Source organism: uncultured Enterovirga sp., assembly GCF_964242715.1.
Lineage (GTDB): Bacteria > Pseudomonadota > Alphaproteobacteria > Rhizobiales > Beijerinckiaceae > Enterovirga.
The window spans coordinates 1-55148 of the sequence record NZ_CAXTAZ010000003.1; the positions used below are offsets into that span (position 1 = coordinate 1).

59 protein-coding genes and 1 pseudogene (1 of these 60 running past the window's edge) are annotated in these 55148 nt (G+C 68.9%); 35 read left to right on the forward strand and 25 right to left on the reverse strand.

All coding sequences use genetic code 11. From position 1 onward, the window contains the following. The first annotated feature begins 157 nt into the window (after window positions 1-157). The 4 genes from ACFE87_RS02360 (at window position 158) to modC (ending at window position 3413) form a co-directional block, all read left to right on the forward strand. The gene (locus tag ACFE87_RS02360; protein ID WP_375458006.1) at window positions 158-652 is read left to right on the forward strand and encodes a YidB family protein; all 495 of its coding nucleotides are present in this window, start codon (window positions 158-160) and stop codon (window positions 650-652) included. Between the two features lie 112 nt (window positions 653-764). Continuing rightward, a complete protein-coding gene (modA, locus tag ACFE87_RS02365; protein WP_375458007.1) occupies window positions 765-1577 on the forward strand; it encodes a molybdate ABC transporter substrate-binding protein in 813 nt (270 codons plus the stop codon). A gap of 13 nt (window positions 1578-1590) precedes the next feature. Next, on the forward strand, window positions 1591-2286 hold the full coding sequence (modB, locus tag ACFE87_RS02370; protein ID WP_375458008.1) for a molybdate ABC transporter permease subunit: 696 nt from the start codon (window positions 1591-1593) through the stop codon (window positions 2284-2286). After that, window positions 2283-3413: a molybdenum ABC transporter ATP-binding protein gene (modC, locus tag ACFE87_RS02375; RefSeq protein WP_375458009.1), complete on the forward strand. Its 1131-nt coding sequence runs from the start codon at window positions 2283-2285 to the stop codon at window positions 3411-3413. Before modB ends, modC begins: the two co-directional genes overlap by 4 nt. A 31-nt stretch (window positions 3414-3444) precedes the next feature. On the opposite strand, the gene ACFE87_RS02380 is transcribed toward modC, so the two are convergent. The 3 genes from ACFE87_RS02380 to serB all read right to left on the reverse strand — a co-directional run bounded on the left by ACFE87_RS02380 (window position 3445) and on the right by serB (window position 6187). Then, window positions 3445-3573: a hypothetical protein gene (locus ACFE87_RS02380; protein WP_375458010.1), complete on the reverse strand. Its 129-nt coding sequence runs from the start codon at window positions 3571-3573 to the stop codon at window positions 3445-3447. Window positions 3574-3647: 74 nt separating this feature from the next. Further along, a complete protein-coding gene (locus ACFE87_RS02385) occupies window positions 3648-5180 on the reverse strand; it encodes a CHAD domain-containing protein (protein ID WP_375458011.1) in 1533 nt (510 codons plus the stop codon). A 77-nt stretch (window positions 5181-5257) separates the two neighbouring features. Next, on the reverse strand, window positions 5258-6187 hold the full coding sequence (gene serB / locus ACFE87_RS02390; protein WP_375458012.1) for a phosphoserine phosphatase SerB: 930 nt from the start codon (window positions 6185-6187) through the stop codon (window positions 5258-5260). A 56-nt stretch (window positions 6188-6243) separates the two neighbouring features. On the opposite strand from serB, the gene miaA reads away from it, so the two are divergent. After that, complete coding sequence (gene miaA / locus ACFE87_RS02395) at window positions 6244-7176, forward strand: tRNA (adenosine(37)-N6)-dimethylallyltransferase MiaA (protein ID WP_375458013.1); 933 nt, start codon at window positions 6244-6246, stop codon at window positions 7174-7176. A gap of 29 nt (window positions 7177-7205) precedes the next feature. On the opposite strand, the gene ACFE87_RS02400 is transcribed toward miaA, so the two are convergent. Then, on the reverse strand, window positions 7206-7973 hold the full coding sequence (locus ACFE87_RS02400) for an RMD1 family protein (protein WP_375458014.1): 768 nt from the start codon (window positions 7971-7973) through the stop codon (window positions 7206-7208). Window positions 7974-8231: 258 nt separating this feature from the next. Between ACFE87_RS02400 and ACFE87_RS02405 the strand changes: the two genes are divergently transcribed. The 3 genes from ACFE87_RS02405 to ACFE87_RS02415 are packed head-to-tail and all read left to right on the forward strand — an operon-like array spanning window position 8232 to window position 11105. Continuing rightward, a complete protein-coding gene (locus ACFE87_RS02405; protein ID WP_375458015.1) occupies window positions 8232-10010 on the forward strand; it encodes an acetolactate synthase 3 large subunit in 1779 nt (592 codons plus the stop codon). Between the two features lie 20 nt (window positions 10011-10030). Then, window positions 10031-10384 carry a cupin domain-containing protein gene (locus ACFE87_RS02410; protein WP_375458016.1) on the forward strand — a complete coding sequence of 118 codons (354 nt, stop codon included), beginning with the start codon at window positions 10031-10033 and terminating at the stop codon, window positions 10382-10384. 10 nt (window positions 10385-10394) lie between these two features. After that, window positions 10395-11105, forward strand: coding sequence for a type 1 glutamine amidotransferase (locus tag ACFE87_RS02415; protein ID WP_375458017.1), 711 nt, complete (start codon window positions 10395-10397; stop codon window positions 11103-11105). Between the two features lie 3 nt (window positions 11106-11108). Here ACFE87_RS02415 and ACFE87_RS02420 read toward each other — a convergent pair whose 3' ends face one another. After that, window positions 11109-11615: a hypothetical protein gene (locus tag ACFE87_RS02420; RefSeq protein WP_375458018.1), complete on the reverse strand. Its 507-nt coding sequence runs from the start codon at window positions 11613-11615 to the stop codon at window positions 11109-11111. Between the two features lie 141 nt (window positions 11616-11756). Between ACFE87_RS02420 and ACFE87_RS02425 the strand changes: the two genes are divergently transcribed. Together ACFE87_RS02425 and ACFE87_RS02430 are read left to right on the forward strand one after the other, a co-directional pair. After that, complete coding sequence (locus ACFE87_RS02425) at window positions 11757-12011, forward strand: DUF3297 family protein (RefSeq protein ID WP_375458019.1); 255 nt, start codon at window positions 11757-11759, stop codon at window positions 12009-12011. A 133-nt stretch (window positions 12012-12144) separates the two neighbouring features. After that, on the forward strand, window positions 12145-13254 hold the full coding sequence (locus tag ACFE87_RS02430) for an L-dopachrome tautomerase-related protein (RefSeq protein ID WP_375458020.1): 1110 nt from the start codon (window positions 12145-12147) through the stop codon (window positions 13252-13254). 104 nt (window positions 13255-13358) lie between these two features. Here ACFE87_RS02430 and ACFE87_RS02435 read toward each other — a convergent pair whose 3' ends face one another. Beyond that, window positions 13359-13859 carry a lipocalin-like domain-containing protein gene (locus tag ACFE87_RS02435; RefSeq protein WP_375458021.1) on the reverse strand — a complete coding sequence of 167 codons (501 nt, stop codon included), beginning with the start codon at window positions 13857-13859 and terminating at the stop codon, window positions 13359-13361. 101 nt (window positions 13860-13960) lie between these two features. On the opposite strand from ACFE87_RS02435, the gene ACFE87_RS02440 reads away from it, so the two are divergent. Continuing rightward, window positions 13961-14848, forward strand: coding sequence for a LysR family transcriptional regulator (locus ACFE87_RS02440; protein ID WP_375458171.1), 888 nt, complete (start codon window positions 13961-13963; stop codon window positions 14846-14848). Window positions 14849-14965: 117 nt separating this feature from the next. On the opposite strand, the gene ACFE87_RS02445 is transcribed toward ACFE87_RS02440, so the two are convergent. Further along, window positions 14966-15925, reverse strand: coding sequence for a DMT family transporter (locus ACFE87_RS02445; protein WP_375458022.1), 960 nt, complete (start codon window positions 15923-15925; stop codon window positions 14966-14968). 166 nt (window positions 15926-16091) lie between these two features. On the opposite strand from ACFE87_RS02445, the gene ACFE87_RS02450 reads away from it, so the two are divergent. Continuing rightward, entirely contained in the window at window positions 16092-17537 is a 1446-nt protein-coding gene (locus ACFE87_RS02450; RefSeq protein WP_375458023.1) for a pyridoxal phosphate-dependent decarboxylase family protein, read from the forward strand. A gap of 57 nt (window positions 17538-17594) precedes the next feature. Next, a pseudogene (locus tag ACFE87_RS02455) lies at window positions 17595-18301 on the forward strand (glutathione S-transferase family protein). 5 nt (window positions 18302-18306) lie between these two features. Here the strand turns inward: ACFE87_RS02455 and ACFE87_RS02460 are convergent. Further along, the gene (locus tag ACFE87_RS02460) at window positions 18307-18567 is read right to left on the reverse strand and encodes a hypothetical protein (protein WP_375458024.1); all 261 of its coding nucleotides are present in this window, start codon (window positions 18565-18567) and stop codon (window positions 18307-18309) included. 102 nt (window positions 18568-18669) lie between these two features. On the opposite strand from ACFE87_RS02460, the gene ilvN reads away from it, so the two are divergent. From ilvN to ACFE87_RS02475, 3 genes are all read left to right on the forward strand, one after another. After that, complete coding sequence (gene ilvN / locus ACFE87_RS02465; RefSeq protein WP_375458025.1) at window positions 18670-19212, forward strand: acetolactate synthase small subunit; 543 nt, start codon at window positions 18670-18672, stop codon at window positions 19210-19212. Between the two features lie 4 nt (window positions 19213-19216). Continuing rightward, window positions 19217-19864, forward strand: coding sequence for a glutathione S-transferase family protein (locus ACFE87_RS02470; RefSeq protein WP_375458026.1), 648 nt, complete (start codon window positions 19217-19219; stop codon window positions 19862-19864). 145 nt (window positions 19865-20009) lie between these two features. Beyond that, entirely contained in the window at window positions 20010-20261 is a 252-nt protein-coding gene (locus ACFE87_RS02475; protein WP_375458027.1) for a hypothetical protein, read from the forward strand. A 43-nt stretch (window positions 20262-20304) separates the two neighbouring features. Here the strand turns inward: ACFE87_RS02475 and ACFE87_RS02480 are convergent, their stop codons facing one another. Further along, the gene (locus ACFE87_RS02480) at window positions 20305-20877 is read right to left on the reverse strand and encodes a DUF924 family protein (protein WP_375458172.1); all 573 of its coding nucleotides are present in this window, start codon (window positions 20875-20877) and stop codon (window positions 20305-20307) included. A 73-nt stretch (window positions 20878-20950) separates the two neighbouring features. Here ACFE87_RS02480 and ACFE87_RS02485 point away from each other — a divergent pair, with 73 nt between their 5' ends. The 9 genes from ACFE87_RS02485 to ACFE87_RS02525 all read left to right on the forward strand — a co-directional run bounded on the left by ACFE87_RS02485 (window position 20951) and on the right by ACFE87_RS02525 (window position 27940). Continuing rightward, window positions 20951-21472: a hypothetical protein gene (locus ACFE87_RS02485; RefSeq protein ID WP_375458028.1), complete on the forward strand. Its 522-nt coding sequence runs from the start codon at window positions 20951-20953 to the stop codon at window positions 21470-21472. 141 nt (window positions 21473-21613) lie between these two features. Beyond that, the gene (gene ilvC / locus ACFE87_RS02490) at window positions 21614-22633 is read left to right on the forward strand and encodes a ketol-acid reductoisomerase (RefSeq protein WP_375458029.1); all 1020 of its coding nucleotides are present in this window, start codon (window positions 21614-21616) and stop codon (window positions 22631-22633) included. Window positions 22634-22693: 60 nt separating this feature from the next. After that, entirely contained in the window at window positions 22694-22981 is a 288-nt protein-coding gene (locus ACFE87_RS02495) for a BrnT family toxin (RefSeq protein ID WP_375458030.1), read from the forward strand. Continuing rightward, window positions 22956-23165: a hypothetical protein gene (locus ACFE87_RS02500; protein WP_375458031.1), complete on the forward strand. Its 210-nt coding sequence runs from the start codon at window positions 22956-22958 to the stop codon at window positions 23163-23165. Before ACFE87_RS02495 ends, ACFE87_RS02500 begins: the two co-directional genes overlap by 26 nt. 62 nt (window positions 23166-23227) lie before the next feature. Next, complete coding sequence (locus ACFE87_RS02505) at window positions 23228-23629, forward strand: nuclear transport factor 2 family protein (protein WP_375458173.1); 402 nt, start codon at window positions 23228-23230, stop codon at window positions 23627-23629. A gap of 188 nt (window positions 23630-23817) precedes the next feature. Continuing rightward, a complete protein-coding gene (locus ACFE87_RS02510) occupies window positions 23818-24639 on the forward strand; it encodes an ABC transporter ATP-binding protein (RefSeq protein WP_375458032.1) in 822 nt (273 codons plus the stop codon). 28 nt (window positions 24640-24667) lie between these two features. Next, window positions 24668-25453 carry an ABC transporter permease gene (locus ACFE87_RS02515; RefSeq protein WP_375458033.1) on the forward strand — a complete coding sequence of 262 codons (786 nt, stop codon included), beginning with the start codon at window positions 24668-24670 and terminating at the stop codon, window positions 25451-25453. Window positions 25454-25528: 75 nt separating this feature from the next. Next, on the forward strand, window positions 25529-26557 hold the full coding sequence (locus ACFE87_RS02520) for an ABC transporter substrate-binding protein (RefSeq protein WP_375458034.1): 1029 nt from the start codon (window positions 25529-25531) through the stop codon (window positions 26555-26557). Window positions 26558-26710: 153 nt separating this feature from the next. Then, entirely contained in the window at window positions 26711-27940 is a 1230-nt protein-coding gene (locus tag ACFE87_RS02525; protein WP_375458035.1) for an MFS transporter, read from the forward strand. Between the two features lie 10 nt (window positions 27941-27950). On the opposite strand, the gene ACFE87_RS02530 is transcribed toward ACFE87_RS02525, so the two are convergent. Beyond that, entirely contained in the window at window positions 27951-28472 is a 522-nt protein-coding gene (locus tag ACFE87_RS02530) for a DedA family protein (protein WP_375458036.1), read from the reverse strand. 239 nt (window positions 28473-28711) lie between these two features. Here ACFE87_RS02530 and pdxY point away from each other — a divergent pair, with 239 nt between their 5' ends. The 3 genes from pdxY to ACFE87_RS02545 are packed head-to-tail and all read left to right on the forward strand — an operon-like array spanning window position 28712 to window position 31193. Continuing rightward, a complete protein-coding gene (gene pdxY / locus ACFE87_RS02535; RefSeq protein ID WP_375458037.1) occupies window positions 28712-29560 on the forward strand; it encodes a pyridoxal kinase PdxY in 849 nt (282 codons plus the stop codon). 26 nt (window positions 29561-29586) lie between these two features. Beyond that, window positions 29587-30486 carry a PhzF family phenazine biosynthesis protein gene (locus tag ACFE87_RS02540; RefSeq protein ID WP_375458038.1) on the forward strand — a complete coding sequence of 300 codons (900 nt, stop codon included), beginning with the start codon at window positions 29587-29589 and terminating at the stop codon, window positions 30484-30486. Then, window positions 30483-31193 (forward strand): NUDIX domain-containing protein, encoded by a 711-nt coding sequence (locus tag ACFE87_RS02545; RefSeq protein WP_375458039.1) that lies wholly within the window; start codon window positions 30483-30485, stop codon window positions 31191-31193. Before ACFE87_RS02540 ends, ACFE87_RS02545 begins: the two co-directional genes overlap by 4 nt. On the opposite strand, the gene ACFE87_RS02550 is transcribed toward ACFE87_RS02545, so the two are convergent. Together ACFE87_RS02550 and ACFE87_RS02555 are read right to left on the reverse strand one after the other, a co-directional pair. After that, window positions 31190-31540: a hypothetical protein gene (locus tag ACFE87_RS02550; protein WP_375458040.1), complete on the reverse strand. Its 351-nt coding sequence runs from the start codon at window positions 31538-31540 to the stop codon at window positions 31190-31192. The genes ACFE87_RS02545 and ACFE87_RS02550 overlap by 4 nt on opposite strands. Window positions 31541-31608: 68 nt before the next feature. After that, complete coding sequence (locus tag ACFE87_RS02555; protein ID WP_375458041.1) at window positions 31609-31944, reverse strand: hypothetical protein; 336 nt, start codon at window positions 31942-31944, stop codon at window positions 31609-31611. A 288-nt stretch (window positions 31945-32232) separates the two neighbouring features. Between ACFE87_RS02555 and ACFE87_RS02560 the strand changes: the two genes are divergently transcribed. From ACFE87_RS02560 to ACFE87_RS02580, 5 genes are all read left to right on the forward strand, one after another. Continuing rightward, a complete protein-coding gene (locus ACFE87_RS02560) occupies window positions 32233-32442 on the forward strand; it encodes a cold-shock protein (RefSeq protein ID WP_375458042.1) in 210 nt (69 codons plus the stop codon). A 75-nt stretch (window positions 32443-32517) separates the two neighbouring features. Next, on the forward strand, window positions 32518-32787 hold the full coding sequence (gene infA, locus ACFE87_RS02565; RefSeq protein WP_375458043.1) for a translation initiation factor IF-1: 270 nt from the start codon (window positions 32518-32520) through the stop codon (window positions 32785-32787). 36 nt (window positions 32788-32823) lie between these two features. Next, window positions 32824-33024, forward strand: a complete 201-nt coding sequence (locus tag ACFE87_RS02570; protein ID WP_375458044.1) for a hypothetical protein — start codon at window positions 32824-32826, stop codon at window positions 33022-33024. Between the two features lie 86 nt (window positions 33025-33110). Beyond that, on the forward strand, window positions 33111-33335 hold the full coding sequence (locus tag ACFE87_RS02575; protein WP_375458045.1) for a DUF6894 family protein: 225 nt from the start codon (window positions 33111-33113) through the stop codon (window positions 33333-33335). A 10-nt stretch (window positions 33336-33345) separates the two neighbouring features. After that, window positions 33346-33627, forward strand: a complete 282-nt coding sequence (locus ACFE87_RS02580) for a hypothetical protein (RefSeq protein ID WP_375458046.1) — start codon at window positions 33346-33348, stop codon at window positions 33625-33627. Between the two features lie 132 nt (window positions 33628-33759). On the opposite strand, the gene trxA is transcribed toward ACFE87_RS02580, so the two are convergent. The 6 genes from trxA to ahcY form a co-directional block, all read right to left on the reverse strand. Continuing rightward, window positions 33760-34083 carry a thioredoxin gene (gene trxA / locus ACFE87_RS02585; protein WP_375458047.1) on the reverse strand — a complete coding sequence of 108 codons (324 nt, stop codon included), beginning with the start codon at window positions 34081-34083 and terminating at the stop codon, window positions 33760-33762. 65 nt (window positions 34084-34148) lie between these two features. After that, complete coding sequence (gene addA / locus ACFE87_RS02590; protein WP_375458048.1) at window positions 34149-37595, reverse strand: double-strand break repair helicase AddA; 3447 nt, start codon at window positions 37593-37595, stop codon at window positions 34149-34151. Then, the gene (gene addB / locus ACFE87_RS02595; protein ID WP_375458049.1) at window positions 37592-40840 is read right to left on the reverse strand and encodes a double-strand break repair protein AddB; all 3249 of its coding nucleotides are present in this window, start codon (window positions 40838-40840) and stop codon (window positions 37592-37594) included. The genes addA and addB overlap by 4 nt, the downstream gene beginning before the upstream one ends. Before the next feature lie 12 nt (window positions 40841-40852). Beyond that, a complete protein-coding gene (gene tsaE / locus ACFE87_RS02600; RefSeq protein ID WP_375458050.1) occupies window positions 40853-43183 on the reverse strand; it encodes a tRNA (adenosine(37)-N6)-threonylcarbamoyltransferase complex ATPase subunit type 1 TsaE in 2331 nt (776 codons plus the stop codon). Then, window positions 43180-45738, reverse strand: coding sequence for a PAS-domain containing protein (locus ACFE87_RS02605; RefSeq protein ID WP_375458051.1), 2559 nt, complete (start codon window positions 45736-45738; stop codon window positions 43180-43182). Before ACFE87_RS02605 ends, tsaE begins: the two co-directional genes overlap by 4 nt. 217 nt (window positions 45739-45955) lie before the next feature. After that, window positions 45956-47383 (reverse strand): adenosylhomocysteinase, encoded by a 1428-nt coding sequence (gene ahcY / locus ACFE87_RS02610; protein WP_375458174.1) that lies wholly within the window; start codon window positions 47381-47383, stop codon window positions 45956-45958. A gap of 156 nt (window positions 47384-47539) precedes the next feature. Here ahcY and ACFE87_RS02615 point away from each other — a divergent pair, with 156 nt between their 5' ends. Beyond that, window positions 47540-48226: a gamma-glutamylcyclotransferase gene (locus ACFE87_RS02615; protein ID WP_375458052.1), complete on the forward strand. Its 687-nt coding sequence runs from the start codon at window positions 47540-47542 to the stop codon at window positions 48224-48226. A 16-nt stretch (window positions 48227-48242) separates the two neighbouring features. Here ACFE87_RS02615 and ubiA read toward each other — a convergent pair whose 3' ends face one another. The 5 genes from ubiA to ACFE87_RS02640 all read right to left on the reverse strand — a co-directional run bounded on the left by ubiA (window position 48243) and on the right by ACFE87_RS02640 (window position 52671). Next, on the reverse strand, window positions 48243-49190 hold the full coding sequence (gene ubiA, locus ACFE87_RS02620; RefSeq protein WP_375458053.1) for a 4-hydroxybenzoate octaprenyltransferase: 948 nt from the start codon (window positions 49188-49190) through the stop codon (window positions 48243-48245). An 88-nt stretch (window positions 49191-49278) separates the two neighbouring features. Beyond that, complete coding sequence (locus ACFE87_RS02625) at window positions 49279-50292, reverse strand: peptidoglycan -binding protein (protein ID WP_375458054.1); 1014 nt, start codon at window positions 50290-50292, stop codon at window positions 49279-49281. After that, the gene (locus ACFE87_RS02630; RefSeq protein WP_375458055.1) at window positions 50292-51281 is read right to left on the reverse strand and encodes a MotA/TolQ/ExbB proton channel family protein; all 990 of its coding nucleotides are present in this window, start codon (window positions 51279-51281) and stop codon (window positions 50292-50294) included. Before ACFE87_RS02630 ends, ACFE87_RS02625 begins: the two co-directional genes overlap by 1 nt. Window positions 51282-51315: 34 nt before the next feature. Next, the gene (locus tag ACFE87_RS02635) at window positions 51316-52152 is read right to left on the reverse strand and encodes an inositol monophosphatase family protein (protein WP_375458056.1); all 837 of its coding nucleotides are present in this window, start codon (window positions 52150-52152) and stop codon (window positions 51316-51318) included. Between the two features lie 93 nt (window positions 52153-52245). Continuing rightward, complete coding sequence (locus ACFE87_RS02640; RefSeq protein ID WP_375458057.1) at window positions 52246-52671, reverse strand: OsmC family protein; 426 nt, start codon at window positions 52669-52671, stop codon at window positions 52246-52248. 173 nt (window positions 52672-52844) lie between these two features. Here ACFE87_RS02640 and ACFE87_RS02645 point away from each other — a divergent pair, with 173 nt between their 5' ends. Beyond that, window positions 52845-54197, forward strand: a complete 1353-nt coding sequence (locus ACFE87_RS02645) for a TAXI family TRAP transporter solute-binding subunit (protein WP_375458058.1) — start codon at window positions 52845-52847, stop codon at window positions 54195-54197. Here the strand turns inward: ACFE87_RS02645 and ACFE87_RS02650 are convergent. Beyond that, window positions 54184-54909, reverse strand: a complete 726-nt coding sequence (locus ACFE87_RS02650; protein WP_375458059.1) for a phosphatase PAP2 family protein — start codon at window positions 54907-54909, stop codon at window positions 54184-54186. The two genes, ACFE87_RS02645 and ACFE87_RS02650, sit on opposite strands and share 14 nt — an antisense overlap. A gap of 82 nt (window positions 54910-54991) precedes the next feature. Next, window positions 54992-55148, reverse strand: the 3' portion of a protein-coding gene (locus ACFE87_RS02655) for a TRAP transporter substrate-binding protein (protein WP_375458060.1). Its footprint extends 929 nt past the window's final position; the window shows 157 of its 1086 coding nt (coding positions 930-1086); its start codon lies off the right edge, out of view; the stop codon is at window positions 54992-54994.

Genomic DNA, 55148 nt, shown 5'->3' on the forward strand with positions numbered 1-55148 from the left:
GAACGGGAGACGGGCGCATCGGTCCCCCGAGACGATTGAGGCTGGCTCCCGGTCACGAGTCCTGGACCGGCGGACCACGGGTCGCGGGAACAAGGCCCCGCCCTCCCGCTTTTTGGAGGTCCGTGCGTTGTCGAACGGGCGCCCCAGGAGAGCGACGATGGGACTTCTCGACCAGGTGATCGGCAGCGTGACGGGGTCGAAGTCAAGCTCGGGCGGAACGTCGCCGCTGACGAAGGCCCTGCTTCTCCTGCTCGCCGCGAAGGCCGCGAGCAGCTATTTCGGAAAATCGGACGACAAGACCGGCAGCGCAGCTCCCGCCGGAGGGGCGACGCCGCCTGCCGCGCCGTCGGGCCGGATCGAGAGCGGGATCCTGGCCGGGCTGCCGAGCCTGGACAGTCTGTTCGATCGCTTCAAGTCGAGCGGCCACGAGGACAAGGTGAAATCCTGGATCGAGCCCGGGCCGAACAGGGAGATCGCGCCCCAGGACCTCGAGAAGACCCTCGGGCCCGATGCCATCGCTCAGCTCCAGAAGGAATCCGGCCTGCCGCGCGACGAACTCATGCGCCAGCTCTCGGAGGCGCTGCCCAAGGTGGTCGACAAGCTGACCCCGGACGGCCGCCTTCCGACGGAGTCTGAGCGCGCCCGCTGGTAAGGGCGGCGGAGAGCCGCCCGCACCCGGGGCTTGGAATCCTCACTGCCCTGACCGTAGACGCGAGCGAGCAACGGCGATACGCCTCGGACGAGCTGCTGCCTCGGGAGTGACGATGGGACCGATCACGTGGCGCCCGGGATGGGTCCTCGCCCTCGCACTGACGCTCGCGCAAATCGGGCCCTTCGCTACCGCCGGCTCGGCGCAGTCGGCCGGGCCCCTAGTATTTGCGGCCGCGAGCCTGAAGAACGCGCTGGACGACATCGCGGCGGCATGGACCCGCGAAGGCAAGCCGGCGCCCAGTATCTCGTTCGCGGCCTCGAACACACTCGCCAAGCAGATCGAGCTGGGTGCGCCCGCCGACATCTTCTTCTCGGCCGATCTCGACTGGATGGATTACGCGCAGGGCAAGAACCTGGTCAGGCCCGACACAAGGGTCGACCTTCTCGGGAACCGGATCGTTCTCGTGGCCCCGAAGGACTCCACCGTGACCCTGGCGGTCGCGCCCGGCATGAACCTCGCCGCGGCCCTCGGCCAGGGTGGCCGCCTCGCCATGGGCAATGTCGATGCAGTGCCGGCCGGGAGATACGGCAAGGCCGCGCTCGACAAGCTCGGCGCCTGGGACGGGGTCCGGGACAGGATTGCCCAAGGCGAGAGCGTTCGGGCCGCGCTCCTCCTCGTCTCGCGCGGAGAGGCTCCTCTCGGCATCGTCTACGCTACCGATGCCCAGGCGGAGCCCGGCGTGAAGATCATCGGCACCTTTTCGGAGGGATCGCATCCCCCAATCGTCTATCCCGTCGCAGTGACGAAGGATGCCACTAGCCCGGATGCGGCGGCTTTCGTGACCTATCTGCGCGGACCGGCCGCCAAGGCCGCCTTCGAGCGGCAAGGTTTCACGGTCCTGAACCGGCCGGCCACAGGGTCCTGACCTGACCTTCGGCGTGGCGGACTGGCTCCGGCCAGAGGAATGGACGGCGCTCCGCCTCAGCCTGCTCGTTGCCGCGACCGCGACCGCCGGCAGTCTCCTGCCCGGCATCGCCGTCGCCTACCTGTTGGCGAGGGGACGTTTCTGGGGCAAGTCGATCCTCGACATGCTGGTCCACCTGCCGCTGATCCTGCCGCCGGTCGTCACGGGCTATCTTCTCCTGATCGGCCTCGGACGCCGTGGGCCGATCGGCGCCTTCCTGGCCGAGCATTTCGGAATCGTCCTGTCCTTCCGCTGGACGGGCGCGGCCCTCGCCTCCGCCATCATGGGCTTCCCGCTCCTGGTGCGGGCGATCCGGCTGTCGATCGAGGCGGTCGACCGCAAGCTCGAGGCGGCAGCCGGCACGCTCGGCGCCTCTCCCGCCTGGGTCTTCGCCGCCGTGACGCTGCCGCTGATCCTTCCGGGCATCATCGTCGGGCTGATCCTCGCCTTCGCCAAGGCCATGGGCGAATTCGGGGCGACCATCACCTTCGTCTCGAACATCCCGGGCGAGACCCAGACGCTGCCCTCGGCCATTTACACCTTCACGCAGATTCCGGGCGGCGAGGCGGGTGCGCTTCGGCTCACGCTCGTTTCGATCGCGGTCTCGGTCGCGGCGCTCGTCGTCTCCGAAGCCCTGGCCCGCGGCGTTGCCCGGCGCCTCGCCGCATGAGGGGCCGCGAGGGCGATCTCCGGGTCGAGGTCGAGCACGAGCAGGGCGGCTTCAACTTGGCCGCCGCCTTCGAGGCCCCGGGCGGCGTCACGGCTCTCTTCGGGCGATCCGGCTCCGGCAAGACGACGCTCGTCAACATCATCGCCGGCCTCCTGCGGCCGCGGCGGGGCCGGGTGGTGCTCGGCGGCCAGGCCCTCGTGGATACCGCGTCCGGCGTCCACGTGCCGGCCCATCGACGCCGGATCGGCTACGTCTTTCAGGACGGCCGGCTCTTCCCCCATCTGAGCGTTCGCCAGAACCTGCTCTTCGGGCGCTGGTTCGCGGCGGGGGCGGAGGACCGGACGAGCCTCGCTTCGGTGGTCGAGCTTCTCGGCATCGCGCCGCTTCTCGGCCGCCGTCCCGGCGCGCTCTCCGGCGGTGAGAAGCAGCGGGTCGCGATCGGCCGGGCTCTCCTGGCCAAGCCACGCCTCCTTCTGATGGACGAACCGCTGGCCGCGCTCGACGATGCCCGGAAGGCCGAGATCCTGCCTTTCATCGAGCAGCTGCGGGACGAGGCGGGCGTCCCGATCGTCTACGTGACCCACGCCATCACCGAAGTGGCGCGACTCGCCGACACGCTGGTCGTCTTGGAGAATGGCCGCGTCGCGGCCAGCGGCTCCGCCCGCGACACCCTCGCCCGCACCGACATCGGTCCGCTTGCCGGGATCCGGGAGGCAGGGGCCGTTCTCGACGCCGAGATCGAGGCGCATGACCGCGCCTTCGGGCTGACGACGCTCTCCACCCCCGCCGGCGACCTTCGCGTTCCGCTCCTCAACCTTCCGGCCGGCGCCCGCCTGCGCCTGCAAATTCCGGCCCGCGACGTGATCCTGAGCCTGCGGCGGCCCGACGGCCTGAGCGCGCTGAACATACTCCCAGGCACGATCGACGAGGTCCCGGACCCGTCCGGGGCCGACGGCTCGGCCGACATCCGGCTCGATTGCGGGGGCGCCCGCATCCTGGCGCGCATCACCCGGAGGTCGGTCGCGGACCTGGCGCTCGCGCGGGGGATGCCTGTCTTCGCGATCGTGAAGAGCGTCGCGCTCGCCCCGGACAGGTCCTGGCCGGAGCGCACGCGAGAGGACGGCTGAGCGTCGATCGTGTCGCCCAGAGCGGAGGTCTTCAATGCCGGGCGCTGATCTCGGCGATCAGGGCCCGGACCCGGGCGAGATTCCTGGCCCGTTCGCGTTCGTAGAAGGTGTCGTCGTAGGCCGGCCGTTTCAGGCCGAGGAGGATCGCCAAGGTCGTCATCGTGCCGCTCCGTCGTTCGGAGGGCCACTAACGCGACCCTGTTTCAGCCGGATTGCGCGTTCGTTTCCACCGGCTCAGCGCCAGAACGGTTTCGCTTCGGCGAAGGCGGCATGCGCCTCGACCGCCGCGGCAACGAGGGCCTCCTCGCGGCCGTCCTGGGCGCCGGCCGCATGGCCGGCCGCGAAGGGCAGGAGCGAGGCCGGTGCGGACTGGGCAAGGCTTTCCGCAAGTTCGTGGCCGGTCTGGATGTCGTTCAGGTCGCCGAGGCAGGATTGAAGCTGTTCCAAGGCCGACACGAAGGCCTTGTGCCGCTCCCGGCGTTTCCGGCCCGGCACCAGCTCGGCGAAGAATTCGCTCGCATAGCGGAGCTTCTTCGCATCGATCCGGACTTGATGCCGCGCGTCGGGACTCTGCCGGTCGAGATGACGGCCCTTGGTCCTCACCCGGCGCCGACGCCGCTCGAGAATGGTGGCCGCAAATGTCCAGGCACCGTCGTCCCGGCCGCGCGAGACCTCGCGCGACAACCAGGGGCCCACTTCCACCCAGGTCGAGAGCTCGACCATGAACGCCCGGAAGCGCTTCGAGCCGAGTTTTCGGAGGATTTGGTCATAGGCGCGCTCGCGGTCGGTCCCGAGCCGGGCGGCGAATTCCGCGAGGCCGGGCTCGGCTGCATCCCGCTCCATCTCCGCCCCGACCACGCGCTCGCGATAGACGTCGAGATTGCGGGCGACGCCGAGCAGGGTCGAGAGGGAGCGGAGCTCACGCTTCAGCGCTTCCACCTCGCCATCGTCGACGACATTCTTGAACAGCGAGAAGGCGGAGCGGAGCCGCCGCATGGCGACGCGGGCCTGATGCAGCGATTCGGCCGTGCGGCGCTCGACCAGGATGGCCTCGTTCAGCCGAAAATGCCGGAGGCACGAACGGGCGATGGCCTGGAAGGCCTCCCCGGCCGTCATCTTCGACGTGAGCGCGACCGGGCCGGCCTTCGCGGAGGGAGCCGTCGAACCGTCGAGCAGTCCGTAGCCGCACTCCGATTTCGACGTGACGCCGATCTGGAGGGCTCCGGTCTCCGCCAGGCGCCGCGCGATCCCAAAGAGGTCGACCGGGTCGCCCCCCTTCAGCTCCAGCTCGATTTCCGCCACCGGACGCGACACTGGCCCGGCCGAAACCGTTCCGCCGTCGATCGAGAGCTCGACTTCGCCCGTGCCCGCCACGATGGTCCACGAGGTGCGTTCGATCCGGGTCTCGAAGAGCGGCGCGAGGGATCCGCGCGACCGCAGGAGCCGGCTTGCCCGGGGATCGTCGAACAGGTCCGGATCAGGCGCCTCGCCCGCGATCTCGCATTCCCACTCGGCCCGGTCGAAGAGGCCCGCTCCAAGACCGCCATCGGTTTTCAGCGTCTGTAGCCGGCGCTCCCCGTCCTGGCGGATGCGAAGCGACACACCGCGCCCGCGGAGCGCGTGCTTGGGGGTGTCGTAATAGACCGAAACCAGGTGGCGCGGACTCGCCTGTCCCAGCTCCAGCATGGCGGCCACCCGGCGCTTCAGGCTGGCGAGCTTCGTGGGATCGACCTCGAATTTCAGCTCGATCTCGCGAGGGTCACTCATGCGGCGCGCTCCGTGTGTTCGGGAAGCTTTCGCCTATGTGACAGAATCGTGTCGAGGGGGGTCGGGGTCGCTCCCGCTCAGGTCGCGCCGGGCGGCCAACCCCGTCTTGCGGGCGCCGCGAACTCGCTCGCGGCATAACCCTGGAGGTAAAGCAGGGCGGTGAGGTCGCCATGCTCGATCCGGGCATGAGCCGCGGCCGCGACGGCGGGCTTCGCCCGATAGGCGACGCCGAGCCCGGCCTTGCCCAGCATGGCGAGGTCGTTCGCGCCGTCGCCGACGGCCAGGGTTTCGCCGGGCCGCAGCCCCAGCCGCGTCCGGAGCTCGAGGAGAGTCGCGAGCTTCGCCTCTCGCCCCAGGATCGGCTCAGCGACCGCGCCGGTCAGGGCGCCGTCCTCGACCAGGAGGCGGTTCGCCCGGTCCTCGTCGAAGCCGAGCGCCGCACCGATTGGACCCGTGAAGAGCGTGAACCCGCCCGAGACGAGACCGGCATAGGCGCCGTTCGCCCGCATGGTGGCCACGAGGACGTCGCCGCCCGGCATCGGCGTGATCCGTTCGGCGATGATCCGGTCCACGATCCCGACCGAGAGGCCCCGGAGCAGCGCGACCCGGTCGCGGAGCGCCGGTTCGAAGGCGATCTCGCCCTGCATGGCCCGCTCCGTGATCTCGGAGACCTGCGCTTTCAGCCCGACGAAATCGGCGAGTTCGTCGATACATTCCTGCTCGATCATGGTGGAATCCATGTCGGCGAGAAGCAGGCGTTTTCGGCGTCCCTCGGCGGGTTGCACGACGACGTCGATCGGGCGGCCCGCGAGCGCGTCCCGCAGCGCGGCCGCGACGTCCGCAGCCTCGCCATCGATGTCGAACTCCGCCGCGACCCCGTCGGACAGGATACGGGCAGGCGCGCCACCGCCGCAGGCCGAAGAGGCCGCCCGGATCGCCTCGGCGCTGATCGACGGCACGCGGGGATTTGCTATCAGGGTCGCGACGAGGGTCGGCGGGTCGGCCACGAGGTCTCGCGTCTCGGCTTCCCGCAGCCGCGCGCGTCGCGCTGGCAGGTGGATCGGTGGAACGGGCGGGCGCCATCCTCATTGCAGGGCCCACGGCCTCCGGCAAGTCGGCGCTCGCGATCCGGCTCGCCCGCGAAATGCCCGGAATCGTCCTGAACGCCGACTCGATGCAGGTCTATCGCGACCTCAGGGTTCTGACGGCACGGCCGACGCCCGAGGACGAGGGCGCGGCGCCGCACCGCCTCTTCGGACATGTCGACGGCGCGGTGAACTATTCCGTCGGCCGCTATCTCACGGACGCCGCGGCGGCGCTGGACGAGCTCGATGGCTCCGGGCTCACCCCCATCTTCACGGGCGGCACGGGGCTCTACTTCAAGGCGCTCACCGAGGGCCTGTCCGACCTGCCGGCCGTGCCGGACGACCTACGGGCCGCGATCCGGGCCTCCTCGGCCGAGCGCCCCAGCGCCGATCTCCATGCCGAACTGGCCGAGCGGGATCCGGAGACGGCAGCCAAACTCCGGCCAAGCGATCGGCTCCGCCTGCTGCGCGCGCTCGAGATCCTGGCCGCGACGGGTCGGCCGCTCTCCTCCTTCCAGGGGGCTCGCCGGCCCGGCTTGCTCGCCAGCCGGCCCTGGCGCGGCCTCTTCCTGGCCCCCGACCGGACCACCCTGCGCGAGCGGATCGACCGGCGCTTCACGGCGATGATCGAGGCCGGCGCGCTCGAGGAGGTGGGCGACCTCCGCCGGCGCGGGCTCGATCCGGCCCTTCCGGTGATGCGCGCTCACGGCGTGCCTGCGCTCATGGCCCATCTCGCAGGCGAGATGCCGCTCGCCGACGCCATCACCCGGGGCCAGGCGGATACCCGGGCCTATGCCAAGCGCCAAGTCACCTGGTTTCGGCACCAGATGCCGGGTTTCGAGCTCCTCGACACGGCCCTCGGCACGGAGGCGCTCGTCCGATCGGTCAGGGGTTCGCCCGCCGCGGGATAACCGGCGCGACCGACCTCGTCTTCCGAGGCTCAGCGCCCCGTCATCATCTGGAAGATCGTGATCGCGATCTCGAAGGTGATGAGCGCCACGATCACGGCTTCGAGCCGCAGCGAGCGACGGGTATCGATCAGGTCGGTCAGGGCCGTCGTGGTGCCCCCGATGACCTCGAGCTTGCGGTGCAGCGCCGCGACGCGCTCTTTCAACTCGTACTCGTCTTCCAGACGCGCATAGAGCCGCTCGAGGTCGGGCCGGTCCCAGAGGACGTCGGGCTTCTCCTCGACGGCGACGCGACCGGAGACGCGGTGCCGGACCAGGAGCGCATGTCCGACGTGGCGCAGGATGACGGACCGCCGCCCAGGGGATCCGCCCGTCTCGGCGAGCGTCCGGGCGAGCGGGTCGATCACGTCGAACACGTCGTCGACCTGGGCCTCGTCGCGGGCGAGGGCGACGCTCTTCGCGAGCGAGTCCGCGATCAGCAGGATGCGTTCGGGGTCGCGCCGCTTCAGGTAGATCGGACCGCCGGGCGGAATTTGGTCTTCGCGCTCGTCCGAGAACTCGATCGCCGCCGTCTCTTCTTCGCGCTCGGAGAAGGGTCGCACCACCCGCTCGCCGAGCGAGCGCAGGACCTCGTCCTCCTCGAGCGGCGTGAGCCCGACGGTCGCAACCGCCCCGTAGCGGAAGATCACGACGAGCCCGTCCTGGCCGGACCGGAAGGCCAGCGGCGTCGTCGATACGACGTCGCTGCGCTCGAGCCCCGACGTGTCGATCCGCTCTCCGATGAGAAGGGCCCTGGCCACAAGGCGCTCCGGCGATATCTGAGGGCCCGCCTTTGTCTCCATCACGATCGACCCATCCCGAAACTTGACGCTGCCTGGCATTCGGACTAGCCAATACCAATGAAACGGGACGGCATCATGCCCGCGAAGCTTATTGTACCGGAGGCGCCATCGACGGAGCGGGTCTAACCCGCAGGTCCGGACGATGGCGCATGCAGGGTCCCTCGGGGCCCTTTTTTATTGCCTGGAGGGCCGCGGGCGCGGCGAGGAGAGACGACGATGGGCGAGATGATGACCGGGGCCGAGATGGTCGTGCGCGCGCTCCGCGATCAGGGCGTCGACCACATTTTCGGCTATCCGGGCGGCGCCGTGCTGCCGATCTACGACGCCCTCTTCCATCAGGAGGAACTCCGCCACGTGCTCGTCCGGCACGAGCAAGGCGCAGTCCATGCGGCGGAGGGCTATGCCCGCTCCTCCGGCAAGGTCGGCTGCGTCGTCGTCACCTCGGGGCCCGGCGCCACGAACGCCGTCACGGGCCTGGCCGACGCGCTGATGGATTCGATCCCCCTCGTCTGCATCACCGGCCAGGTCCCGACTCATCTCATCGGCACGGACGCGTTCCAGGAATGCGACACGGTCGGCATCACGCGCCATTGCACCAAGCACAACTACCTCGTGAAGTCGGTGGCCGACCTGCCCCGTATCCTGCACGAGGCCTTCTACGTCGCGACCCACGGGCGGCCCGGCCCGGTCGTCATCGACTTGCCGAAGGATATCCAGTTCGCGACCGGCTTCTACGAGCGGCCGACGGACAACCAGCACAAGACCTACCGGCCCACCGTCGAGGGCGACCCGGACAAGATCCGGGCTGCCGTGCGCATGATGGCAGCGGCCCGCAAGCCCGTCTTCTACACGGGCGGCGGCGTCATCAATTCCGGCCCGCGCGCCTCGGCGGCGCTTCGCGAACTCGCCCGGATGACGGGCTTTCCCGTCACCTCGACCCTGATGGGACTCGGCGCCTTCCCGGCCTCGGACCCGGCCTTCCTGGGCATGCTCGGGATGCACGGCACCTACGAGGCGAACCACGCCATGCACGATTGCGACGTCATGATCGCGGTCGGCGCGCGCTTCGACGACCGCATCACCGGCCGGCTCGACGCCTTCTCGCCGGCCTCCCGCAAGATCCACATCGACATCGACCCGTCCTCCATCTCGAAGAACGTGAAGGCCGATATCGGCATCGTCGGCGATTGCGCGCATGTGCTGGAGGCCATGATCGCGGCCTGGCGCGAGCTCGCCCCCGAGCTCGACCGCGACGCCCATGCCTCCTGGCTGCGTGAGATCGAGGGCTGGCGCGGGCGCGACTGCCTCGCCTTCCGGCGCTCGACCGACGTCATCAAGCCGCAATACGCCGTACAGCGGCTCTACGAGTTGACGAAAGGCCGCGAGACCTACGTCACGACCGAGGTCGGCCAGCACCAGATGTGGGCCGCGCAATATTTCAAGTTCGAGCAGCCGAACCGCTGGATGACCTCCGGCGGGCTCGGCACGATGGGCTACGGCCTGCCGGCCGCGATCGGCACGCAGCTCGCCCATCCGGACGCGCTCGTGATCGACATCGCGGGCGAGGCCTCGATCCTGATGAACATGCAGGAGATGTCGACCGCCGTGCAGTATCGGCTGCCTGTCAAGATCTTCATCCTGAACAACCAGTATATGGGCATGGTGCGGCAGTGGCAGGAGTTGCTGCACGGCAGCCGCTATTCGCACAGCTATACCGAGTCGCTGCCCGATTTCGTCAAGCTCGCCGAGGCCTATGGCGGCGTCGGCATGCGCTGCACCGATCCGGCCGATCTCGACGACGCGATCCGCGAGATGATCGCGATCGACCGCCCGGTGATCTTCGATTGCGCGGTCGACCAGGCCGAAAACTGCTTCCCGATGATCCCGTCTGGCAAGGCCCATAACGAGATGATCCTGAACGAATTCATCGGCGACGAGGAATCGAGCCAGGATATCGGCAGCATCATATCGGCCGAAGGCAAGATGCTGGTCTAGGATCGACGGAGCGCAGCCCCATGACAACGGCCATCGATCTGTCGGAGAAGCTCAAGGCCTTCTCCGACACGTTCGCGCCCCGCACGGTCGCGCAGTTCAACGGCCACGACGTGATGGTGGTGAAGGCCGAGGGGCCCTTCATCTGGCACACGTATGACGACACGGACGACTTCTTTCTCGTCCTCAAGGGGACGCTCGACCTCGAGTTGCGCGACGGTACCGTCACCCTCGGGCCGGGGCAGATGTTCGTGGTGCCGAAAGGCGTCGAGCATCGTCCGGTCGCCCGCGGCGAAGTTCACCTGCTCCTGATCGAACCGACCGGGACACCGAATACCGGCGACGTCTCGACCGCCAGCCGCCGACAGCTCGGCTGAGCAGGTCGGCATGAAGATAGGCATTCTCGAGGCGGGCGTGCCGCCGGCCGATCTCGCCTCGCGCTTCGGGCGCTACGACGCGATGACGGCCGACCTTCTCGGCGCCGGCTTCGACACCGTCACCTACCGAGTTCGCGACGGCGAACTCCCGCCCTCGCCCGAAGCCTGCGCCGGCTACGTGGTCACGGGCTCGGCGGCCGGCGTCTATGACGACCTGCCCTGGATCGCGCCTCTCCGGGCTTTTCTCCGCGAGGCGAAAGGCCGGGCGAAGCTCGTCGGCATCTGCTTCGGTCACCAGATCATGGCCGAGGCCTTCGGCGGCCGGGTGGTCAAATCGGACAAGGGATGGGGCCTCGGGCTGCAGCGCTACGATATCCGGGAGCAGCCGTCCTGGGCCGATCCCGTCCCGAGCTTCGCGATCCCGGCCTCGCATCAGGACCAGGTCGTCGCCCCGCCGCCCGCGACCCGGATCCTGGCCGGAAGCGCCTTCGCACCGTTCTCGGCGCTGATCTACGACGACCAGCCGGCGATCTCGTTCCAGGGCCACCCGGAATTCACGCCGGCCTACGCCAAGGCGCTCCTCGCGCTCTGCCATGCCGAGCGGCTCGAGCCCGGCGCATTCGGCGCCGTCACGACCTCGCTCGACGGGCCGAACGACTGCGCGCGGATCGGCAGCTGGATCGGTCGATTCCTTCTTGAAGGCCGGGCTCGCCTGACCTGACGCTCAATTCTCGGGATGGTCGATCACGAACTCGGCCCGGCCGTCCGCGCCGGCTCTCGTGTAGGTGATCTCGTAGACGCCCCAGGCGCTGACGGCGTCGCGCCGGCCCTCCGCCTCCGCCCGCATGGCGCCGACCATGTCGGCCGCCTGGGCCGGCGTGAGGTCGAGATCGAAGGCGGCGAGCAGCGAGGCTGCTACGGTGAGGAGGGGTGGGAGGGTCTTCGCCGGATCGCCGGCCGCCTGCCTCAGCTCGATGCGGGTCATCAAGCTTTCGAGGCAGGTCAGGCGGGCATCGACATCCGGCATGTTGGCGACGCGCTCCTCGCCCATGCGTCCCGGGGCGTTGACGAAGGCCAGGCCCAGCCTCGCCGGCTCGACCGCCCTCAACGCCGCCGTCCAGCGCGTCTTGATCGTGTCGCAATCCACCATCGTCTCGGTCGCGGCCCCGGCGGGGACGGCCGTCGCGAGGAGGAGCAGAGCGAGAATCGGCGTCGGTCGCAGGATGCGCATCGGTCTTGGTCCTTCTCTCCCGCATCAGGCCCGCCGCCCCGGCCTTCCCGCGATCACGCAAGCGGCCTGCGGCACACGGGCCTCGTTGGCAGCGCGGCCCGGCGCTTGTATCAGCGAGGACCGATATAGACCGAGACCGCGATGACCGACACCCTGCCCGACCGCCTCTCCACGGACCCGAAGAGCCCGCATCACGACCCGGAGCTCCTGGCCCGCGGCATCGGCATTCGCTTCAAGGGCGTCGAGAAGACGAATGTCGAGGAATATTGCGTCTCGGAGGGCTGGGTCCGGCTCGCGGCCGGAAATGCGAAGGACCGGTTCGGCAATCCCATGACCGTGAAGCTCAAAGGGCCAGTCGAGCCCTACCTCCGGGCCGAGGGCGAGGCCGAGACGTAGACGCAGGCGCCCTCGCACGACGAGGCGCGCTCGAGACGGAGCGGAAGCGTACCTTCCCCAAACCTGTGGGCACCACGGAACTCCGATCGGGACCGCCCGGTTGACCGGGCATCTCGCCTAACCGGAGTCGATCATGCAGCGGTCTTGGATGCGTCTCGCCGGGATGGCCCTCGCCTTGACCCTCGTCGGCGGCTCGGCCCTCGCCCAGGCTCAGCCGGCAGCCAGGCTGGAACGCGTCGCCGTGTTCCCGCATCAGGTGACCGGCGTCGCCGTCTCGAACGACGGCCGCATTTTCCTGAACTTCCCCCGCTGGACGGAGGATTCGCCCGTCTCGGTCGCCGAGTTGAAGGGCGGACGGCTCGTGCCCTATCCGGACGCGGCCTGGAACAGCTGGCGCAACGCCAAGCAGGACGAGATCACGCCGAACGACCATTGGGTCTGCGTGCAGAGCGTCGTCGCCGACGGACGCGGCAATCTCTGGGTGCTCGACCCGGCGGCGCCTGCACTAGAGCAGATCGTGAAGGGCGGACCGAAGCTGGTCCAGATCGACCTCGCGACCAACAAGGTCGTCCGCACGATCGCCTTCGACGAGCGCGTCGCGCCCCAGGGCACATACCTGAACGACATTCGGTTCAGCCCCGACGGAAAGTGGGCCTACCTGACCGATTCAGGGCGGGGCGCTCTCCTCGTCGTTGATCTCGAAAGCAGCGCGATCCGCCGCGTCCTCGACGGCGTCTCCTCGACCCAGGCCGAGAAGGGCGTGCAGGTCCGCATCGACGGTCGCGTGCTCCGCCGCCCGGACGGCAAGGCGCCGACCTTCGCCTCTGACGGGATCGCGCTGTCCCGGGACGGCGAGATGCTGTTCTGGCAGGCGATCTCCAGCCGCACGCTCTATTCCATCCCGACCGCAGCGCTTCGCGACGACAAGCTGCAGAATCCCGACCTCGAGGCGCAGGTGAAAAAGGCCGGCACAACCGTTCCGGCCGACGGGTTCTGGATGAGCAGCAAGGGCACGTTCTTCGTGACGTCGCCGGAGGACAATTCGGTGAAGATCCGACAGGCGGAAAGCCGCCTCGTGACCGTGGCGCAGGACCCGAAACTGCGCTGGCCCGATTCCCTAGCGGAGGGACCCGACGGCGCGATCTACGTGACCGCGTCGCACATCCCGGATACCCGTATGTTCAAGCTCGGCGCGCCGGTCGCCATCTCGACGGCGCTGTTCCGCTTCATGCCGCCGCAGTGAGGCCGAGTTCGGCAACACATCGCGAGAGCCCAGTCAGGCCCCGACGCTGGTTGGTACGAGACTGATGAGACAGCCTCACCCTTGACCCCATTTGCGCGCTTTGATCAGCGTACACGCTGCCACGTGATGGCGATCCTGGTACCATCCGGTCGCTGGAAGTTCTCTATCATTCGGTCACCCGCGACGAGTAGCCCAAGCTCCGTGCGCGTACGCACGCTGCCGACCCAGTTCGGAAAGGTGGAGCCCTCGACGCGGTTGCCGCTGAACTCGCCACTCTCGTCCACCGTGTAGGTGCCGAAGAAGCCGATGCTGCGCGCCATGGCAGCTCGATTCTCCTCCGCGGTGCCGTTGCCACGTACGTCAGAGGCGAATTTTGGGACATCGGCGTCGGTCAGCACCTCGACGTAGTGCATGTCGGGCGTGAAGACGAGCAACCCGCTCGGACGTGCGCCGTAGGCGGGAATGTTCCTGCCGTCCGGGTCGATCTGGGCCGACATCATGCGCCATGTCCCGACAACTTGGTTGCGGACTTGCGCCTGTGCTGGCGCCATCGCGGCGAGAGCACCTGCCGCGAGCAGAATCGCAAAAATCTTCAATCTCAACATGTGGACTCCGCTCGTTCGTCGCATCGGAATCGAATCTATGCGCTCGCGTCGCGTGGCGTTAGGCACCACAATCCGCATGGGCCTGTGAAGAGGAGACACCAATCGAGAAGCCGACCCTCGCCGATCTCACGGCCTTTGCGGCCGTGGCTGAGCATCGCAGCTTCACCCGCGCAGCCGACGCGCTTGGTCAGTCGCGCTCTTCGCTGAGTCATACAATTCTGGTTCTGGAAAAGCGGCTTGGACAGCGCCTGCTGCATCGCACGACCCGCAGCGTAGCACCGACCGAGGCGGGCGCGCGCCTGTTGCAGCGGATCGGTCCAGTGCTTCGTGACTTCGAGCAAGCCCTCGATGGCTTCGCCGAGGATCAGGGTATCCTGAGTGGCACGCTACGAATCAACGCAAACGAGATGGCTGCCCGGCTCCTCCTGCGCGACGCCGTGCCGACCTTCCTGAGCCATCATCCCGGCATGATGCTCGACCTCGTCGTAGATCGTCGCTTGGTCGACATCGTCGAGCAGGGCTTCGATGCTGGCGTGCGTCTGGCCGAGGCCGTGCCGCAGGACATGGTGGCGGTACCCTTTGGCGGTGTGGCCCGCTTCATCGCCGTCGCATCCCCCGGCTACCTGGAAGGACGAACGCCGCCACGAACGCCTGACGATCTTCGTAGTCATCGATGCATTCGTCACCGTATGCCGAGCGGGAAGTCCTACCGGTGGGAGTTCGAAAGGCTTGGGCAGGATTGGGTTGTGGACGTCCCAGGTGCGCTGACCCTCGACCACAATGGATTGATGGTGGAGGCGGCAGCGGCCGGCCTCGGTATCGCCTACGTCCCGGAACTGATCGCGCGCGCCATGCTGGATGCGGGGCGGCTTGAGATCGTGCTGAGCGATTGGTCTCCGCCGATACCAGGCCTATGCCTCTACTATGCCAGACATCGCCACGTTCCTGCGGGGCTCCGTGCCTTCATCAGCATCCTGACCGGCCGGTAGACTGGACATCCTTGTCGAACGGGCGCGCGGCCCGCCGCATATGCCGCCGCGTTCGCAGCGGGTGTGAGCGGAACTTATTGTCACCGTCTTGGCGAGACCTTCTCGATCACGGCACCGTCAAGCTTGCGATCTGTCCGCCCTGGACAGCTCCGGAACAGGCGCGCGCGCCGCGTCCCGCACCCGCAGCCTCTCGCGGTGGGCCGTGTAGATGCCGCTCGCGATGATGATGGCGGCGCCGAACCAGGTCCAGCCGTCCGGCACGGTGCCGAAGACGATATAGCCGAGGGCGGTCGCCCAGATCAGCATGACGTAGGTGAAGGGGGCGAGCACTGACACCGGCGCGCGGCCGAAGGCGAGGACGGTGAGGAATTGCCCGGCAGTCGCGAAGCCCGCCATTCCGGCCGCCAGCAGCAGCTCGAACCCGGTCGGCATGATGAACACGGCCGGCACCACGAGGCCCAGGGCGACGAAGCCGATCAGCGACGTGTAGGTCATCGAGGTCCAGGGACGGTCGATGCCGCCGAGGCGCCGCGTCGCGATCACGCCCGCCGCCCAGCAGGTCGCTGAGAGGATCGGCAGGAGTGCCGCCCAGCCGAACGTGCCGCTGCCCGGCCGGACCACGACGACGACGCCCACGAGGCCGGCCGCGACGGCGGCCCAGCGCCGGAACCCGACCTTCTCGCCGAGAAGCGGGATCGAGAGGGCCGTCACGATCAGGGGCGAGACGAAGTTGATGGTGGTCGTGGAGGCAAGCGGCAGGACCGACAAGGCTCCCACGAAGAGCAGGCTCGAGCCGATCAGGCAGGCGGCCCGAAAGGCCTGCAGCTGCGGCGAGCCCGATTGGAGCACACGGCCTCGCGTCGCGACGAGCATCGGGGCCACGACGACGACGAAGCCCGCCCAGCGCAGCCACGTGATCTCGACCACGGGCAGCCGCTCGGCCAGCACCTTCGAGAAGGTGTCGGCGAGCGAGAAGACGAGGCCGGCCGCGAGCACGAGGGCGATGCCGACGAGCGGCCGGTCGGGCGGGGCCTCGACGGCGAGGTCGTGCGAGGAGCGATGCAGGAAGGAGGGCAAATCGGGACCGCGCGGCGAGTCGGGACCGCGCTATAGCAGGGCCGGGCCCGTATGGGCGCCGCCGCCGCGTTGCCCGGCGACCAAAACGAGGGGCGATGTCACCGGCGAGGCGTTCGACGCCGCGGCCATGCCCCGATATGAGAGCCCGCGATTTCGGAGCGGATCGATGGACGGCAGCGAATTCCGGCACTGGGCGCATCGCGCCTCCGACTGGTCGGCCGATTACCTGGACGGCCTGTCCGAGCGGCCGGTCCGGGCGCAGACGAGCCCGGGCGACACCTTCCGCCAGATCCCGGCCGAGCCGCCCGCGCGGGGCGAAGCGATGGCGGAGATCTTCGCCGACCTCGATCGGGTGATCATGCCGGGCATCACGCATTGGCAGCATCCGCGCTTCTTCGCCTATTTCCCGGCCAATGCGAGCCCGCCCTCGGTCGTCGCCGAATACGTGACGGCCGCGATCGCCGCGCAATGCATGCTCTGGCAGACCTCGCCGGCCGCGACCGAGCTCGAGACCCGGATGATCGACTGGCTGCGCCAGCTGATCGGCCTGCCCGAGGGATTTTCGGGCGTGATCCAGGATTCCGCCTCGGGCGCGACGCTGGCGGCCCTTCTCACGGCGCGCGAGAAGGTGCTGGGCGGCGGCGGCAACCGGGACGGGCTCGCCCCCCATCCGGCTCTCCGGGTCTATGCCTCGGCCCAGGTCCATTCCTCCGTCGACAAGGCGGTCCGGATCGCCGGGATCGGCGACCGCAATCTCGTCCGCATTCCGGTCGCGGGGCCACTCCACGGCATGGATGTCGCGGCGCTCGACCGGGCCATCGCGGCCGACCGCGAGGCCGGCCTCCTGCCCTGCGCGATCGTGGCGGCGCTCGGCGGCACCTCGGTCGGCGCCTGCGACGACATCGCGGGTGTGGCCGACATCGCGGCCCGGCACGGCGTCTTCCTGCATGTCGACGCCGCCTGGGCCGGGAGCGCGATGATCGTGCCCGAATACCGCCACCTGATGCGGGGCGCTGAGCGGGCGGACAGCTTCGTCTTCAACCCGCACAAGTGGCTGTTCACGAATTTCGACTGTTCGGCGCATTTCGTGCGCGACCCGAAGGCACTGACCGACGCGCTCGGCATCCGGCCGCCCTTCCTGCGCACCCTCGGCCAGGACGGCTTCGTCGATTACAACGAATGGTCGGTGCCGCTCGGCCGCCGCTTCCGGGCCCTGAAACTCTGGTTCGTGATCCGCTCCTACGGCGCCGAGGCGCTCCGGGACATGATCCGCGCCCATGTCGGCTGGGCCGGCGAACTGGCGGCCGCCATTGCGGCCGAGCCCGATTTCGAGATCGTCACGGCCCCAATCCTGTCGCTGTTCACCTTCCGCTACCGGCCGTCCGGGGTGCCGGAGAGCGAACTCGACCGGCTGAACGCGCAACTCGTCCAGCGCATCAACGACGACGGCCGGCTCTACCTCACCCAGACGAGCCACGACGGCCGCTTCGTTCTCCGCTTCCAGGTCGGCGCGACCACGACGACCCGGGACGACGTCATGTCGTCCCTTGGCGTGATCCGGGAGATCGCGGGCGCCTGCCGGATAGCGGACCTTCAGCCCTCCGCGGCCTGATCTCCCGCCGTCGCTTGCATTCACCGACAACCATCCGATCCCGAAGGGAGCCCGCCCATGCCGACACTGATCGTCGCGAACAAGCTCTATTCATCCTGGTCCCTCAGGCCCTGGCTCCTGATGCGTCAGCTCGGGATCGACTTCGACGAGATCGTGATCCCGCTCGATCATGCGAATACCCAGGTCCGGATTCGTGAGCATTCGCCGGCCGGTAAGGTCCCGGTCCTGAAGGACGGCGAGATCACCGTGTGGGACTCGCTCGCGATCGTCGAATACGTGGCGGAACGCTGGCCCGAGGCCGGTGTGTGGCCGCTCGACCGCGAGGCGCGTGCCCATGCGCGCTCGATCTCGGCCGAGATGCATTCCGGCTTCGCGGCGCTCCGCTCCGCCTGCCCCATGAATCTGGGCAAGCACTTCGCCGAGGGTGACCGGGGCGAGAAGGTGGCCCGGGACGCGAGCCGGATCGAGGCGGTGTGGCGCGAGGCGCGCACCGGTTCGGCCGAAATGGCCCGTTCCTCTTCGGTGCCTTCTCGGCCGCCGACGCGATGTATGCGCCGATCGCGACCCGCCTCGACACCTATGGCTTCGCGGTCACGCCGGAAAGCCGCGCCTATATGGATGCCATCCTGGGACTACCGAGCTTTGCTGAATGGCGCGAAGCTGCGCTGAGAGAGACGTGGACGATTGCCCACGACGAGGTCGACGAGCAGCCGCTCATCGATCTCAGGGCAGCGCAGCCCGGGGCTAGCGCGGCGAGATCGTGAAGCCGTCACCGGGGACGAGGTTGCGGCTCGGCCCACCCGTCTGCTGCCCCCGACCCTGCTGGTAATAAGGGGCGCGACGGATGCTTGTCGTTGTCGCTACCGGAATCGTATTCCCAAGGCTGCTGCCAGGGCGCACGCCCGCCGATCGATCCGGTGACGTCCGGGTCGCCGCGGTGACGGCCTTGGGCCTGGGCGGCGGCCGGAACTAGGATCGCGGCGGAAAGGAGGAGGCAGGCGGCGAGACGGGTCATGGTGTCCTCGAACATCGGCGGCCGATCCGCCCTCCGGCTTGACGTGACGGCCCTCCAACCACAAAGGCCACGCTTCCGTTCCGTATCACGGGGCGCCCGCGCCCAGAAGGTCGGCCGATGAACGCGATGAACACGCATTACCCGGACCCCTCGCCGCTCGAGATCTCGCGGCGGCACACGCTGGCCGTGATCGTCGACAACGAGCCCGGCGTGCTCGCCCGGATCGCGGGCCTGTTCTCCGGCCGGGGCTACAATATCGAGAGCCTGACGGTGTCGGAGACGGAGCACCAAAAGCATCTCTCCCGGATCACGATCGTCACCGCCGGCACGGACGCCACGCTCGCGCAGATCAAGGCGCAGCTCGAGCGGCTGATCCCAGTCCACCGCGTGCTCGACCTCACCGTCCAGGGCGACGCGATCGAGCGCGAGCTCTCCCTCGTCAAGGTCGAGGGAAGGGGCGAGGCGCGGGTCGAAGCCATGCGGCTCGCCTCCGCCTTCGGGGCCCGCACCGTCGACGCGACGCTCACCTCCTTCGTCTTCGAGCTCACCGGGACGACGGACGAGGTCGAGCGTTTCATCAACATGATGGTGGCGGTCGGTCTGGTCGAGGTGTCCCGCACCGGCGTCGCCGCGATGAGCCGCGGCCCGCTGGGGATGTGAGGCCATGGCCGGCCTGAAGCTCTACTACTCGCCCGGCGCCTGCTCGCTCGCGCCGGGCATCGCGCTGGAAGAGACGGGCGTCGAATTCGAGCCCGTGCTGACGAAGCTGGCCGACGGCGCCCAGAAGACGCCCGAATTCCTGGCCCTCAATCCGAAAGGGCGGGTGCCGGTCCTCGTCGACGGCGACTTCGTCGTGACCGAAAACCCGGCCATCCTCCGCTACATCGCCCGGAGCTTTCCGGCAGCCGCCCTCTGGCCGACGGATCCTCGCGAGGAGGCGCGCTGCGCCGAATGGCTCGCCTGGTGCTCGTCCGGCCTCCACATCGCCTATGCCCATGTCCGCCGGCCCGAGCGCTACGGCACGAGCGACGCGGCCCGCACTGAAGTAGTCGCGAAAGGACACGAGACCTGCCGGGACGTCTGGCGCCAGGTCGAGGCGAAGCTCGCCGCCTCGCGCGCGCCTTGGGCTGCGGGCGACAGCTTCTCGGTCGCCGATCCCTACGTCTTCCTGTTCTGGACCTGGGGTCGCGGCCCAGCGCTCGGCTTCGACATGCCGGCCGACTTCCCGGCCTGGACCGCGCATGCGCACAGGATGGCGGAGCGGCCCGCGGTTCGCCGCGCGCTGGAGCGTGAAGGGATCGCTCTGCCCTGACCGGGCCTTCGCGGCGGTCGCTTTACGGACACTCGGCCGGAGCCTACAGGGCTCCCCGAGCGTTCCGCTCGCCCTCGGCCAGTCCCACTCACCTCGCTCCGGCCTCTTCCGCCGGACGGCTGGCCCTTATCCGAAACGGACCCCCATGAAGCTTTTCGACGTGACGCTCGCGCTCGCGCTCCTGTCGGCCGGCCCGGCCCCAGCGCAGACGGACATGTCCTGCGCCGACTACCTGAAGGCCGACGCCGAGATGCAGGCCGCGATAAGCGCGGCGGACAAGGCCGCGCTGGCCAAGGACCCGAGTGCGACCGCCCTCGACCGCAAGGTGCGCGAGTATTGCACGAAGAACCCGAAAGCCCCGGCATCCGAGGCCATGGAAAAGGCCGTGATGAACTGAGGCGTCCTGCCGGAAGAGGATAGCGGCCCTCAGCGCCGTGCCCTCAGCCGGCGAAGCCGTCGGCCTCAAGATAGGCCAACTCCTCGGCCGTACTCTCGCGTCCGAGGATCGCGTTGCGGTGCGGAAAACGTCCAAAACGCGCGACGATGTCGCGATGATGCCGAGCCCATGCGACGTTCTCCGGGCGCCCCTTCTCCTCGTAGAGCGCGACCGAGCGGTCCTGCGAAGCCAGATCCTCGCCGTGCATGAAGGGCAGGTAGAAGAAGGTCCGAAGGTCAGAATCGACCTCCCGATCGAAGCCGTGCGCGATCGCTCGCCCGGCCACCTCGCGCGCGAGCGGGTCCGACGCCCAGACCCGCGCGCTGCCCCGGAAGATGTTGCGGGGCATCTGGTCGAGCAGCAGCACGAGCGCGAGCGCGCCTTGCGCCGAGTCCTCGCAGCCGGCCAGCCGACCCGCGGCGGCGTCCTCGAATACGGTCAGGAAGCGTGCCCGACACGCCGCGTCGAAGGCGTCGTCCTGGGTGAACCAGCGCTCCGGACCGGCTTCCCGCCAGAAAGCAAGAATATCGGCGGGACCGGCACCCGCGCTCCCGGGTTCCGACGCGTTCCTATCCATGCCGATGTCTTTCCAGAGCCGCTCGCCCCGTCGGTCGATCCGCGATAGACCAAGCGTGGTCAAGGAAACCATCATGTATCATCGTCTCGCGACCGTCGTCGCGCTCTCCTGTCTCGCCTCCCTGCCCGTCCGGGGGCAAAGCTTGAAAGATGTCGAGGCAAAGGAGGCCGAACTCGTTGCGGCCTGGGAGAAGACGCCGCTCACCGTCCGGCGCGCCGTGTTCGTGACCGAGAAGCCCAGTCTCTACGGCGCCTATACTGAGCGGACGAGCAACGACTTCAAGCGCGGCGAGACGCTGCTCACCTATATCGAACCGATCGGCTATTCGTGGAAGCCCTCGGGCAAGGACGGCTTCGCGATCGGCATCACGCTCGACTTCGTGGTGAAGTCAAAGGCCGGAAGCGTGCTGGGCGGGCAGGAGAAGTTCCTGACCTTCGCCCAGGCGAGCCAACACAAGCTGCGCGAGCTGATGGTGAATGTGAGCCTCGGCCTCGGCAACGCGCCCGCCGGCGACTACATCGTCGTCTACACGCTGCGGGACACCGCCTCCGGAAAGTCGGCCGCCTTCGAGCAGCCCTTCCGGCTCGTCGAATAGGGCGGCGCGCGCGCCCCCGGCGCTTGCCAGGGCGGTCAGGGCCGCTACAAGCGGCGCGCTCGACCGCCGCAGCCGGAAAGGCGGCGGCGCAACCATCAGCACACGAGGGCTCGGACCGAGGCCCCTGGGAGGCAAGAGACCATGCGCGTCTATTACGATCGCGATGCCGACATCAATCTGATCAAGGGCCGCAAGGTCCTGATCGTCGGCTATGGCAGCCAGGGCCACGCGCATGCGCTGAACCTCCGGGAATCCGGCGTGAAGGAGGTCGCGATCGCCCTCAAGGAGAGCTCGGCCACCCGTTCCAAGGCGGAGACCGCCGGCTTCAAGGTGATGAACCCGGCCGAAGGCGCGAAATGGGCCGACATCGTCATGATGCTGACCCCGGACGAGCTCCAGGCCGACATCTACCGCGACAGCCTCGAGGCCAACATGAAGGAGGGCGCGGCACTCCTCTTCGCGCATGGCCTCAACATCCATTTCAACCTGATCGAGCCCCGCACGGACCTGGACGTCCTGATGGTCGCCCCGAAGGGTCCCGGCCACACCGTCCGGTCCGAATATCAGCGCGGCGGCGGGGTCCCGACGCTGATCGCGATCCACCAGGATTCGTCCGGCAACGCGCATGACCTCGGCCTGTCCTACGCATGCGCCATCGGCGGCGGCCGGGCCGGCGTGATCGAGACGAATTTTCGCGAGGAATGCGAGACCGACCTGTTCGGCGAACAGGTGGTGCTCTGCGGCGGCTTGGTCGAGCTGATCAAGGCCGGCTACGAGACGCTGGTCGAGGCCGGCTACGCGCCCGAGATGGCGTATTTCGAGTGCCTGCACGAGGTGAAGCTGATCGTCGACCTCATCTACGAGGGCGGCATCGCCAACATGAACTATTCGATCTCGAACACGGCCGAATACGGCGAATACGTCACCGGGCCGCGCATCATCACGTCCGAGACCAAGGCCGAGATGAAGCGAATCCTGGCCGACATCCAGGGCGGCATCTTCACCCGCAACTGGATGCTTGAGAACCGGGTCAACCAGACCTCGTTCAAGGCCACCCGCGCCCGCATGGCCGCCCACCCGATCGAGAAGGTCGGCGAGCAGCTGCGCGGCATGATGCCGTGGATCAAGGAGAAGGCCCTCGTCGACAAGGCGAAGAACTGAGCCGCACGCCTGTTCGGCTTGAATGGCCCCCGACAATCTCATTGACGTTGTGGGGGCGGAATGGGCGAGACCGACGACTTCACGTGGGACGATGACAAGGACGCGCTGACCTTTGAGCAGCGCGCCCTTCGTCTCGTGATGGCTGCCCAGATGTTCGATGGCCGGGTACGGCTGGAACGCCCGTCGAAGAATTCCATGTCGGACGCCTTGCGTGTGGAGTCGATGGCCGAAGTCGACGGTCGCGTGCTATTCTGCGTCTGGACGTGGCGCGGCGAGCGGCGGCGTATCATTTCGCTGCGCCCCGCGAGCAGGAGCGAGCGACGTGCCTACAGAGAAGCAACTCGCTGAAGCGGAGCGCCTGCTGCGAGAGTTCGACTGGTCGGAAATCGACAAGATGTCGGACGACCAAATTCGCGCTGCCTGGGCTTGGGACAAGGACACCGTATGGCCGACCGACGTCGAGCTCGCGGAGTTCGATCTCGTGATCCCGGCGAAGAGCCGGCGGCCGCCGCCCAAGGAGGCCGCCGAATAGCTTGCCTCCCGGCCTCCGTTCAGGCTCCATTCCACCAGGAGACGTGGAACACGGTGGACGCCATGAAGGACGCGGTCGAGCAGCTTATCAGGTCGGCCTATCGGGCCCGCATGGCCGGCAATGTCGACGAGATCATGGGTCATTTCGGCGACGCGGCTCATTTCGCGCTGAACGGATCGACCGCCGCGAGTCCCTTCCCGGTCGCCGTAGCTGGAAAGGCCGCGATCCGCGAGGTGATGGGGCGGCTCGTCTCGGCCTTCGAATTCAGCGACGCCGAGATCCTGAACCTGATCGTCGAAGGGTCGGACGCCGCCGTGCATTGGCGCGTCCGGATTCGAGGACCGCAGGGCGGGGAGCCGGTCGAGACGGAACTCGTCGACATCGTTCGGATCGACGGCGGAAAGATCGCCTCGATCAAGCAATTTGCCGACACGGCGCTGGCCGCTCACATGCTCAAATCGTGACGTCCACCGCACGGCGAGTGGCCAGCGCACCCGTTCCGGAATGGTCGGCCCTCGATGCCGCGGACCGCTGCGGTACCTGGCTCTTCGAGGCGCCGCGACCGTCGACGCGACTTGGCCCGTGCGTCCTCGCCGATTAGGGTCCCGCCGGCGTCGAGGACCGGCGCGCACGCGCCAGCATATCGATCACCATGCCAGACGATAACCAGGGCGGAACGGCCGTCTCGCTTGGCGGAGTGGCGATCACCTTCCCGCTGGCGGGGGGCGACGTCTACAGGGCCGTCCAGGCCATCGACCTTGCCGTCGCGCCCGGAGAGTTCGTGTCGATCGTCGGGCCGACCGGCTGCGGAAAGTCGACGCTGCTGAATGCGACGGCGGGCCTCCTTGCCCCGAGCGCCGGGACCGTCCACGTCTTCGGCGAGCCGCTTTCCGGGCTGAACCGGCGTTCGGGCTACCTCTTCCAGGCCGACGCCCTGATGCCCTGGAAGACGGCGCTCGACAATGTCGCGGTCGCGCTCGAGCCCAAGGGCGTCGCCCGCCGCGAGGCGCTGGAGCGGGCGGCGCAATGGCTCGCCCGGGTCGGGCTGAAGACCTTCGTGAACTCCTACCCGCACATGCTGTCCGGCGGGCAACGCAAGCGCGTGGCGCTCGCCCAGATCCTGATCCGGGATCCCGAGATCCTTCTGATGGACGAGCCCTTCGGCCCGCTCGACGCCCAGACCCGCCAGATCATGGGCAACCTCCTCCTCGACCTCTGGGCGGCCGACCGGAAGGCCGTGATGTTCGTGACCCACGACCTGGAGGAGGCGATCGGCCTCTCGGACCGGGTCGTCGTCATGTCGGCCGGCCCGGCCGCGACCATCATCGGGGATTTCACCGTCGGCCTCGCCCGTCCCCGCGACACGGCCGAGATCCGCCTCGACCCCGAATTTCACCGCATCCACAAGGAGATCTGGTCGAGCCTCCGGGCCGAGGTGCAGAAGGCCTATGCCTTCGGGGAGGGCGCCGCGTGAAGACGTTCCCGTCACCGGAGACAACCCCGTGAGCCGCGTCAAACTTCTCCTCGCCCAGGCTGGCGTCGGCCTCGCGCTTCTCGCGATCTGGCATGTCGTCACCGCCTACCCGATCTTCGGGAGCGTGAAGAACACGCAGTTCTTCTTCTCGACGCCCTTCGACGTCATCGCCCGGGTGGTGAAGGAATTCTCCGGCATCGAGATTTGGGGCCATCTTTGGATCACGCTCCAGGAGACGATCCTGGCCTTCGTGTTCGGGGCCGGAGGCGGCATCCTGATGGGATTCCTGTTCGCGCGGCGCGCGCTCCTGGCCGCTATCTTCGACCCCTACATCAAGGCCGCGAATGCCCTGCCCCGCGTGGTGCTGGCGCCGATCTTCGCGCTCTGGTTCGGCCTCGGCATCTGGTCCAAGGTGGCGCTCGGCTTCACGCTGGTCTTCTTCATCGTCTTCTTCAACGTCTATCAGGGCGTGCGCGAGGTCTCGCCCACCGTGCTGGCCAATGCCCGCATGCTCGGCATGAACGAGCGCCAGCTGCTCCGCCACATCTATTGGCCGGCGGCGCTGACCTGGATGTTCTCCTCGCTCCACACGTCGGTCGGCTTCGCGCTCGTCGGCGCCGTGGTCGGCGAGTATCTCGGCTCCTCGGCCGGGATCGGCTACAAGATCCAGGAGGCCGAAAGCGTCTTCGACGTCACCGGCGTCTTCGCCGGCATGGTGATCCTGTCGATCTTCGTGATCGCGATCGATTCCGTCGTCACCGTCATCGAGCGGCGCCTGATGGTGTGGCGGCCGGAGGCGGCGGGCAAGTTCTGAGCGGGTCCGGCGGAGCGCTTTGCCGAACCGGCCCGGCACGTTATGGCACCACGAACAACGGACGGAGGATCACCCATGGATCGTCGGCAATTCCTCAGTGGAACGACCACTCTCGCCGCCTTGTCGCTCGCCGGGAGCCAGGCCTTCGCCCAGGCGGCCGGCGCCCCGGAAAAGGCGAGCCTCAAGCTCGGCGTCGGCGGCAGGCCGCTCCTCTACTACCTCCCCCTCACGGTCGCCGAGCGGAAGGGCTTCTTCAAGGAGGAGGGCCTCACGGTCGAGATCAACGATTTCGGCGGCGGCGCGAAATCGCTGCAATCCCTGATCGGCGGCTCGGTCGACGTCGTCACCGGCGCCTACGAACATACGATCCGGATGCAGGCCAAGGGCCAGATGATCCAGGCCGTCTGCGAGCTCGGCCGCTTCCCGGCCATCGCGGTCGCGGTCCGGAAGGAGAAGGCGGGCGAGATCAAGTCGCCGGCCGATTTCAAGGGCCGCCGCATCGGCGTCACGGCCCCGGGCTCTTCGACCGCGATCCTGGCGCAATTCGCGATGGTCAAGGCAGGGCTGAAGCCGAACGACGCCGCCTTCATCGGCATCGGTGGCGGCGCGGGCGCGGTGGCCGCGATGATCAAGGGCGAGATCGACGTCATCTCGCATCTCGACCCGGTGATCGCGAAGCTCGAGGAGGACGGCCTCATCTCCACCCTCATCGACACGCGGACCGAGGCCGGCACCAAGGCGCTCTTCGGGGGCTCGAACCCGGCGGCGGTCGTCTATCTCAAGTCCGATTTCGTGAGCGCGAACCCGAACACGGTGCAGCGTCTCGTCAACGCCCATGTGAAGGCGTTGAAGTGGCTCGCCGCCGCGACTCCCGAACAGGTCGCGGACCTCGTCCCGACCGAGTACCACCTGAACGACAAGCCTTTGTACCTGAAGGCGGTGAAGAACTCGCTCGAGAGCTATTCGCGCTCGGGCCTGGTACCCCAGGGCGGGCAGGAGAGCGTGCTCGACATGCTGCGCACGATCGATCCGGAGTTGGCGGGTGCGAAGATCGACCTCGCGCAGACCTTCAACGGCAGCTTCGTGCGCCGCGCGACCAGCTGACGCCGGCTCTCGCCGGAAAAAGACCCTTCGCGAAGGACGGGCCGCCTGTCCCTCGCAGGGCAGCCCTGCGGGATGCGGCGCCTACGGCGCCGCATCCCGGGATAGACCATCCGGCAAGGCCGCCTTCGACGGCCCGCCGGGAAGGACCGCAACATGGACGCGAAAACGGGGGAGGTCGGCGTCCAGGCTCCCCCTGGCCAGGGATCCAGCGAGACCGCCTTCCGGGTCATCGCGACGGTCAGCTTCTGCCATTGCCTCAACGACCTGATCCAGTCGCTCCTGCCCGCGGTCTATCCCATCCTGAAGAGCGAATACCGGCTGGATTTCGCGCAGGTCGGCCTCATCACGCTCGCCTTCCAGCTCTCCGCCTCCCTGCTCCAGCCGGTGGTCGGCCTCGTGACCGACCGGCGCCCGATGCCCTATTCGCTGACGGTCGGCATGGGCGTATCGCTGCTCGGGCTCCTGCTCCTCGCGACCGCGTCGAGCTTCGGCGTGATCCTGGTCGCGGGCGCGTTGATCGGCGTCGGGTCGGCAATCTTCCATCCTGAGGCGTCGCGGATCGCCCGGGCGGCCTCGGGCGGCCGCCACGGCCTCTCGCAATCGATCTTCCAGGTCGGCGGCAATCTCGGCCAGGCGCTCGGGCCGCTGCTCGCGGCCTTCATCGTGGTCCCGAGGGGCCAGGGCAGCCTCGGCTGGTTCTCGATCGGGGCCCTCGTCGGAATGGCGTGCCTGTTCCAGGTTGGGCGCTGGTACGCGTCCCACCTGTCATCCACCCTGGCGCGCCGCGCCACGGACACCCGCGAGCACGTGCTCTCGCGCCGGCATGTCGGCTTCGCCGTCCTTGTTCTCGTGCTCCTCGTCTTTTCGAAGAACTTCTACACCGCGAGCTTCACGTCCTATTACACCTTCTACCTGATCGAGCGGTTCGGCGTGTCGGTGCAGGAGGCGCAGATCTACCTGTTCGTGGCGCTTGGTGCGATCGCAGCCGGCACCATCCTGGGCGGCCCGATCGGCGACCGGATCGGGCGCAAGCCCGTGATCATCGGCTCGGTGCTCGGCGTCCTGCCCTTCACGCTCATCCTGCCGATGGCGGACCTGTTCTGGACCGTCGCGCTGACGGTCCCGATCGGCCTGATCCTGGCCTCGTCGCTCACGGCGATCCTCGTCTACGCGCTGGAACTGGTACCGGGCCGGATCGGCCTCGTCTCGGGCCTGTTCTTCGGGCTGTCCTTCGGGATGGGCGGGCTCGGAGCCGCCGCGCTCGGCGAGGTGGCGGACCGGACCTCGATCGAGACCGTCTATCGGATATGTGCCTGGCTGCCCGCGATCGGCATCCTGGCCTTCCTGCTCCCGGCCGCGCGGGAGCGTGCGGAGCCGCGGTAGCGGGCGAGGTTCACTTCTTCAGCCAATCCATCAGGCCGGCCCCCGGCGCGAGGATCAGCGTCGCCCAGACGAGGGCCGAGGCGACATTCGCGACCTGGAAGCGGAAGCGGGGCATCTCGAAGATGCCGGCGACCAGCGGCACGAGCGCCCGCAAAGGCCCGAAGAAGCGGCCGACGAACACCCCCCAGGCGCCGTATCGCTGCATCATGGCCTCCGTCCGGGCGACGAGGTCGGGCTGCCGGTTCAGCGGCCAGGAATGCTGGATGCTCGGGCCGAAATAGCGCGCGACCTCGTAGCTGATCCAGTCGCCCAGGATCGCGCCCGCGGCCGCCCCGGCCCAGATCGGCCAGAACGCAAGGTCGGCGCCCCCGATCAGCGCACCGATCCCGACCAGGATCACGGTCGCGGGAATGAGCACGGAGAGAACCGCCAGCGACTCGCCGAAGGCGAGCGCCCCGACGATGAACGGCGCCCATCCCTGGTTCGCGCGCACGAAATCGAGAATGGGCGCCGTGTATGCATCGAAGTTCATGGGGCTCGCTCACGGTGGCAGGCGTGCCGACCGGTCGACGGTGCCCTCGCGCTCCGCCTCACCGATCGGGCGGTGCGGGTCAAGCCGAGACAGCGGGCGGTGCAGAATTCCTCTGCTCCGGACAGGGACAAGCGGGCGAACCTGCTGGTGATCGGCTTTGACATTCGGGAGAGGGTCCTACGAACCGCGCTCTCGTTGACGAGGCTGGCCGTTCCGCCCCGGCAGGCCTAGATGGCGCCATGAACATCCTGTCGATCCAATCGCACGTCGCCTACGGCCATGTCGGGAATGCCGCCGCCACCTTCCCGATGCAGCGGCTCGGGCACGAGGTCTGGGCGATCCACACCGTCCAGTTCTCGAACCACACCGGCTACGGCGCCTGGACCGGGCGCGTCTTCGACGGCCAGGCGGTCGACGAGGTGGTGGAGGGCATCGCGGCCAGGGGCGTGCTCGCCGGCTGCGACGGCGTCCTCTCCGGCTACATGGGCTCCGCAGATATCGGCCAAGCCGTGCTCGGCGCGGCCGCGCGGGTGCGCGAGGCCAATCCGCGGGCCCTCTATTGCTGCGATCCCGTCATCGGGGATGTCGGCCGAGGCATCTTCGTCCGACCCGGCATTCCGGAATTCATGCGCGACCGCGCCGTCCCGGCGGCCGACATCGTCACGCCGAACCAGTTCGAGCTGGAATACCTGTCTGGCCGAACCGTCGCGACGCTCGCGGACGCGAAGGCGGCGCTCGCGGCGCTTCGGGACCTTGGTCCCCGCACCGTGCTAGTGACCTCGCTGCGGACCGATGCCACGCCCGCGGATGCGATCGACCTCGTCGCGGCCGACCGGGATTCGGTGTGGCAGGTCCGGACGCCCCGCCTCGGCCTCTCGGTGAACGGGGCGGGCGACGCGGTCGCGGCGTTGTTCTTCGTGCATCTCCTGGCGACGGGCTCGGTCCGCGAGGCGCTCGCGCGGGCGGCCTCGTCCGTCTACGGCCTTCTCAAGCGGACGGCGGAGGCGGGATCCCGCGAAATCCTCCTCGTCGCGGCGCAGGAGGAATTCGTCCGGCCGACCTGGACCTTTTCGGCCGAGCCGGTCTAATCGCGCCCCTTTCGCCGGGACATTCCATGCGCCGCCGCTTCGTCACCCTCGACGTCTTCACCGACCGGCCTTTCGCGGGAAACCCGCTCGCGGTCGTGCTCGATTCCGAGGGGCTCGACGACGCGGCGATGCAGAGGATCGCGCGCGAGTTCAACTTGTCGGAGACCGTGTTCGTCTGGCCGCCCGAGGATGCGCGCCACCGGGCGAGCCTGCGCATCTTTACGCCTGTTCGCGAACTGCCCTTCGCCGGACATCCGACCGTCGGCACGGCGGTGCTGCTCGCGTTGCGGGAGGGGACCGGGGCCGATGCACGCGCCTTCGGACTGGAGGAGCGGATCGGAATCGTGCCCTGCGTCGTCGAGACGGACGGCGACGACCGGGGTCATGCCCGTTTCCGCCTCCCGCGCCTGCCCGAGGCTTTGGAAGACGCCCCGGACGCGATGCTCGCCGCCTGGGGACTCGGCCTCGACCCGGCCGTGATCGGCTTCGATCGCCACCGGGCGAGCCGGCATTCGGCCGGCGTGCCTTACGATTTCGTGCCCGTGTCGTCGCTCGAGACGCTGGCCCAGGCGAAGCCCGCCGGCGAGGCCTTTCTCAAGGCCTTCGGCGGCAACCATCCGGCGGCCTATGTCTATGCGCGCCAGCCCATCGGCAGCGGGCAGCGCTTCAGGGCCCGGATGTTCGCGCCCGGAATGGGCATCGCCGAGGATCCGGCGACCGGCTCGGCGGCGGCGGCCTTCGCGGGCGTGCTGATGCAATACGAGCCGCTCGGCGACGGCGAGCACGCCATCGTGGTGGAGCAGGGCTACGAGATGGGTCGGCCGAGCGAAATCCAACTGCAGGTCACGATCCGGAGCGGCGTGCTCGCCTCGGCCGAGATCGGCGGTTCCGCCGTGATCGTCTCAGAGGGCGAGATCCGGGCTTGACCCAGATCCGCCGGGTCGCCCGGGTCGAAGCGCGCCTGGAGCCGTTCGCCTGGGCCTGGCCGGACCAGAATGCGGCCCTGGTCTCGGCGCATTGGCAGGCCCGATCGCGCAGCCATCCGGGCGTCTTCAACGGCCGGGTGCTGATGGTCTCGGACCTCGCCGAGGCCGACGGGATCCTGCAGGCCCACTTCTTCGAGACGGATTATGCCGCGATGCTGGCCTGGATCACGCACGGTTTTCCGGGTGCGCCCGTCTGGAACGGCTTCGCCATGGGCGCGCTCCGCTGCCGCGACGGCGGCTATCTCCTCGGCCGCATGGCGGAACAGACGGCGAATGCCGGACAGCTCTACTTTCCCTGCGGCACGCCGGACCGGGATGACCTGCTGCCCGGGGGTGGCGTCGATCTCGCCGGCAGCATCCACCGGGAGATCGCGGAGGAGACGGGCCTGACACCTGCCGATTATGCGCTCGACCCGAGCTGGGTCGTCGCGGAAGATCGCGGCTACCTCGCCTTCCTGCGGGAGGGCCGGCTCGAGCTTACCGCGCGTGAGGTGCGGGAGAGAGTGACGAGCCATCTCGCCGCGGAGGCCCGCCCCGAACTGGCAGGCATCGAGATCGTGTCCCGGCCGGAGGAACTGGAGGAGGCCGCCATGCCGGGCGTGGTGAAGGCCTTCCTTCGTGAGGCCTTGGCCCGCGCGCGGGCCTAGGGATAGCCGTAGCGGCGGCGGGTCGCGGCGACCTGCGCGCGGGCGTCGCCATCACGGCCGGCCACGCAGGCCTGCGTGGCTTTGTCGAGATCGGCCGTCGCACGCGCGAAGACGCTCTGCGTCAGGTGGCCGACCTCGGCGTCATTGGCGAGCACAGCCCTGAACCGGGCGACGTCGCCGGCACACCCGGATCCCTCCGGCATCCGGGATGTCGAGGGCGTCACACCGGAAGCAGCGGGGGCCGGAACAGCCGCGTTCGGAGCCGACGCTCTCGGATTGCAGGCCGCGAGCATCGCCGCGACGACGGCTGCGAACACCAACACCGGCATGCGAGCGTGCGAGATCATGGGTTCCTCCGGCAGAAGAGGGGTCCTCATGGACAGCCTGCCTGCCCCGGTCAACGCCGCCCGGCGCCTCAGAGCAGCTCGTAGGCGAAGATGAGCGAGAGCAAAGCCAGACTGAGGAGGCCGAGCAGGAAACAGCCATCGGCCGCCGTCTCGAGCCTGCGGCTCAGCGCTGCGCGCCTTTCGGTTCGGATCGAGCCGTAGGATGCAAGCGCGCTGAAGAGGAACATGGCCCCGACGATGCCCCCGAATTCGTCCACACGGCTCGCGAGGGCCTTCGTGCCCTCCAGGACCTTCACGAGCCCGATCAGGGTCGTGCAGATGCCGAGCATCGTACCGGCGGTCGGCAGGATGTGCTGCTGGAGCCTGGCCGCCTGATCCCCTGGAAGTTTTCCGTCGTTGCTCAAAGCTTCACCTCCGGCTCTCCCCGAAATCCTTGGTGGCAGATCCCGCTTCCTGCAAGGAACAGGTTGACGGGCCGGTCGATACACTTCGCGTGGGTCGCGGCTGCACTTGCAAAAGGGGCTCCTCGCGCCTATGTGAAGTCGTCGACTTTTGGCCAGACAACTGGGCCGCACTTCGCGTTCGCGCGACGCACGCTCCGACTATCTCTCCAAAGATCAGCGAGCCGGGGCAGCGGGCGTGCGATGGCGCATCCGGGCGTCACGTGCGTCACCCAGCGAAGGAGTGCTCCTATGATCATGGGCACCGTCAAGTTTTATAACGATACCAAGGGTTTTGGCTTCATTCAGCCGGATGACGGCAGCAAGGACGTTTTCGTCCATGCAACCGCACTCGAGCGCGCCGGCATTCGGGGACTGGCCGAAGGCATGAAGGTGTCCTTCGAGACCGAACAGGACCGCCGGTCCGGCAAGGTCGCTGTCAGCACCCTCCAGGTCGCCTGATCCCGACGACCGCAAACACCTGGAGCCGCCTCCGTTGGAAACGGCTCTTTTGACACCAACGAAGAGCGAGGCCGCGTGAAGGAAGAGCTGATCCAATTCGAGGGGCTGGTGACCGAAATCCTGCCCGAGGCGCGCTATCGCATCCAGCTGGACGTCGGGCATCACATCATCGCCTACACGGCCGGCAAGATGAAGAAGCACCGCATCAAGACGCTCGCCGGAGACCGGGTCACGGTCGAAATGTCGCCCTACGATCTCGAGCGAGGTCGGCTCATCTTCCGCCACAAGGACGAGCGCGGCCCGGTCGGAAGCCGACCGCCGGCCCGGCGCTTCTTCCGACGATAGCGGGTCGAGTCACCGACCCCGAGAAGGATTGCCCGAATGTCCGAACATCAATTCAAGCTCGGCCAGAATGTCCGTATCAGCCGGTCGTTCCCCGACCGGACGAGCCAGGGCAATTACGAGATCATCCGGCTGCTGCCTGAATCCGTCGATGGCGAGCCCCACTACCGGGTGCGGGGGCCGGACAAGGTCGAACGGGCTGTCGGTGAAACTCAGTTCGTGAAGCCGGAAACCGAGTAAGGTAAGGGTCGGAACTCGCCCTGGCGAGGTCCATCCGATCAGGCGGCGTGGCGCAAACCCGTCTCCGTAGAGAATGTCAGGTTCACGTGGCGCGCTATTTCTTCTCCATCCGATACCGAGACCGGAGCCTGCCCGACCGGGAGGGTGTCGAACTCGAAGACGGCGTGGATCTTGGGCAATGCGCGCTCTATCTCGCGGCCCGCCTTCGGGCGGACACCGCCATCACCGAGGCGCAGTTTCCGGGCTGCATGATCGAGGTGTCGAACGGCCGGGGAGAACTCATCCTCCAGGTTCCCGTTCCGACACCGTGAGGGGATCCAGATGACCCAACACCCAACAGGCGTACCCCCCACGGCCGCAGCTCGCCAGGAGCGCGCCCGCAAGGTTGCTCAGGAGGGCGAAGCTGCCCGTGCCGAGCAGCAGGCCTCCGCGGACGCGACGGATGCGAAGACGGTCCGGCTCCGGGCCATGCGGCTCGAGCGCGAGCGCGTGGAAGCCGAAGAACTGAAGGCCAGCGAGGTCAAGAAACCGGCGAAGAAGGTTTCGAAGACCGTCAAAGCCGCGGCCCCGAAGGTGATCCGGCGTCGGATTCCGCTCGGGTAAAATGGTCTGCGGCGGCTCGCCGGAGCGCCGATCCCGAGAGACCGAAAGCCTGCGGAATAACGATGACCGTCGGTTCCGGGTTCTCGCCTGAGGGCGAGCCCCGGAATGACGACGGTGATACGGCCGTAGCGGTCAGGCCGCGCTTTTGGCGATCCAGCGGGACAGGTCGCCCTTCGGCTTGGCGCCGACCATCTGGTCGATCTTCTGGCCATCCTTGTAGATGAACAGCGTCGGGATCGACCGGATGCCGAGCTGCGACGCGATCTCGGGATTCTCGTCGATATTGATCTTGGCGATCTTCACCTTGCCGGCCATCTCGTTCGATATCTCTTCGAGCGCCGGACCGATCATGCGGCAGGGGCCGCACCATTCCGCCCAGAAATCGACGACCACCGTTTCCTTCGCCTCGAGCACGTCCGTCGCGAAGCTCTGATCTGTGACCTTGACGCTTGCCATCGTGTGATTCCCTCCGCCGCAGCGGGCGTGTGTAGACCGAGACGTAAGAACGCGGCTCGTGCGGGTCAAGGAAGCCCGGCCAGGGCTAACCGGAGGGCACCGGCAAGCGTCTCACCGTCGGGTTCGACGATGGTTGGCCCGTCTGTCCAGACGAGCAGGGCCCGGACAGGCCGATCCGGATGGATCGCGGCCAGAAGCGTGCGGTAGATCGCGAGCTGCGCGAGATAGGTCGGCGACACCGCTCCGTCCGCGGGCGGCGCACCCGTCTTCAGGTCGGCCACCAGGATCTCGGACGGCCCGATCCAGAGCCGGTCCATCTGGCCCGTGACCGAGCGCTCATGGCCAGCGGACCCGATCAGACCGGAGATCGCGACCTCGCCGCGCGAACCCGGGCCGAACAAGGCGGCGAGGCGCGGTTCGCCCAGAACCCGCAGGGCATCGGCCACGACCCGCTCTCGACCTGCCGAAGCGAGAGCCGGAGCGCGCGCCGCGAGCCAGGGCTCCGCGGCAGCCCCACGCTCCCGCTCGTGCAGGAGCGCGAGCGCATCCACGAGGGCATGGACCAGGATGCCGTGCCGTCGCGCGTCCGAGCGCCGGGTCGCCGACCAACGGGAGGGTACAGGCCGATCTGCCGCGGCGAGCGCGCCGGATGGCCGAAGCGGCGGCGCCGGTTCGGGCTCCGGCTCGGCCGGCTGGTGCAGCCAGGCCGGGACGTCCAGCTCCGGCAAAGATGACGCCGGCCGAGGCTCCGCCGCCGGGCCGACCGCGTCGCGCCAGAGATCGACGATGCCGTAGGGCATCTCGGTCCGGTGGAGGGCGCGGGTCGCGTCCTCGAAGCCGCGCCGGACCATGGCGCACCAGGCTTCCGGCGGCTCCTTGCCGCGCGGGGTCGTGAAGGGCGCAATGACGAGCCTGTCCCGCGCCCGTGTCAGGGCCACGTAGAGGAGCCGGTTATGCTCCTCGCGGCCCTGCGCCTGGAGCGCGGCCCGAGCGGCTGCGACCGAAGGCGGGTCGCTTGCCTTGTCGGCGACCCAGACCGGGATCGGCTCGCCACCCGGAGCCGGCACGCCGATCAGCTCCGGGTCCCGTCCGGCCACGTCGCACCCGTCCAGCACCACGACGAGCGGCGCCTCCAGACCCTTCGCGCCGTGAACCGTCATGACCCGGACCTGATCGCCCGCCGCCTCGGGGTCGCGCTTGATGACATGCTCGGCCGCCTCGAACCCGGCCAGGAAGGCGGTCAGCGACGGCGCCTCCCCGCCTTTCTCCGCATTGGCCGCCCGGCACAGGAAGACGTCGATGGCGTCCGCAGCCTCGCCGCCGAGTCGTTCCACCAGTCGGCGCCGCCCGCCGCCCGGTCCGAGGAGGGTGGCGTAGAAGCCGAAGGGGCCGTGCCCGCGGGCCAGTTCGCGCCATCCAGCCACTGCCTCGTGCCCGTTGCGAGCGCCGGCGTCGCCGGGCGCCATCCGAGCCAAGGCGTCCGCGAGCGACTCGCCCTCCTCGCGATCGCCCGCGATGCGGATCAGGTCGTCGTCGTCGAGGCCGACGAGCGGCGATTTCAGCACGGCCGCGAGGACGAGATCGTTCCCAGGCAGCAAGGCCGCCTGCCCGGCCGCCACGAGATCCGAGATCGCGATGTGCTCGTTGATGTCGATCCGGTCGGCACCGGCGACCGGGACGCCGGCCGCCTTCAGGGCCCGGATCACGGCGAAGAAGGCCGGCCCCCGCTTCCGGGCCAGGATCAGGATGTCGCCCGGATGCCAGATGCGGCCCGTCTCGGCATCGGGCCGCGTCGTCCAGCAGCGCACGGCCTCGGCGACGCGCGAGGCGACCTTCACGGCCGGCATGGTCCGTTCCGGCTCGTCGACCGGGAGCGCCCAGGCATCCGGGTCCGGATCGGCCTCGCCCGGAAGCTCGGTCGGCCAGATCTCGACATGGCCGTGCGCTGCCCGGCGCGCGCTCGAATGGGCGGTCCCGGTCACGGCGTCGTCGAAGGAGAGCCCCTGGAAATGGGAGGCGACCCGGAAGGTGTCGTCGACCGCGCCCAGGATCGCCGGCGCCGACCGGAAGGAGACGTCGAGTTGCACATCCACGAAGCGCAGCCGCGCCGCGTCGTGCCGGCTTCGCCAATGCTGCCGGCTCTCCTCGAAAAGGCGCGGATCCGCACCCTGGAAGGAGTAGATCGACTGTTTCGGGTCGCCGACGGCGAAGACGGTCCGGGGCGTGCTCGCGGGCCGGCCCTCGCCGGCCGTGAACTCCTCGGTGAGGTGACGCAGGATTTGCCACTGTTCCGGATTGGTGTCCTGCGCCTCGTCGACCAGGACATGATCGATGCCACGATCGAGCTTGTAGAGGATCCAGGGCGCGGCCCCGCGCTGGAAGAGCTGCAGCGTCTTCGAGATCAGGTCGGCGAAATCGAGCGCCCCGAGCCGCCGCTTGAGCTCGACCGTCTTCGCCCGCACCGCGCCTGCCAGCGTATAGAGCGCGACGGTCCGCTCCAGCGCGGCGGCGGCGCAGAGCCGCTCCGAGAGATCCACGATCCGGGCCTGTTCGGCCAGCATCCGGTCCTTCACCTCGGCCGGCACGAACTTGGTCAGCATGCTGGCCCGGGCCCGGCCCTCGGTGAGGAAGACCGAGCTGTATTCCACGTAGCAGCCGGCCGGGTCTGCGGTGGCGGCGGCGCGATCGAGCGAGTCGGCCCGCTTGCCGTCGGTCGCCTTGCCGGCCGCCCGGATGGCTGCCGCGAGCGCCGGCCATTCCGAGGCCGGGATGCCATCCTCGATCACCCGGCGGCGGATGGCGTCGGGGGTCTCGCCGGGTGCGAGCGCCAGTTCGATCCTGAGCCGCTCGGCCGCGTCCCCGATCTCGTCAGGATCGCCCGGCACGCGCGGATCCGCGACGGCGATGTCGACGAGCCTCGTCATCGCCTCGCCCGAGGCCTGGGCGGAGACGATGTCGAGCGCGCGGGCGAGGTCGGCCCGGCCTTCGCCGCCCGTGATGGCCTCGGTCAGGATCGCGGCCCGGGCCTCGGCCCGCAGTTCGGCGGCCTGGCCATCGTCCAGCACGGCGAAGCGCGAGGGCACTTCGGCCTCGAAGGGGACGAGGTGGAGGACGCGCTCGCAGAAGGCGTGGATGGTCTCGATCTTGAGCCCGCCCGGCGTCTCGACGGCGCGGGCGAAGAGACGTCGCGCCTCGGCCAGGATCTGCCGGCCGGCGCGTTCGCCGGTCAGGTCGGCGAGTTCCACGCCGAGCCTGGCATCGTCCATCGTGACCCAGGCGCCGAGCTTGTCGAAGACCCGGATCGTCATCTCGGCGGCAGCCGCCTTGGTGAAGGTGAGGCACAGGATACGGGCCGGCGGCGTGCCGGCGAGCATCAGCCGGATCACCCGGTCGGTCAGGACCTTGGTCTTGCCGGCCCCGGCATTGGCGGAAACCCAGACGGAGGCGGCCGGGTCCGCGGCCCGGCGCTGCCGCAGCCGGGTCTCGTCCGGAACCAGGAGGTCGGCGCTCATGCCTCGCTGTCCCCGCCATCCGTCACCGACCATTCGCCGACGCGGGCGAGGTGGTCGTAGCTGGAGAAGCGCCGCGCATACTGAGCGTAGGGGCGGGACATGTAACCTGCCCCTTCCTCGGCATAGAGCCGTGCGAGCCGGGTCAGGCCGGCGAGATGATCGTCGACCATCTCGGCCAGGGACTTCCCGTCCTTTGGTTTGATCTCCTGCGCTTTCAGCCGGTCGCGCCCGCCGAGCTTGACGTAGAGGAGATCCGGAACGGGGATCGCCGCGAGAACGCCGTCGAAGCCGCCGGCCTGCAACATGGCGGCTTCGAGCGTCAGCTGGGGCGAGAAGCCGATCTGCACCTCCTTCACCGAGGGCATCCGGCCCGACTTGTAATCCACGATGGTGGCCTGCCCGCGGTCCGAAATCTCGATCCGATCGGCGAGCCCTCGCACGCTCAGCGGCTCGCCCGAGGCGAGCGGGATGTCGAGCCGGCCATATTTCTCGGCATCAAGGCCGGCCAGCCCGGCGCGGCGCTCCTCCTCCCAGGCGAGGTAGCGCGGCACGATGCGCTCGAATTCCGGCACCCAGAGCGCGTAGAGCTCCGGATAGGCGAGCTGGAGCGGCGCGAAGGCGTCGAGCGCGCGCTGGAGGAGGTCGTCGCGCGCATGGGCCGGGAGCGCGCCCGGATAGGCCGCCGCGAAGCTGGCCAGGATCTCGTGCAGGATCGTGCCACGATCGCCCAGCGAGGGACGGGTCGCGACGGGATCGAGCGCCGACAGCTTGAGGATATGCCGGGCATAGATCGCGTAGGGATCGCGCACCAGCGTCTCGATCTCGGTGACGCTGAGCCGGCGCGGGAAGCGCTCGGCGCCGGGCTGCGGCGCGGGCCGCCGGAGCGGCACGACGGCCCGCGGCCGGTCGAGCGCTGCGCCGAGATGCAGGAAGCGACCGCCGCGCCGGGTCATGGCCGACCAGGACGGCTCGCCCGCGAAGGCCTTCAGGCGTTCGAGGAAGCGCGACGGCACCGTCGGCTTGCCGTCCCGCTTGCGCGCGCGCGTCATGACCACGTCGGCGCAGCCGAGCGCCTGCGCGAAATCATGCGCGGATTGCCCGATCCGCCGCTCCGGCGGAGAGAGGCCGAGGGCCAGCCGCATGGGCCGGTTGAGGAGGGAGTCGGTCTCCGGAACCGGCGGCCAGATTCCCTCGTCGAGTCCGCCGAGGACGACCCGGTCGATGTCGAGAAGCCGGGCCTCGAGCAGGCCGAGGATGCGGATGCGCCGATGCGCGGCCCGGGCCTCCGGCGCGAGAAGCCGCTCGCGCGCCAGGACCAGGAAGAAGGCCGGATAATCCGCGAAGCCGCCCACCACGGCATGCTCCCGCCCGGCCGAGAGGGCGAGATCGTCGAACAGGTCGAGCAGCGCCGAGAGGCCGTGCAGGTCGGGCGCCTCCGTCCCGGAGGCCGGCTCGGTCAGGGCCGCAATCGTGTCCGCGTGCCGGGATGCGAGGGCGGCGAGGTCGACGGTGTTGTCCGGTGACGTTGAGCCGTCCTGCGTGCTTCGAGGCTCGCCTTCGGCGAGCACCTCAGCATGAGGAATTGGGTGGATTTCACGACGGTCCTCATCCTGAGGTGCCCCGCGCAGCGGGGCCTCGAAGGACGCACCACGCTCGAGCGCTTCCCCGGCAGACTCAACGAAGCCGGCGAAAGCGCTTTTCAGCCGCTGCACGATGTCGCCGGCCGCCTTCCAGTCGCTTTCTGACAGGGATTGGCGCGGCAGCGGGTCGTGGGGGCCGAGTTCGTCGTGCCGGAGCGCGAGGGCTGCCGCGATTCCGTCGAGGCCGGGCCGGGGCGCGGGTCCCCGGAGCGCGCCGATCTCGAGGGCGGCGGCGGCACGCTCGACCTCCTCGCGGGCGAGGCCAAGGGTCACGGCCGGGTGGGCGAGCAGGGCCAGGACCCGGACGGGGTGGAAGTCGAGCGCTACGGCCTCTGCCGCGAGACGGGCGAGGCGGCCGGCCGGGCTGTCGCCGAGCGGCAGGCCGGCCGAATCCTCGACCTCGACGCCCCAGCGTCCGAGTTCCGCGGAGACGCGCCGGGCGAGGCCACGATCCGGCGTCACGAGGGCCGCGATCCGGCCCGGGCTTGCCAGGGTCTCGCGCAAGGCGATCGCGATGGCGAGGCCCTCCTCGCGCTCGTCCGCCGCTTCGACCAGGGCGAGTCCGGCCGTGCCGGCCTCCGCGACAGCCTGACGGTCGGCCGGCACGAGCGCGGCCCAGCTGTCGGTCGTCTCGGCCGGCCGCATCACCTCGGAGACGAGCCGGCGCCGCATTTCCGCGGGCGCAGCCGCGGGGTGCGCGGGACCCAGGATGCGGACGGCTTCGCGTCCGACCCGGAGATGGTCGTGCAGGAGCCGCCGCATCATGAATTGCGGGTGGCCCCAGATCGGATCGGCCGATGCCGGACCGCCCTCGCCTCCCCCGATCGAATCCCAGGCGGCGGGGTCGAGATGCGTGTCGAGGCCGGGCAGGACCACGGCGCCCGTCGGCAGCCGGGCGATGGCGGCGAGGAGCCGGGCCGTCGCCGGGACGGAGCCGGTCGAGCCGGCCGCAATCACGGGTCCCCTCGGCGGGAAAGCCGCGAGTCGGTCGGCATCGGCCCCGAGCGCGTCATGCTGGTGGCGGGCCGGATCGCTCGCGCTCCGGATCGCCAGGATCTGCGGCCATTCCTCATGCGCGATCCGGACGAAGCGGAGCGTCAGGGCGAAATAGGTGGAGAAGTCGGTCTCGACCGCCTGCTGCAGAGCCTCCCAGGGCACGCCCTCGGTCGCGAGCGCGTCCATCAGCCCCTCGAGGTCACCGGCGAGCGCGACGGCATCGGCCGGAGAACCCGCGAGTTCCTCGGGCCGGTCGGCCCGGGCGGCCCAGGCCTGGACGAGCCGGGCAAGGATCAGCCGGCGCTCGAGTGCGGTGAGCGGCGGCCGTGCGCCCGACGCGGAGAGCGCGGCCGCGTCTCCGTCCTGCTCGCCGAGCGGGACGATGCGGGGCATCAGCGCGGCGCGACCCGCCGCCCGGTCGGCGAGGAGCGCGGTCAGGGCGCGCCCGGCCCGCCGGGTCGGCAGGTAGATGGTGGCGTCGGCGAGTTCGGCGCCCTTGGGCCAGCCGTCCGTCAGGCGGCCGTCGAGCAAAGCATCGGCCAGGGTGGCAAGAAACGGCGTGCCGGCCGGGATGGTGAAGACGCGGGCCTCGCCCGCTCGCGCGGTCAAGACTGGCCGGTCCTAACCGGCCGCGGCGAGGCGCTCCTCGGCGGCCCGGATCGCCTCCGGAGTTCCCACATGCAGCCACTCGCCATCGAGTTGGAGACCATAAAGCCGATCGGCGGCGATCGCACGATCGAAGAGGAGGTTCAGCGAAAAGGCGCCGTCCGGCGTGTCGGCGAAGGATGCGGCCTTCAGGATCGCGACGCCCGCATAGACGTTCGGCGCGACCCCTCCGGGCTGCCGGCGGGTGAGGCGGCCGTCCGGATCGGCGTCGAAATCGCCCGCGCCGTCATAGCCCAGGCTGTCCCGGTCGGCGAGGAGAAGGAGCGCGTCCATCCGGTCCGGATCCCAGGCGGCGAGGAGGCGGCCGACATTGCCGGCGCCGAATTCCGTCCACAGGGAATCGGAGTTCATCACGAGGAATTCGGGCCCGAGGAGCGGAAGCGCCCGCTTCACGCCCCCGCCGGTCTCGAGCAACGCGTCGCGCTCGTCCGAGACAGTGATACGGAGGCCGTCCACGCCCGAGACATGCGCTTCGATCTGGTCGGCCAGATGGTGGACGTTGACGACGACCTTGGTGATCCCGCCCTCTCGCAAGCGGGCCAGCGCGTGGTCGATCAGCGCGCGCCCGCCGACCCGGACGAGAGGTTTCGGGCAGGTATCGGTGATCGGCCGCATGCGCTGGCCGAGACCGGCCGCCAGCACCATCGCGCTCAGGCCTTGCCCAACCGGAGGTTCCGGCGTCGGGCTGACGTGCGGACCGTCGTCGGCCGCCGGCTCGCCCGGAAAGAGCTGCGGGATGTTCGCCTGGTACCAGCCCTTCATCCGCGCGAGCGCCGGGTGTTCGAGGTTGCGGAGCAGGTAGGTCCGGATCCGGGGCAGGTGTTCGAGATATTGGGGCTTGCCGTCGCGCCGGTTCAGCCGGGCGAAGATCCCGAGGATCTTGGTCGCGCGCTGCGCGGCCATGATGGCGTAGGCCGTCGCGAAGGCGGCGGTGTCGAAGCCGGGCTCCGCCGCACGCCGCGCAGCGGCGTAGATGCCGAGGAGTTTCAGCTCCTGGTCGGGCGGCACGGTCACGCGAGCGTCTTGAAGAAGGGAGGCCACGTCATAGGCGGGAGACCCCAGGACCGCATCCTGGAAGTCGACCAGCCCGACCCGGGCCAGGCCCGACCGGTTGGCGAGCCAGATCAGGTTGGGCGAATGGTAGTCCCGCAAGATCCAGGTCTGCGGCCCGGCGACGATGTCGGCCAGCGCCTCGCGCCAGGCATGCACGAATTCGGCCCGAACGGAGCCCGAGGGTTCGGTTCCGACCACGTCTGGGCAATACCAGTCGATCAGCAGTTCGACCTCGATCAGCAGCGCGTCGATGTCGTAGGGCGGAAGCACATGATCGCGCTCGGGCCCGACCGGCAGTTCGGCGGGCAGGGACCGCCCGTGAAGCGAGGCGAGAAGGCGAGTCGCTTCAGCGTAGCGCTCGAGGATAGGGCCGTCCCCATCCACGACCGGCATGGTGCCGAGATCCTCGATGAGCAGCAGCCCGGCTTCCAGGTCTTCGGCCAGGATGCGGGGGGCGCTGAAACCCTGCGCTATCAATGCGCGATCCATCGCCGCGAAGGCGTGCACGCTCTCGGCCAGATGCGCGATCTGGCTATAGGGCCGGCCCCGCCGGACCGGCGGCCCATCCGGCCGGGGCGGCGAAATCATCAGAACGCCGCGCTTGCCCGACGGCTGCACGAGCCGCTCGTAGAGGCGGCTCGAAGCGTCGCCGCTCATCGGAAGACGGCGCGCTTCCGCCCAGCCGGCCGTCGCCAGGAGGCGATCGACGGCACGGCGGCGCCGCAACCGCTCGAGTAGCGGGCCCTCGCCCGATAGCAAGGCCCGCCGGCCCCCGGTTTCCGCGTCGATCTCGATGGCGACGTCCAGGCGCGGTCGGTCGAGCAGATGGGGCGCCCGTTCCGGCCATTCGACCAGGATCGCGGCCGTGTCCCGCCATTCCTCGAAGCCGAGCTCGACGAGGTCGTGCTCGCGCTCGATCCGGTAGAGGTCGACATGCACGACCGCGCCCTTCGGGCCGTCATAGCTCTGCACCAGTGTGAAGGTCGGGCTCGGCGCCTCGAGGTCGGGCTGGCCGAGACGCGCGCGCAGGATCGCCCGGGCGAGGCTCGTCTTGCCCGCCCCGATCTCACCATGCAGCGCGACGAGGTCCCCGGGTTCGAGCTCCTGGCCGATCCGGGCGCCGAGGACGATCGTCGCCTCCTCGTCGGCCAGGAACACGACCTCGCCGTCGGGCCCGGCCGGGCCGGGGAGCGCGGCCGGAGGCGCCTCCGCACCCGGATCCTCGACGCTCACGGCTCCTCGTCCGGCGGGATCGACGCGGCGAGCTGCTGCGAGGGCCGTCCGTCCGCCGGGAAGCGGCAGGTGACGGTGGTGCCGGCGCCGCGCTCGGAGACGAGCTCCACTCGCCCGCCATGCAGCTCGACGAAGGAGCGCACGATCGAGAGGCCGAGCCCGACGCCGCGATGGCTACTGCCCGCCGTGTGGCTTTCGAACCGGTCGAAGACCCGATCGCGCACATCCTGCGGAATGCCCCGGCCCTCGTCCGTGACGGCGATGATCACCTCGTCCTGCTCCTTGCGGGCGGAGACCCGGATCGTCTGCCCGGGCGAGGAGAAGCCGGCCGCGTTCGACATCAGGTTGTAGAGGATCTGGCGCACGCGCTTCGCGTCGCCCGAGAAGCTGCCGATGCCGGCCGGAACGTCGATCTGGAGGCGAAGCTTCGTCTCGTCCAGGCGGTCCTGGATACCGAGCGCGGCCGCCTCAATGGTCTGCAGGATGTCGACCCGCTCGTGGGCGAGCTCGATCGTCTCGGTGTCGATCGAGGCGAGGTCGAGGATGTCGTTGATGATCGCCAGCAGCGATCCCGACGAGCGCGTGATGTGACCGGTATATTCGCGCTGCCGCTCGTTCAACGGCCCGACGGTCTCGGCGCCGAGCAGTTCGGCGAAGCCGATGATGTTCGTAAGCGGCGAGCGGAGTTCGTAGGACACGTGATGCACGAACTCGTTGCGAAGCCGCCCGGCAAGTTCGAGCGCCTCGTTCCGCTCCGTGAGCGCCCGCTCGACATTCACGCTCGCGGTCACGTCGACGAAGGTGAGGAGCGTCGCGCCGTCCGGCAGCGGTTCGGCCGCGCAATCGAGCACCGACCCGTCCAGCCGCTCCATGCGGACGCCGGAACGCTCCCGCCTGTCGGACAGGCCCGAGACGGCGGAGACGAGGTCGCTCCAGGGGCCCTCGACCGGCGCGAGCCGTGTGCCGTGCTCGACCATCGCCTGGATATGGGGGGAGCCGTCCAGCATGGCCTGGTCGAGACGCCACAGATTCGCGAAGGCCCGATTGAACAGCTTGAGGCGTCCGTCCTGGCCGAACAGGGCGACGCCCTCGGCCAGGGTGTCGAGGGTCTCGCGCTGGACCTGGATCAGGGCGTTGACGCGAGACTCCAGATCCATTCGGTCGGAGACGTCGTCGAACAGGTAGGTCAGCCCCCCTTGCGGGCTCGGATTGGCGACGACCCGGAGCGTGCGGCGGTCCGGCAGGTGCCACCAGGTCTCGGTCGATTCGAGCGACCGGTAGGTCTCGAGGACGCTTGCCTTCCAGCTCCAGAAATCGGCCTGTTCGGGCAGGCGGCGCGCGGCGCGAAGCCGGTCCAGGATCTCGCCGTCGCTGGGATGGCCCTCGAGGAAGGCGGCGTCGAGCGACCAGAGCTGGCGATACGCGCTATTATGGAAGACGAGCCTCTGGCCGGAATCGAACATCGCGACCGCGATCGGCAGCTGATCCAGCATGCGAACATGCGCCTGCGTCTGAGAGGCGATCTCGGCCCGCAGCGCTTCGAGGTCGGAGACGTCCCGCGCGAGGCCGCCGGTCCGAACCCGGCCGGATACGCCGCCGGGACCGGATAGGCCGGAAAGCGGCGCCTCGGTGATGTCGAGCACGCGCCGGGACCCGGCCATGATGGCTGCAACCCGGGCGCGGAAGATCTCGCCGTCGGCGCAGCGCCGCGCGGCAGCCTCGCGCTCCTTGCGGTCCAGCAGCTCGAGCGAGCGCGCCGTCGCGACGTCGACGCTTCCGGCCTCGACCGCAGCGCAATACGCCCGGTTCGCCCATTCCAGGCCCCCAGCTTCGTTGCGAAGCCAGGCCGGTTCCTCGACCGCGTCGAGCAAGGCGCGCAGCCGGGCGAGTTCGTCCCTGGCCCGCAGAGCATCCGTCTCGGCGGACAGGCGGGCGGCCCGATCATCGGAAACGTCGCGGAGGCGAAGCACCGCCCGGCCGACGATCGTGCGACCCTCGCCCTCGACATAGGAGCCGGACGCGGTCTCGAGCGTCATCCGGAAGGCCTCGCCGCGCTCCCGCAGAACGGCGAGCGCGGCCTCGAACCGGCCCGCATCGGCGGCTGCGAGCCAGGACCCGAAGGCGAGGACGCGGCGGTAATTCGCACCTTCCCCGACCAGGGAGGGGTCGCCCTCCACGACCGGGTCGGCGCCGTTCCAGACGATCACGACCTGGCGCTCGGACCCGAGCAGAAACCCGGCCCGATCGTCGGCGCCACGAAGGCGCGCGAGTTCGAGCTCGTTCGCCCGCTCGCCGTCCTGCCAGCGTTGGCGCTCCTTCACATACATGATCGCGAGCGTCGTCGAGAAGATGATGATGCCGAGGAGGACGGACGACCCGATCGCGCTCCGGGTGTCGAAGAACGGAAGCTGCCCGAGCATGCCCCCGACCCCTGTCTCGGCCGACGCCTGGATCGGGCATGAGGCCAGGGCGATAGCGCCGCCGACCAACAGGCAGAGCGTCTGCAGACGCTGGCCGGACCGGTCGATGGCCGAGTTCCTGCGGGGACGGCCCATGTTGGGAATCGAAATCCTCGCGCGGCTCATCAAGCTGTGTCGATATGAGGGATGCGCGAGGACGAACTGACAACCGCGCCGCCCGAATCATAGCAGCTTAATGCCCCGCCGACTCCGCCCGAAAGGCGTTAACGGACGCTTTTGCCGGGCGGGACCCACGGGGCTCGCCCGGCGTGTCGGGGCCGCAACACCGGCCCCGTCCGCGGCTTTCAGACTCTCAGTAGCGGTAGTGGTCCGGCTTGAAGGGGCCGTTCTCGGACACGCCGATATAGGCCGCCTGGTCGGGCCGGAGCTTGGTCAGCTTCGCGCCGATCTTCTCGAGATGCAGGACCGCCACCTTCTCGTCGAGATGCTTCGGGAGCGTGTAGACGCGCTTCTCGTACTTGCCCGGATTGGTGAACAGCTCGATCTGGGCAAGCGTCTGGTTCGTGAACGAGGCGGACATGACGAAGGAGGGATGCCCCATCGCGTTGCCGAGATTCACGAGCCGCCCCTCCGAGAGAAGGATCATCCGCTTACCGTTCGGGAACTCGACCTCGTCGACCTGCGGCTTGATGTTGTCCCACTTGTAGTTCTTCAGGGCAGCGACCTGAATCTCGTTGTCGAAATGGCCGATGTTGCAGACGATCGCCCGGTCCTTCATGGCCCGCATATGCTCAATCGTGAGCACGTCCTTGTTGCCCGTCGCGGTGACGAAGATGTCGGCCCGCGGGGCGGCCTCTTCCATCGTGACGACCTCGTAGCCTTCCATCGCGGCCTGGAGCGCGCAGATGGGATCGACCTCGGAGACCATGACGCGGCAGCCGGCATTGCGGAGCGAAGCGGCCGAGCCTTTGCCGACGTCGCCGAAGCCCGCCACCATGGCGACCTTGCCGGCCATCATGACGTCGGTGCCGCGACGAATGCCGTCGACCAGCGATTCCCGGCAGCCATAGAGATTGTCGAATTTCGACTTCGTGACCGCGTCGTTGACGTTGATCGCCGGGAAGAGGAGCTTGCCCTCCTTCTCCATGACGTAGAGGCGGTGGACGCCGGTGGTGGTCTCTTCCGAGACGCCCTTGATCGCCTTGGCGAGTTCCGCGAACCAGCCCTTGGGCTTCTCGCCCAGCGTCTTCTTCAGAAGAGCGAAGAAGATTTCCTCCTCCTCGCTCTCCGGCTTGTCGAGGAAGGCCGTGTCGCCCTGTTCGGCCCGGAGCCCGAGATGGACGAACATGGTCGCGTCGCCGCCGTCGTCCAGGATCATGTTCGGCATGCCGCCGTCACCCCATTCGAAGAGCTTGCGGGTGTAGTCCCAGTAATCCTTCAGCGACTCGCCCTTGATGGCGAAGACCGGGACGCCGGCGGCCGCGATCGCGGCGGCGGCGTGATCCTGGGTCGAGTAGATGTTGCACGACACCCAGCGGATGTCGGCGCCCAGCGCCTTCAGCGTCTCGATGAGCACGCCGGTCTGGATGGTCATGTGCAGCGAGCCGGCGATCCGGGCGCCCTTCAAGGGCTGGCTCGGTCCATATTCGGTGCGGACCGACATAAGGCCCGGCATCTCGGTCTCGGCGATGTTGAGTTCCTTGCGGCCCCATCCGGCGAGGCCGATATCGGCCACGATGTAATCGCCCTGGGGCTCGGCTGTTCTCAACGGCTGCGACATGACCGGTCTGTCCATCTGGTTTCGGAGATGGCTCCGTCTACCATCGCCGGCCGCGGGAGGCAATCAACATATAAGGATGTCTTTATGTGTCGTCGGCGGGCGGCGAGACGTCGGCAAGCGGCTTGCACCGCCGCGGTGGGCGAGAGGTGACCTCAGGTGAGTGACGGCGGGACGCAGACAGGACGCGACGGCTTCGTCATCACGCGCGAGCGGCTGCGCGACGGGTCGCATCTCAGGGCGATCCGGGCGAGTGCGACGCCGGATTATACGGTCCGGTCGGACGAGGAGCTCGACGCCTCGCTCGACTCGACGCTCTCGGCGCACCCGGCCGGGCAGGACGTCTGGGTGTTCGGCTACGGCTCGCTCATGTGGAACCCCGCCTTCCTGCATGAGGAGCAGCGGCTCGGGACGGTCCGGGGCTGGCATCGCCGCTTTTGCCTTTGGCTGTCGCGCGGCCGCGGGTCGCCGGATTGCCGGGGGTTGATGCTGGCCCTTGACCGCGGCGGCGTCTGCCGCGGCATGGCGTTCCGGATCGCGGCGAAGCGCGGCCGGGAGGAACTGCTCCTCGTCTGGCGTCGCGAGATGCTGTCAGGCGCCTATCTGGCCCGCTGGGTCAGCGTCGAGACCGAGGCGGGACCCGTCCGGGCCGTCACCTTCGTGGCGAACCGCGCCCATGCCCGCTATTCCGGCCCCCTCTCGGAAGAGACCACGGCAGATCGCATCCGGGCGGCCGCCGGCGAACTCGGAACCTGCCTCGACTATTTCGACCGCACCGTCCTGGCGCTCCGGGCCTTCGGCATCCGGGACGCGGCGCTCACCCGCATCGAGGCTGCTCTGCGCTGAGCCGCGCTCCCACGGTTCAGCGCAGCAGCGCGTCCACCAGGAGGCCGGCGAAGAGAAGAGCGCCGGCATCGCGGTTCGACCGGAAGAGCATCAGGCACACATCCGGCCGGTCGGGATCGAGCCGCATCACCTGCCAGGCGAGATGGCCCGCGAAGGCGGCGAGGCCGAGCCAGCTCGGCCACCCTCCCCCGGCACCCAGGATCGCGACACCCAGGAGAAGGATGGTGGCGACGTAGAGCCCGGCGATGATGCGGCGGGAATGCCGCCCGAAGCTGCGGGAGGTCGAGCGGACGCCGATCACGGCATCGTCGCGCTGGTCCTGGTGGCCGTAGACGGTGTCGTAGCCGATCACCCAGGCGATCGACCCGAGATAGAGGATCGCGGCCGGCCAAGCGAGCGCCCCGAAGAGCGCGGCCCAACCCATGAGCGCGCCCCAGGCGAAGCAGAGGCCGAGGACGAATTGAGGGTAGCCCATGATCCGCTTCATCAACGGATAGACCGCGACGATGCCGAGCGAGGCGATTCCGAGTCCGATCGCGAAACCGTTGAACTGGATGAGGACCAGGAAGCCGACCAGCGATTGCAGGACGGCGAAGACGAGGGCGTGGCGCCTCCGGATCAGGCCCGAGGCGATGGGCCGTCCACGCGTGCGCTCGACGGCGGCATCGATGTCGCGGTCGAGGAGGTCGTTCCAGGTCGAACCAGCGCCCCGCATGACGAAGGCACCGACGAGGAAGAGCGCGAGATGCGCCGGGAGCTGCCGGGTCGAGCCGGCTGCGATGGCGGCGAGCGCCGCCGACCATTGGCAGGGCCACATCAGGAGCCAGGAGCCGATCGGCCGGTCATAGCGGGCCAGCCGCAGCCACGGTTTCAGGCGCTCGGACGCGAAGCGGTCGACCGCGTTCCGGGCCGGGGCATCGACGAGGGAGTCACTGCGACGGGGGGGAGCTATGTTGCCGCTCATCCCGGCGCAAGCCGGGATCCAGTCCCGTGAAAGAAGCTGGGTGCCGGCTTTCGCCGGCAGGAGCGGACCATCGCTCTCGCGCGCACCCTCAGCGCTCCGTGAGCTTCATCTCGATGCGCCGGTTGCGGCCATAGGCCTCGTCCGTGGTGCCGAGTTCGAGAGGCTGGAATTCGCCGAAGCCGGTAGCGCCGAGCCGCTGCGGCGGCAGGCCCTTGCCGACGAGATATTGGACGACGGAGATGGCGCGCGCCGAGGAGAGCGACCAGTTCGACGGAAAGGCGGCCGACTGAATCGGACGGGCGTCGGTATGGCCGTCGACCCGCAGGATCCAGGGGATGTCCGGCGGTATGTCCTTGGCGACGTCGAGGATCACGGCGGCGATCCGGTCGAGTTCGCCGTTCGCCTCGGGGCGAAGCTCCGCCCTCCCGGCCTGGAACAGGACTTCCGACTGCAGCACGAAGCGGTCCCCGACGATGCGGACGTCGCTGCGGTTGCCGAGCACCTGTCGAAGCCGGCCGAAGAAGTCCGACCGGTAGCGCGACAGCTCCTGCACGCGCTGCGCCAAGGCCACGTTGAGCCGGCTGCCCAGATCGGCGATGCGGGCCTGCGATTCGCGATCGCGAGTCTCCGAAGCGGAGAGGGCCTCCTCGAGCGCGGCGAGCTGCCGGCGCATGGCCATGATCTGCTGGTTCAGGAGGTCGATCGTGGCGTTGGCCCTGGACGTCGCGGCGCGTTCGGTGTCGATCGCGCTGCCGGCGGAGGTCGCCCGCTGGTCGGCGCCGGCCGTTCGATCGAGCTCGGCCTGCAACCGGCCCCGTTCGGAATCCCCCGCCTGGATCGTCGTGCGGAGCCCGTCGACCTGGTCCTGCAATTGCCGGCGGCCAGAACGTTCCAGGGCGAGGAGATCGGTCAATTCGGCCAGCTGCCGGTTCAGTCGATCGAGCACGGTGTCCCGCCCGGAAATCTCCCGTGCGAGGAAGAATTGTCCGAGCATGAAGATCGACAGCAGAAACACGATCGCGAGGACGAGCGTGGCGAGCGCGTCGACGAAGCCCGGCCAGTAATTCAGCGGCGCCCGGCGACCGGCGCGCAGCCCGGCCATCAGACGACCCGCTCGCGCCCGAGCCGCTCGATCATGGCCCGCATTTCCCGGTCACGCTCGACCTGAGCCTCGACCAGGGTGCGGACCACCTGCTGCTCGGAGCGCATATGCTGGACGGCGGCCTGCATGCTGTCGGCCAGGCTCGCGATCGCCTCAGCCGACCTGTCGCCGCTACCGCGGCCGACCGCATCGGCCAGACGGTTCAGCGCCGCCGCGACATCGGGCTGGGCGGCGGCCGGCTCACCGCCCTCGGAGGCGAAACCGAGCGCGTCGCCGGTCGTGGCGGTGGCGAGCCAATCCTCGAGCTCGGTGTAGAAGCGGTTTTGGGCCTGGCCGGCTTGGAGATCGAGAAAGCCAAGGACGAGCGATCCGGCGAGACCGAAGAGCGAGGCCGAGAACGAGATGCCCATGCCGGCCAGCGGGGCCGCAAGTGCTGTCTTGAGTTCGTCGAACAGGATCGAGGCCTCCGCCCCGGTCCGGAGCGAACCGATGATGCGACCGACCGAATTCACCGTGTCGATCAGGCCCCAGAACGTCCCGAGAAGGCCGAGGAAGACGAGGAGCCCGGCCAGGTAGCGCACGAGCTCGCGATTCTCGTCGAGCCGCGCCGAGATGGAATCGAGCATCGACCGCATGGTCGCGACCGACAGCGTCGCCCGCGAGCGGGGATCGCCGATCAGCGCGGCGACAGGCGCGAGGAGAAGAGGCGGCCGGGCGAGCGTCCGGCTGTTCGCGCCGCTGACATTGTTGACCCAGCGGATCTCGCGGAAGAGTCGGAACACCTGCCGGACCGCGAGCACGATGCCGACGCCGAGAACGCCGATGATCACGGCGTTGAGACCCGGATTGCCCAAGAAGGCGGTCAGAAGCTGGCGGTAGAGGACGAGGACCAGGAACCCGCACAGGATGAGGAAGACCGCCATCCGGACAAGATAGATCCGCGGCGAGGAGAGCGGCCGCACGTCCGGGATCGGCGAAGGGTTCAACATCGCTCAGCCAGTGTGGCCGGACCGCCGGCGCGGATCAAGCGCGACCCGCCGGCGCAGCCTCGCCGGCCGCGGCCGGCACCCGTCGGGACGATTTCAGCAGCGCGAGAAACTGGCCGTGCAGGATCTCGTTGCCGCAGCAGACCGAGAGGGTCTGCATCGGGTCGCTGCCGCCATCGCAATCCGACACGTAGCCGCCGGCCTCGCGCAGGATCGCGATCCCGGCCGCGATGTCCCAGGTCTGGATGTCGCGTTCCCAATAGATGTCGGCCCGGCCAGCCGCGACATAAGCCATGTCGAGCGCCGCCGCCCCCATCCGGCGGAGCCCGGCGCAGGTCGACATCACCGTGGTGAGTTCGGCGAGGAAGCGGGGATGGGCCGGACGGCCGATATGCGGGAGACCGCAATATGCTATCGCGTCGGCCATCTCCCGCCGCCCAGCCACCCGCAGGCGCCGGTTGTTGACGAAGGCGCCCTTGCCGCGCTCCGCCATGAACATCTCGTCCTTGATCGGATCGTAGATCACGCCGGCCACGATCTGGTTCTCGCGCTCGAGCCCGACCGAGATGCAGAAATGCGGGATGCCGTGCAGGAAGTTCGTCGTGCCGTCGAGCGGATCGATATGCCAGCGGTGGGTGGCGTCGCTGCCGGCGACCACGCCTCCCTCCTCCAGCACGAAGCCGTAGCCCGGGCGCGCCTTTTCGAGCGAGGCCCGCAGGATCTCCTCGGAGCGGTGGTCGGCGGCCGAGACGAAGTTGCCCGGACCCTTGCGGGACACCTGCAGATTCTCGACCTCGCCGAAGTCGCGCTTCAGCGAACGTGCGGCCTTCATGACCGCGTCGGTCATGACGCTGATCAACGGCGAACGGATCATCGGAAACCTGTTGGGCCGCAGCCCTGGGAAGAAGCGGCGCGGGAGATGGGTGAACCACCGGGTGGTCCGCCGGTCAACCGCGCCGCGCGCGGGTCAGCGAAGCGTCGCCTCCAGCGTGATCTCGGCGTTCAGAAGCTTCGAGATCGGGCAGCCTTCCTTGGCGGCCTTGGCCAGCTCGTCGAACTTCGCCTTGTCGATCCCGGGAATCTCGGCCGAGAGCTTCAGGGCGGATTTCGTGACCTTGAAGCCGGCGCCATCCTTGTCGAGGGTCACGGCCGCATCCGTCTCGAGCGACGTCGGCGTGAGCCCGGCCGCCTGCAGCTGGAAGGCGAGCGCCATCGAGAAGCAGCCCGCATGGGCAGCGGCGATCAACTCTTCGGGATTTGTGCCCTTCTCGTCTTCGAATCGCGTCTTGAAGGAATAGGCCGTGTTGTCGAGGACGCCCGATTGCGTCGATATCCGACCCTCGCCCTCCTTGCCGGTCCCCCTCCAGATCGCCTTCGCCGTCTTGATCGTCATCTCGAACTCCTCGTCTCGTTCCGGAAACCGGACATATAGGCGGGTCGGACCTGGCCCGCATAGTTCGGCCCGATTTGTCGCCGTAGAAGCGCGAGGCGCGAGGCCGATCGCGTCGTCGCACGAGGCAACGATCTCTGCCGCCCGCCGTTCGGGAAAGGTAGGGACGGGACCGGATGCGCATTGAAGGAGGCCTGACCATCGACAAGCTCCTTGTTTTCCTGGCGGCTGCGCTGATCGCGGCAGGGGTGGGCTACGCCTATCTCACGGCGCCGACGACGCTCACCGTGGTGGTCGGCCCGGCCGACTCGCCGGAAACCCGGCTTTTCCAGACCTTCGCCCAGCAGCTGAAATCGCAGCGGGTGGCGTTGCGGCTGCGGATCGCGCCGAGTGCCGGGCTAGCCGAGTCGGCGAAGGTGCTGGACGACGGAAAGGCCGACCTGGCCGTCGTGCGGCCCGACATCCGCGTCCCGGAAAACGGGCTGACCCTCGCCATCATGCGGGAGGCTGCGGCGATCATCGTGGCCCCGGAGGGCACGATCTCCGACCTGAGCGCCCTGTCGGGCAAGGCCATCGGCGTGGTCCTCGGGCATGAGGGGGATCCAGGCCTCATCACGACCATCCTGAAACATGTCGAGGTCGAGGACGTGAAGGTCCTGCCCCTCGCCGAGGAAGCCATCCTGCCGGCCCTGAAGGCGGGTCGGATCCAGGCGGCCGCGATCGTGACCGCGCCCACCGGCATGATGGCCTCGACCTTCGTCCGGGCGCTCGCGTCCGGCTATGACGGCAAGGTCGACGTGCTCGGGGTCGAGGGCCTGGACGCCCTGGTCCATAGCCGTCCGGAACTCGCCTCCGCGACCATCCCGGCGGGGGTTTGGGGCAGCCGCCCGAAACGGCCCGAGGAGGACGTGAAGACCGTCGGCGTCAGCTATCGGCTGATGGCCCACAAGGACCTCGACCGCTCCGTCGTCGCGCTTCTGACGGAGTCGCTGTTCCAGACACGGTCGCGCCTTGCCATGGTGGCCCGGTCGGCCAATTCCATGCGGGCGCCCGAGATGGATACGGCGAGTTCCGCCACGTCCGCCACGCTGCCGAACCACCCGGGCTCGGTGGATTACTTCCAGCGCGAAACCCAGAGCGTCATGGATCGCTATGGCGACTGGATCTATCTCGGGGCGTTCTTCGGCTCGGGCCTCCTCTCGGCCGTGGCGGCCTTCTACCAACGCTTCCGGCGGCGAGGACGCGAGAAGATCGACGACGTGCTCGATCGCTTGATCGCCATCCTGTCCGAGGCTCGCGGCGCGGAGAACATCGCCATGCTGGACGAGCTCAGCGCGGAGATCGACGGATTGCTGTCCCGGGCGGTCGAGCATGCGCGCGACCACTCCTCGGGGCCGCGGGCCAGTACGGCCCTCGTGCTCGCCCTCGACGGGGCAAGGGCCAGCATCGCTGAGCGGCGGCGCGACCTGATCGGCCAAACCGACCCAGCGCGGCGCGAGGGTGGTCCCCGGCTGGTTACGGCGTCGTGACGGCCGCGCCGGCCGCAGACCCGATGGCCGGCGGCTCGACCTTGCCCTTCCGCTGAAGCAGAAGCGCGACATACTGGCAGAACCCCGCCCAGGCGGCGCCACCGCACCAGCCCGCGAGAACGTCCGACGGCCAGTGCACGCCGAGATAGACCCGCGAAGCCCCGATCAGGATCGTCAAGGCCACGGCCACGCCGAGGAAGAACAGCTTCACGGCCCGTTCGGCATGAACGCGGGCGAGCAGCGCGCCTAGGGTGAGATAGGTCGCGGCCGACAGCATGGCATGGCCGCTCGGGAAGCTTGCCGTATAGACCCGGGCCCCGTGCGGGACGAGGTCGGGACGCGGACGGTCGAAACCGAGTTTCAGGAGGGCGCTCAGGATCATTCCGCCCCCGATCGCGACGAGGACGAGCATGGCGGCATGTCGCCGGCCGGTCATGACAAGATAGGCCAGAGCCGAGACCGTGATCAGGGTGAGGATGACATGGCCGCCGAGGCCGGTGATGTCGCGCGCGCTCTCCTCCATCCATGACGGGCCGATCGGATTCGAGAGGTCGCCCGGCATTCGCAGCGCGAGCAGGATGGCCCGGTCGAAACCGAATGTCTCGCCGTCCAGGACCTCACCCGCGAGCGTGACGAAGCCCCAGCCGAACAGCCCGATGAGGCCGAGGCTGAGGAGAGGCACGGTCTCGTTCAGCCGGAGCCGCGCCCTCACCCCGTTGGCAAAGCGAAGCGTCTGCGGGCCTCCCCATCGCGAGAACCAACTCACCGGCGGTGGCGATGCTGCGCTCACGGGCTTAGCTGCGCTGCGAGTAGATGAAGAAGTCGAACGGGAATTCACCGACCCGGAACCATTGCAGTTCCTTTTCCCGGAAGGCGCTCCAATGGTCGTAGATCTTCTTGAACTTCGGATTCTGAGCGGCGATCTCGCCGTAGAGCTTGAAGGCCTCCCGG

Coding starts and splice junctions, on each gene's coding strand:
- ACFE87_RS02360 (WP_375458006.1), top strand. CDS start 158: ATGGGACTTCTCGACCAGGTGATCGGCAGCGTGACGGGGTCGAAGTCA.
- modA (WP_375458007.1), top strand. CDS start 765: ATGGGACCGATCACGTGGCGCCCGGGATGGGTCCTCGCCCTCGCACTG.
- modC (WP_375458009.1), top strand. CDS start 2,283: ATGAGGGGCCGCGAGGGCGATCTCCGGGTCGAGGTCGAGCACGAGCAG.
- ACFE87_RS02380 (WP_375458010.1), bottom strand. CDS start 3,573: ATGACGACCTTGGCGATCCTCCTCGGCCTGAAACGGCCGGCCTACGAC.
- ACFE87_RS02385 (WP_375458011.1), bottom strand. CDS start 5,180: ATGAGTGACCCTCGCGAGATCGAGCTGAAATTCGAGGTCGATCCCACG.
- ACFE87_RS02405 (WP_375458015.1), top strand. CDS start 8,232: ATGGGCGAGATGATGACCGGGGCCGAGATGGTCGTGCGCGCGCTCCGC.
- ACFE87_RS02410 (WP_375458016.1), top strand. CDS start 10,031: ATGACAACGGCCATCGATCTGTCGGAGAAGCTCAAGGCCTTCTCCGAC.
- ACFE87_RS02415 (WP_375458017.1), top strand. CDS start 10,395: ATGAAGATAGGCATTCTCGAGGCGGGCGTGCCGCCGGCCGATCTCGCC.
- ACFE87_RS02420 (WP_375458018.1), bottom strand. CDS start 11,615: ATGCGCATCCTGCGACCGACGCCGATTCTCGCTCTGCTCCTCCTCGCG.
- ACFE87_RS02425 (WP_375458019.1), top strand. CDS start 11,757: ATGACCGACACCCTGCCCGACCGCCTCTCCACGGACCCGAAGAGCCCG.
- ACFE87_RS02430 (WP_375458020.1), top strand. CDS start 12,145: ATGCAGCGGTCTTGGATGCGTCTCGCCGGGATGGCCCTCGCCTTGACC.
- ACFE87_RS02435 (WP_375458021.1), bottom strand. CDS start 13,859: ATGTTGAGATTGAAGATTTTTGCGATTCTGCTCGCGGCAGGTGCTCTC.
- ACFE87_RS02450 (WP_375458023.1), top strand. CDS start 16,092: ATGGACGGCAGCGAATTCCGGCACTGGGCGCATCGCGCCTCCGACTGG.
- ACFE87_RS02460 (WP_375458024.1), bottom strand. CDS start 18,567: ATGTTCGAGGACACCATGACCCGTCTCGCCGCCTGCCTCCTCCTTTCC.
- ilvN (WP_375458025.1), top strand. CDS start 18,670: ATGAACGCGATGAACACGCATTACCCGGACCCCTCGCCGCTCGAGATC.
- ACFE87_RS02470 (WP_375458026.1), top strand. CDS start 19,217: ATGGCCGGCCTGAAGCTCTACTACTCGCCCGGCGCCTGCTCGCTCGCG.
- ACFE87_RS02475 (WP_375458027.1), top strand. CDS start 20,010: ATGAAGCTTTTCGACGTGACGCTCGCGCTCGCGCTCCTGTCGGCCGGC.
- ACFE87_RS02480 (WP_375458172.1), bottom strand. CDS start 20,877: ATGGATAGGAACGCGTCGGAACCCGGGAGCGCGGGTGCCGGTCCCGCC.
- ACFE87_RS02485 (WP_375458028.1), top strand. CDS start 20,951: ATGTATCATCGTCTCGCGACCGTCGTCGCGCTCTCCTGTCTCGCCTCC.
- ilvC (WP_375458029.1), top strand. CDS start 21,614: ATGCGCGTCTATTACGATCGCGATGCCGACATCAATCTGATCAAGGGC.
- ACFE87_RS02495 (WP_375458030.1), top strand. CDS start 22,694: ATGGGCGAGACCGACGACTTCACGTGGGACGATGACAAGGACGCGCTG.
- ACFE87_RS02505 (WP_375458173.1), top strand. CDS start 23,228: ATGAAGGACGCGGTCGAGCAGCTTATCAGGTCGGCCTATCGGGCCCGC.
- ACFE87_RS02510 (WP_375458032.1), top strand. CDS start 23,818: ATGCCAGACGATAACCAGGGCGGAACGGCCGTCTCGCTTGGCGGAGTG.
- ACFE87_RS02520 (WP_375458034.1), top strand. CDS start 25,529: ATGGATCGTCGGCAATTCCTCAGTGGAACGACCACTCTCGCCGCCTTG.
- ACFE87_RS02525 (WP_375458035.1), top strand. CDS start 26,711: ATGGACGCGAAAACGGGGGAGGTCGGCGTCCAGGCTCCCCCTGGCCAG.
- ACFE87_RS02530 (WP_375458036.1), bottom strand. CDS start 28,472: ATGAACTTCGATGCATACACGGCGCCCATTCTCGATTTCGTGCGCGCG.
- pdxY (WP_375458037.1), top strand. CDS start 28,712: ATGAACATCCTGTCGATCCAATCGCACGTCGCCTACGGCCATGTCGGG.
- ACFE87_RS02540 (WP_375458038.1), top strand. CDS start 29,587: ATGCGCCGCCGCTTCGTCACCCTCGACGTCTTCACCGACCGGCCTTTC.
- ACFE87_RS02550 (WP_375458040.1), bottom strand. CDS start 31,540: ATGATCTCGCACGCTCGCATGCCGGTGTTGGTGTTCGCAGCCGTCGTC.
- ACFE87_RS02560 (WP_375458042.1), top strand. CDS start 32,233: ATGATCATGGGCACCGTCAAGTTTTATAACGATACCAAGGGTTTTGGC.
- ACFE87_RS02570 (WP_375458044.1), top strand. CDS start 32,824: ATGTCCGAACATCAATTCAAGCTCGGCCAGAATGTCCGTATCAGCCGG.
- ACFE87_RS02580 (WP_375458046.1), top strand. CDS start 33,346: ATGACCCAACACCCAACAGGCGTACCCCCCACGGCCGCAGCTCGCCAG.
- trxA (WP_375458047.1), bottom strand. CDS start 34,083: ATGGCAAGCGTCAAGGTCACAGATCAGAGCTTCGCGACGGACGTGCTC.
- addA (WP_375458048.1), bottom strand. CDS start 37,595: ATGAGCGCCGACCTCCTGGTTCCGGACGAGACCCGGCTGCGGCAGCGC.
- ACFE87_RS02605 (WP_375458051.1), bottom strand. CDS start 45,738: ATGGGCCGTCCCCGCAGGAACTCGGCCATCGACCGGTCCGGCCAGCGT.
- ahcY (WP_375458174.1), bottom strand. CDS start 47,383: ATGTCGCAGCCGTTGAGAACAGCCGAGCCCCAGGGCGATTACATCGTG.
- ubiA (WP_375458053.1), bottom strand. CDS start 49,190: ATGAGCGGCAACATAGCTCCCCCCCGTCGCAGTGACTCCCTCGTCGAT.
- ACFE87_RS02625 (WP_375458054.1), bottom strand. CDS start 50,292: ATGGCCGGGCTGCGCGCCGGTCGCCGGGCGCCGCTGAATTACTGGCCG.
- ACFE87_RS02630 (WP_375458055.1), bottom strand. CDS start 51,281: ATGTTGAACCCTTCGCCGATCCCGGACGTGCGGCCGCTCTCCTCGCCG.
- ACFE87_RS02635 (WP_375458056.1), bottom strand. CDS start 52,152: ATGATCCGTTCGCCGTTGATCAGCGTCATGACCGACGCGGTCATGAAG.
- ACFE87_RS02640 (WP_375458057.1), bottom strand. CDS start 52,671: ATGACGATCAAGACGGCGAAGGCGATCTGGAGGGGGACCGGCAAGGAG.
- ACFE87_RS02645 (WP_375458058.1), top strand. CDS start 52,845: ATGCGCATTGAAGGAGGCCTGACCATCGACAAGCTCCTTGTTTTCCTG.